54 protein-coding genes, 1 tRNA gene and 2 riboswitches (1 of these 57 running past the window's edge) are annotated in these 54,263 nt (G+C 73.2%); of the genes, 22 read left to right on the forward strand and 33 right to left on the reverse strand.

Features of this window, described 5'->3' with window-relative positions:
• Positions 1–216: 216 nt before the first annotated feature.
• From D5H75_RS12550 to D5H75_RS12565, 4 genes are all read right to left on the reverse strand, one after another.
• A complete protein-coding gene (locus D5H75_RS12550; RefSeq protein WP_119926623.1) occupies positions 217–2,730 on the reverse strand; it encodes an ABC transporter permease in 2,514 nt (837 codons plus the stop codon).
• Between the two features lies 1 nt (position 2,731).
• Positions 2,732–3,460, reverse strand: a complete 729-nt coding sequence (locus tag D5H75_RS12555; protein ID WP_119927088.1) for an ABC transporter ATP-binding protein — start codon at positions 3,458–3,460, stop codon at positions 2,732–2,734.
• 425 nt (positions 3,461–3,885) lie between these two features.
• Positions 3,886–4,545 carry a response regulator gene (locus tag D5H75_RS12560; RefSeq protein ID WP_119926624.1) on the reverse strand — a complete coding sequence of 220 codons (660 nt, stop codon included), beginning with the start codon at positions 4,543–4,545 and terminating at the stop codon, positions 3,886–3,888.
• Complete coding sequence (locus tag D5H75_RS12565; protein ID WP_119926625.1) at positions 4,542–5,708, reverse strand: sensor histidine kinase; 1,167 nt, start codon at positions 5,706–5,708, stop codon at positions 4,542–4,544. Before D5H75_RS12565 ends, D5H75_RS12560 begins: the two co-directional genes overlap by 4 nt.
• Before the next feature lie 361 nt (positions 5,709–6,069).
• Here D5H75_RS12565 and D5H75_RS12570 point away from each other — a divergent pair, with 361 nt between their 5' ends.
• Complete coding sequence (locus D5H75_RS12570) at positions 6,070–6,450, forward strand: MerR family transcriptional regulator (RefSeq protein WP_119926626.1); 381 nt, start codon at positions 6,070–6,072, stop codon at positions 6,448–6,450.
• A gap of 2 nt (positions 6,451–6,452) precedes the next feature.
• Complete coding sequence (trxA, locus tag D5H75_RS12575; protein WP_119926627.1) at positions 6,453–6,770, forward strand: thioredoxin; 318 nt, start codon at positions 6,453–6,455, stop codon at positions 6,768–6,770.
• A gap of 114 nt (positions 6,771–6,884) precedes the next feature.
• Here the strand turns inward: trxA and D5H75_RS12580 are convergent, their stop codons facing one another.
• Positions 6,885–7,271 carry a MarR family winged helix-turn-helix transcriptional regulator gene (locus D5H75_RS12580; RefSeq protein WP_242454196.1) on the reverse strand — a complete coding sequence of 129 codons (387 nt, stop codon included), beginning with the start codon at positions 7,269–7,271 and terminating at the stop codon, positions 6,885–6,887.
• Between the two features lie 77 nt (positions 7,272–7,348).
• On the opposite strand from D5H75_RS12580, the gene D5H75_RS12585 reads away from it, so the two are divergent.
• A complete protein-coding gene (locus D5H75_RS12585; protein WP_119927089.1) occupies positions 7,349–8,824 on the forward strand; it encodes an MFS transporter in 1,476 nt (491 codons plus the stop codon).
• 134 nt (positions 8,825–8,958) lie between these two features.
• Here D5H75_RS12585 and D5H75_RS12590 read toward each other — a convergent pair whose 3' ends face one another.
• Entirely contained in the window at positions 8,959–10,359 is a 1,401-nt protein-coding gene (locus tag D5H75_RS12590) for an MFS transporter (protein ID WP_202638103.1), read from the reverse strand.
• Positions 10,360–10,462: 103 nt separating this feature from the next.
• Between D5H75_RS12590 and D5H75_RS12595 the strand changes: the two genes are divergently transcribed.
• Positions 10,463–11,341: a helix-turn-helix transcriptional regulator gene (locus tag D5H75_RS12595; protein WP_119926629.1), complete on the forward strand. Its 879-nt coding sequence runs from the start codon at positions 10,463–10,465 to the stop codon at positions 11,339–11,341.
• 115 nt (positions 11,342–11,456) lie between these two features.
• Here the strand turns inward: D5H75_RS12595 and D5H75_RS12600 are convergent, their stop codons facing one another.
• Both D5H75_RS12600 and D5H75_RS12605 read right to left on the reverse strand, forming a co-directional pair.
• Positions 11,457–12,095 (reverse strand): class II aldolase/adducin family protein, encoded by a 639-nt coding sequence (locus D5H75_RS12600; RefSeq protein WP_340137763.1) that lies wholly within the window; start codon positions 12,093–12,095, stop codon positions 11,457–11,459.
• Positions 12,092–13,108, reverse strand: coding sequence for a helix-turn-helix domain-containing protein (locus tag D5H75_RS12605; protein WP_119927092.1), 1,017 nt, complete (start codon positions 13,106–13,108; stop codon positions 12,092–12,094). Before D5H75_RS12605 ends, D5H75_RS12600 begins: the two co-directional genes overlap by 4 nt.
• Before the next feature lie 85 nt (positions 13,109–13,193).
• Here D5H75_RS12605 and D5H75_RS12610 point away from each other — a divergent pair, with 85 nt between their 5' ends.
• On the forward strand, positions 13,194–14,465 hold the full coding sequence (locus D5H75_RS12610) for an MFS transporter (protein WP_202638104.1): 1,272 nt from the start codon (positions 13,194–13,196) through the stop codon (positions 14,463–14,465).
• Positions 14,466–14,553: 88 nt separating this feature from the next.
• Here D5H75_RS12610 and D5H75_RS12615 read toward each other — a convergent pair.
• Both D5H75_RS12615 and bcp read right to left on the reverse strand, forming a co-directional pair.
• Positions 14,554–14,629, reverse strand: a tRNA-Leu gene (locus tag D5H75_RS12615).
• 61 nt (positions 14,630–14,690) lie between these two features.
• Positions 14,691–15,155, reverse strand: coding sequence for a thioredoxin-dependent thiol peroxidase (bcp, locus tag D5H75_RS12620; RefSeq protein ID WP_119926631.1), 465 nt, complete (start codon positions 15,153–15,155; stop codon positions 14,691–14,693).
• Between the two features lie 130 nt (positions 15,156–15,285).
• Here bcp and D5H75_RS12625 point away from each other — a divergent pair, with 130 nt between their 5' ends.
• The gene (locus D5H75_RS12625) at positions 15,286–15,618 is read left to right on the forward strand and encodes a DUF3618 domain-containing protein (RefSeq protein WP_119926632.1); all 333 of its coding nucleotides are present in this window, start codon (positions 15,286–15,288) and stop codon (positions 15,616–15,618) included.
• 24 nt (positions 15,619–15,642) lie between these two features.
• Here D5H75_RS12625 and D5H75_RS12630 read toward each other — a convergent pair whose 3' ends face one another.
• Positions 15,643–16,302, reverse strand: coding sequence for an SIMPL domain-containing protein (locus D5H75_RS12630; RefSeq protein ID WP_119926633.1), 660 nt, complete (start codon positions 16,300–16,302; stop codon positions 15,643–15,645).
• Between the two features lie 169 nt (positions 16,303–16,471).
• Positions 16,472–17,650: an amino acid deaminase/aldolase gene (locus D5H75_RS12635; RefSeq protein ID WP_119926634.1), complete on the reverse strand. Its 1,179-nt coding sequence runs from the start codon at positions 17,648–17,650 to the stop codon at positions 16,472–16,474.
• Positions 17,651–17,770: 120 nt separating this feature from the next.
• Here D5H75_RS12635 and D5H75_RS12640 point away from each other — a divergent pair, with 120 nt between their 5' ends.
• On the forward strand, positions 17,771–18,367 hold the full coding sequence (locus tag D5H75_RS12640; protein ID WP_119926635.1) for a DUF6286 domain-containing protein: 597 nt from the start codon (positions 17,771–17,773) through the stop codon (positions 18,365–18,367).
• The gene (locus D5H75_RS12645) at positions 18,367–18,951 is read left to right on the forward strand and encodes a hypothetical protein (RefSeq protein WP_119926636.1); all 585 of its coding nucleotides are present in this window, start codon (positions 18,367–18,369) and stop codon (positions 18,949–18,951) included. Before D5H75_RS12640 ends, D5H75_RS12645 begins: the two co-directional genes overlap by 1 nt.
• Before the next feature lie 6 nt (positions 18,952–18,957).
• Here the strand turns inward: D5H75_RS12645 and D5H75_RS12650 are convergent, their stop codons facing one another.
• From D5H75_RS12650 to D5H75_RS12670, 5 genes are all read right to left on the reverse strand, one after another.
• A complete protein-coding gene (locus D5H75_RS12650) occupies positions 18,958–21,042 on the reverse strand; it encodes a hypothetical protein (protein ID WP_119926637.1) in 2,085 nt (694 codons plus the stop codon).
• Between the two features lie 92 nt (positions 21,043–21,134).
• Positions 21,135–22,508 carry an L-serine ammonia-lyase gene (locus D5H75_RS12655; protein WP_119926638.1) on the reverse strand — a complete coding sequence of 458 codons (1,374 nt, stop codon included), beginning with the start codon at positions 22,506–22,508 and terminating at the stop codon, positions 21,135–21,137.
• 29 nt (positions 22,509–22,537) lie between these two features.
• Positions 22,538–22,918, reverse strand: coding sequence for a glycine cleavage system protein GcvH (gcvH, locus tag D5H75_RS12660; RefSeq protein WP_119926639.1), 381 nt, complete (start codon positions 22,916–22,918; stop codon positions 22,538–22,540).
• Between the two features lie 16 nt (positions 22,919–22,934).
• Entirely contained in the window at positions 22,935–24,020 is a 1,086-nt protein-coding gene (gene gcvT / locus D5H75_RS12665; RefSeq protein ID WP_119926640.1) for a glycine cleavage system aminomethyltransferase GcvT, read from the reverse strand.
• Between the two features lie 33 nt (positions 24,021–24,053).
• A riboswitch (glycine riboswitch) is annotated at positions 24,054–24,148 on the reverse strand.
• 1 nt (position 24,149) lies between these two features.
• A riboswitch (glycine riboswitch) is annotated at positions 24,150–24,246 on the reverse strand.
• Positions 24,247–24,600: 354 nt separating this feature from the next.
• Positions 24,601–25,695 carry an acyl-CoA dehydrogenase family protein gene (locus tag D5H75_RS12670; protein ID WP_147425130.1) on the reverse strand — a complete coding sequence of 365 codons (1,095 nt, stop codon included), beginning with the start codon at positions 25,693–25,695 and terminating at the stop codon, positions 24,601–24,603.
• 327 nt (positions 25,696–26,022) lie between these two features.
• Here D5H75_RS12670 and D5H75_RS12675 point away from each other — a divergent pair, with 327 nt between their 5' ends.
• The 3 genes from D5H75_RS12675 (at position 26,023) to D5H75_RS12685 (ending at position 28,284) form a co-directional block, all read left to right on the forward strand.
• Entirely contained in the window at positions 26,023–27,270 is a 1,248-nt protein-coding gene (locus D5H75_RS12675; protein WP_119926642.1) for a hypothetical protein, read from the forward strand.
• A 223-nt stretch (positions 27,271–27,493) separates the two neighbouring features.
• On the forward strand, positions 27,494–27,853 hold the full coding sequence (locus tag D5H75_RS12680) for a DUF397 domain-containing protein (protein WP_119927093.1): 360 nt from the start codon (positions 27,494–27,496) through the stop codon (positions 27,851–27,853).
• Positions 27,854–27,855: 2 nt separating this feature from the next.
• Entirely contained in the window at positions 27,856–28,284 is a 429-nt protein-coding gene (locus D5H75_RS12685) for a DUF397 domain-containing protein (protein WP_119926643.1), read from the forward strand.
• 279 nt (positions 28,285–28,563) lie between these two features.
• Here the strand turns inward: D5H75_RS12685 and D5H75_RS12690 are convergent, their stop codons facing one another.
• The 4 genes from D5H75_RS12690 to D5H75_RS12705 all read right to left on the reverse strand — a co-directional run bounded on the left by D5H75_RS12690 (position 28,564) and on the right by D5H75_RS12705 (position 33,068).
• Entirely contained in the window at positions 28,564–29,268 is a 705-nt protein-coding gene (locus D5H75_RS12690) for a gamma-glutamyl-gamma-aminobutyrate hydrolase family protein (RefSeq protein ID WP_119926644.1), read from the reverse strand.
• Entirely contained in the window at positions 29,265–30,029 is a 765-nt protein-coding gene (locus D5H75_RS12695) for a 3-oxoacyl-ACP reductase (protein ID WP_202638105.1), read from the reverse strand. Before D5H75_RS12695 ends, D5H75_RS12690 begins: the two co-directional genes overlap by 4 nt.
• A gap of 57 nt (positions 30,030–30,086) precedes the next feature.
• Positions 30,087–31,442, reverse strand: coding sequence for an aldehyde dehydrogenase family protein (locus D5H75_RS12700; protein WP_119926646.1), 1,356 nt, complete (start codon positions 31,440–31,442; stop codon positions 30,087–30,089).
• A 279-nt stretch (positions 31,443–31,721) separates the two neighbouring features.
• Complete coding sequence (locus D5H75_RS12705) at positions 31,722–33,068, reverse strand: glutamine synthetase family protein (RefSeq protein WP_242454197.1); 1,347 nt, start codon at positions 33,066–33,068, stop codon at positions 31,722–31,724.
• A 110-nt stretch (positions 33,069–33,178) separates the two neighbouring features.
• Here D5H75_RS12705 and D5H75_RS12710 point away from each other — a divergent pair, with 110 nt between their 5' ends.
• Together D5H75_RS12710 and D5H75_RS12715 are read left to right on the forward strand one after the other, a co-directional pair.
• On the forward strand, positions 33,179–33,901 hold the full coding sequence (locus D5H75_RS12710; protein WP_119926648.1) for a FadR/GntR family transcriptional regulator: 723 nt from the start codon (positions 33,179–33,181) through the stop codon (positions 33,899–33,901).
• A 416-nt stretch (positions 33,902–34,317) separates the two neighbouring features.
• Positions 34,318–34,734: a hypothetical protein gene (locus tag D5H75_RS12715; protein ID WP_147425131.1), complete on the forward strand. Its 417-nt coding sequence runs from the start codon at positions 34,318–34,320 to the stop codon at positions 34,732–34,734.
• Between the two features lie 204 nt (positions 34,735–34,938).
• Here D5H75_RS12715 and D5H75_RS12720 read toward each other — a convergent pair whose 3' ends face one another.
• Both D5H75_RS12720 and D5H75_RS12725 read right to left on the reverse strand, forming a co-directional pair.
• A complete protein-coding gene (locus tag D5H75_RS12720) occupies positions 34,939–35,586 on the reverse strand; it encodes a CatB-related O-acetyltransferase (RefSeq protein ID WP_119926650.1) in 648 nt (215 codons plus the stop codon).
• Positions 35,583–36,524 (reverse strand): Vgb family protein, encoded by a 942-nt coding sequence (locus tag D5H75_RS12725; protein ID WP_119926651.1) that lies wholly within the window; start codon positions 36,522–36,524, stop codon positions 35,583–35,585. The genes D5H75_RS12720 and D5H75_RS12725 overlap by 4 nt, the downstream gene beginning before the upstream one ends.
• 286 nt (positions 36,525–36,810) lie before the next feature.
• On the opposite strand from D5H75_RS12725, the gene D5H75_RS12730 reads away from it, so the two are divergent.
• Positions 36,811–37,692 (forward strand): lactonase family protein, encoded by an 882-nt coding sequence (locus tag D5H75_RS12730; protein WP_202638106.1) that lies wholly within the window; start codon positions 36,811–36,813, stop codon positions 37,690–37,692.
• A 208-nt stretch (positions 37,693–37,900) separates the two neighbouring features.
• Here the strand turns inward: D5H75_RS12730 and D5H75_RS12735 are convergent, their stop codons facing one another.
• From D5H75_RS12735 to D5H75_RS12750, 4 genes are all read right to left on the reverse strand, one after another.
• On the reverse strand, positions 37,901–38,980 hold the full coding sequence (locus tag D5H75_RS12735; RefSeq protein ID WP_147425132.1) for a terpene synthase family protein: 1,080 nt from the start codon (positions 38,978–38,980) through the stop codon (positions 37,901–37,903).
• Positions 38,981–39,192: 212 nt separating this feature from the next.
• A complete protein-coding gene (locus tag D5H75_RS12740) occupies positions 39,193–39,933 on the reverse strand; it encodes an ABC transporter permease (RefSeq protein ID WP_119926654.1) in 741 nt (246 codons plus the stop codon).
• 76 nt (positions 39,934–40,009) lie between these two features.
• Positions 40,010–40,972 (reverse strand): ATP-binding cassette domain-containing protein, encoded by a 963-nt coding sequence (locus D5H75_RS12745; RefSeq protein WP_202638107.1) that lies wholly within the window; start codon positions 40,970–40,972, stop codon positions 40,010–40,012.
• Positions 40,969–41,499, reverse strand: coding sequence for a PadR family transcriptional regulator (locus tag D5H75_RS12750; RefSeq protein ID WP_147425133.1), 531 nt, complete (start codon positions 41,497–41,499; stop codon positions 40,969–40,971). The genes D5H75_RS12745 and D5H75_RS12750 overlap by 4 nt, the downstream gene beginning before the upstream one ends.
• A 102-nt stretch (positions 41,500–41,601) precedes the next feature.
• Between D5H75_RS12750 and D5H75_RS12755 the strand changes: the two genes are divergently transcribed.
• From D5H75_RS12755 to D5H75_RS12775, 5 genes are all read left to right on the forward strand, one after another.
• On the forward strand, positions 41,602–42,105 hold the full coding sequence (locus tag D5H75_RS12755) for a DUF2243 domain-containing protein (RefSeq protein ID WP_119926656.1): 504 nt from the start codon (positions 41,602–41,604) through the stop codon (positions 42,103–42,105).
• Entirely contained in the window at positions 42,102–43,028 is a 927-nt protein-coding gene (locus D5H75_RS12760; protein ID WP_119926657.1) for a cytochrome c oxidase assembly protein, read from the forward strand. The genes D5H75_RS12755 and D5H75_RS12760 overlap by 4 nt, the downstream gene beginning before the upstream one ends.
• Before the next feature lie 283 nt (positions 43,029–43,311).
• Positions 43,312–44,655 (forward strand): formimidoylglutamate deiminase, encoded by a 1,344-nt coding sequence (locus tag D5H75_RS12765; protein ID WP_119926658.1) that lies wholly within the window; start codon positions 43,312–43,314, stop codon positions 44,653–44,655.
• Between the two features lie 74 nt (positions 44,656–44,729).
• Positions 44,730–45,926 (forward strand): imidazolonepropionase, encoded by a 1,197-nt coding sequence (gene hutI / locus D5H75_RS12770; protein ID WP_119926659.1) that lies wholly within the window; start codon positions 44,730–44,732, stop codon positions 45,924–45,926.
• A gap of 144 nt (positions 45,927–46,070) precedes the next feature.
• Complete coding sequence (locus D5H75_RS12775) at positions 46,071–47,009, forward strand: sigma-70 family RNA polymerase sigma factor (RefSeq protein ID WP_119926660.1); 939 nt, start codon at positions 46,071–46,073, stop codon at positions 47,007–47,009.
• A 439-nt stretch (positions 47,010–47,448) separates the two neighbouring features.
• Here D5H75_RS12775 and D5H75_RS12780 read toward each other — a convergent pair whose 3' ends face one another.
• The 5 genes from D5H75_RS12780 to D5H75_RS12795 form a co-directional block, all read right to left on the reverse strand.
• Positions 47,449–48,147, reverse strand: a complete 699-nt coding sequence (locus D5H75_RS12780; protein WP_242454198.1) for a DNA alkylation repair protein — start codon at positions 48,145–48,147, stop codon at positions 47,449–47,451.
• A gap of 158 nt (positions 48,148–48,305) precedes the next feature.
• On the reverse strand, positions 48,306–48,896 hold the full coding sequence (locus D5H75_RS12785) for a sigma-70 family RNA polymerase sigma factor (RefSeq protein ID WP_119926661.1): 591 nt from the start codon (positions 48,894–48,896) through the stop codon (positions 48,306–48,308).
• Between the two features lie 238 nt (positions 48,897–49,134).
• Positions 49,135–49,860 carry a metallophosphoesterase family protein gene (locus D5H75_RS12790; protein ID WP_119926662.1) on the reverse strand — a complete coding sequence of 242 codons (726 nt, stop codon included), beginning with the start codon at positions 49,858–49,860 and terminating at the stop codon, positions 49,135–49,137.
• A complete protein-coding gene (locus tag D5H75_RS42940; RefSeq protein WP_242454200.1) occupies positions 49,857–50,114 on the reverse strand; it encodes a BON domain-containing protein in 258 nt (85 codons plus the stop codon). The genes D5H75_RS12790 and D5H75_RS42940 overlap by 4 nt, the downstream gene beginning before the upstream one ends.
• Entirely contained in the window at positions 50,101–50,673 is a 573-nt protein-coding gene (locus tag D5H75_RS12795; protein WP_242454201.1) for a nucleotidyltransferase family protein, read from the reverse strand. Before D5H75_RS12795 ends, D5H75_RS42940 begins: the two co-directional genes overlap by 14 nt.
• 128 nt (positions 50,674–50,801) lie before the next feature.
• Here D5H75_RS12795 and D5H75_RS12800 point away from each other — a divergent pair, with 128 nt between their 5' ends.
• The gene (locus tag D5H75_RS12800) at positions 50,802–51,365 is read left to right on the forward strand and encodes a hemerythrin domain-containing protein (RefSeq protein ID WP_119926663.1); all 564 of its coding nucleotides are present in this window, start codon (positions 50,802–50,804) and stop codon (positions 51,363–51,365) included.
• 279 nt (positions 51,366–51,644) lie between these two features.
• Here D5H75_RS12800 and D5H75_RS12805 read toward each other — a convergent pair whose 3' ends face one another.
• The gene (locus D5H75_RS12805; protein WP_119927096.1) at positions 51,645–52,655 is read right to left on the reverse strand and encodes an ABC transporter substrate-binding protein; all 1,011 of its coding nucleotides are present in this window, start codon (positions 52,653–52,655) and stop codon (positions 51,645–51,647) included.
• Positions 52,656–52,804: 149 nt separating this feature from the next.
• Here D5H75_RS12805 and D5H75_RS12810 point away from each other — a divergent pair, with 149 nt between their 5' ends.
• Positions 52,805–53,809 carry a FecCD family ABC transporter permease gene (locus D5H75_RS12810; protein WP_242454202.1) on the forward strand — a complete coding sequence of 335 codons (1,005 nt, stop codon included), beginning with the start codon at positions 52,805–52,807 and terminating at the stop codon, positions 53,807–53,809.
• Positions 53,806–54,263 carry the 5' end (the start) of a FecCD family ABC transporter permease gene (locus tag D5H75_RS12815; RefSeq protein WP_119926665.1) on the forward strand. It continues 625 nt past the right edge of the window, so the window shows 458 of its 1,083 coding nt (coding positions 1–458); it begins with the start codon at positions 53,806–53,808; its stop codon lies off the right edge, out of view. The genes D5H75_RS12810 and D5H75_RS12815 overlap by 4 nt, the downstream gene beginning before the upstream one ends.

Raw genomic sequence — 54,263 nt, forward strand, 5'->3', positions numbered from 1 at the left:
AGCCCGGCCGGTAGAGCCACGAGAACCCCGCCTCTCCCCCCGAGAGGCGGGGTTCTCTCATGCGCCGGGAGAGGAGCGAGGAACGAGAAGGGGACCCTTCCGGGGGAGCGGATGCGAGTGGCTTCGCCCGGAAGAGTCCCCGGCCGCGTCCAACGCGAGAAAGACGCGGCGTCTGTGTCCGGCGGACGGGCCGTGCGCCCGCCCGCCGGAGTCCGATCATTCGCTGGCCAGGGACTCCACGATGGAGGCCTTGGCCGCCCGGCGAGCCGGGAGGACGCCGGCCAGCACCCCGGCCGCCGCGGCGACCACGATGAACAGCAGCACCTGCCCGACGGGCATGTCGAACACCGCGTCGCTGTCGAGGGTCTGCGTGGCGGCCCAGCCGAACGACGAGCCGAGCGCGACACCCACGAGGGCTCCGATCACGCCGAGGATCAGCGCCTCGATCGACAGCATCCGGCGTAGTTGCCGGGCCGTGAGGCCGAGCGCCCGGAGCAGCGCCGACTCCCGTGTGCGCTCGACGACCGACAGCGTCAGCGTGTTGGCGATGCCGAGCAGCGAGATGACGATCGCGAGGCCGAGCAGCCCGGCGACGATCAGCAGCATGGTGTCGAAGATCTCGTTGAACTGGCTGCGCACGTCGGCCATGGAGGCCAGCTTCGCCGTGGGGTAGGGCTGCGCCGCGGCCTCGACGACGGCCCGCGCCTTCGCCGTGGGGACGCCGTCCTTCACCTTGATCATCACCAGGGCGTCGTCGACCTTGGGGAAAAGGCGGGCGAAGTCCGTATCGACCAGCGTGATCGCGGGCAGCTCGGTCTTCTCGGCGTCGAACGTCGCCGAGATCCGGAACCGCGCCTTGCCCGTCGGCGTCGGCAGGGAGAAGGTGTCCCCCAGCCGACCCAGCGACTTGGCGACGTCGGTGGACACCGCGACGGTGCCCGGCTTGAAGTCGGCCAGGGTGCCCTGCGTGAACTGCGGCTTGACATGGGTGCCCAGGGCGTCGGAGCTCACCGAGCCCACCCCGACCGTGCCCTGCGAGCCGCCGAGGTCGACCTCGGCGCGGCGCTGCGCCACGACCGCGCCCAGCTCGGGCTTGTCCTTCAGCGACTCGGCGAACGCCCGGGGGATGCCCGCCTCGGTGCCGAACTGCCCCTGCACCACGAAGTCCATGGGGAACTGCTCGGCGAGCTGCTGGGTCACCGTCGCCTTGGTGGACGAGCCGACGACCGAGATCAGCGTCATCAGCGTGACGCCGACGGTGAGCGCGATCGTCGTGGTGGCGGCCCGCTTGGGGTTGCGGTGCGCGTTGCCCACGGCCAGGCGGCCGGGCACCCCGAACAGCTTGCGCGGCAGCCAGCCGACCGCGGCGCCCAGCGGCCGTACGATGATCGGCCCGGCGATGAGCACGGCCGCGAAGACGAGCACGCCGCCCCCCGCGACAGCCATGAGCGCGGCGGCGCCGGGCTCCATGGTCACTCCGAGCGCGGTGGCGGCGAGGCCCGCGAGGAGGAACAGCGTGGCGAACACGATCCGCACGACCCCGGCGCGGAAGCCGGGCTCCTCGACCTGGGTGCGCAGGGCCGCGATGGGCGCGACCCGGGTGGCGCCGCGGGCGGGCAGCAGCGCCGACACCACCGTCACGATCACGCCGACGGCCAGCGCCACGATGATCGTGCGCGGGCTGATCGGCAGGCCGGAGATCGGCATGTCCTCACCGACCTGCTTCAGGATCGCCATCGCACCCGCGGCCATGCCGATCCCGACGGCGAGCCCGGTGACCGACGCGATCACGCCGACGACCACGGACTCCAGCAGGACGCTGCCGAAGATCTGGCTCCGGCCCGCGCCGATGCATCTGAGCAGCGCCAGCTCGCGCATCCGCTGCGCGATCAGGATGTTGAACGTGTTGTAGATGACGAGCGCGGCCACCAGCAGCGCCACCAGCCCGAACAGCAGCAGCGCGAAGGTGATCATCTCCATGTCGGCGCCGTTGCTCTTGGCCAGCCGCTCGGCGTACTGCGTGCCGGTCTCGACGGTGTGGCCGGGGCCGATCGCGCCGGCCACGCGCTTGCGCAGTTCCTCGGGCGCGACCCCGGACGCGGCGACGTCGATCTCCTCGAACGTCTTGGCCCCGGTCATCGTCCGCGCCTGGCCGTGGGTGAAGCCCACCGCGCCGCCGACCAGCAGGTCCTGGCGCACTCCGGCGTCGAACACGCCGACCACCGTGAAGGCGCGCGGCTGCTGCTTGCGGTCGAGCACCTTGACGGTGTCGCCGACCTTGAAGCCGGTGTTGCGGGCGAGCGTGGACTCCAGCACGACCTCGCCGGGCGTCTTGGGCGCGCGTCCCTGCTCGATGGGGGTGCGGGCGAGCCTGCCCTCGACGATGGAGACGCCGTAGGTGGGGAAGTCGCCGTAGGCCTTGCCGTCCTTGCCGATGAGCGGCGCCTCGCCCTGGATGAGGCCCTGGGCCTCGGCCACGCCGGGAACGGCGCGCACCTTCTTCAGGACGGAATCGTCCAGCTTCGGGGCCTCCGGGTCATGGCTGCCGGGGGTGACCGCGACGTCGAGCTTGTCGGCGTCGGCGGCGAACGACTGGGTGAAGCCGTTCCGCATGGCGTCGGTGAGGATGAACGTGCCGGACACGAAGCCGACGCCCAGGGTGATGGCCAGCGCGGTCAGCACGAGCCGCAGCTTGTGCGCGCGCAGGCCGGCCAGGGTGGTCTTCAGCACCTCAGGCCTCCAGCCGCTTCAGCGCGTCGAGCACCGAGTCGGGCGTGGGCTGGCGCATCTCGAACACCAGCCGGCCGTCGCGCAGGAACACCACGCGGTCGGCGTAGCTCGCAGCCACGGGGTCGTGGGTGACCATGACGATGGTCTGCTCCAGCTCACGCACGGACGTGCGCAGGAACGCCAGCACCTCGGCGCCGGAGCGCGAGTCGAGGTTGCCGGTGGGCTCGTCCGCGAAGATCACCTGCGGCCGGGAGACCAGCGCCCGGGCCACGGCGACGCGCTGCTGCTGGCCGCCGGACAGCTCGGTGGGCTTGTGGGACAGCCGGTCGCGCAGTCCCACGGTCTCCACGACCCGCTGGAACAGCGCCTCGTCCACCAGCCGCCCGGCGATCTCCAGCGGGAGCCGGATGTTCTCCTCGGCGGTGAGGGTGGGCAGCAGGTTGAACGCCTGGAAGATGAACCCGATGCGGTCGCGCCTGAGCATGGTGAGCTGCTTGTCGCTGAGCCCGGTGATCTCCGTGTCGCCGATGCGCACCGATCCCCGCGTCACCGTGTCCAGCCCCGCCATGCAGTGCATCAGCGTGGACTTGCCGGAGCCGGACGGCCCCATGATCGCGGTGAACGCGCCCGTCTCGAAGGACACGCTCACTCCGTGGAGGGCCGTCACGGCGGCGTCGCCCGCGCCGTACACCTTGACGAGATCGGTGGCGATGACTGCCGGCGGCGCCATGGTGTGCGCCCCGGGGGCGGCAGTGGTGGTCACTGGGACTCCTTGTCTTCGTTTCTGTCCCACTCAGGCTAGGAATCCCACCCGCCCCACTTCATCGGCTGCTGGTCGCGTCTTTCCCCAGTCCTTCACGCTGACCCGGCACCCTGAACTGCGACTTCGGGATGACCCCCGCATCAACCTTTCGGCCATCGGCCCCTCCCGCCGCCCCGCTCCCGGCCCGGCCGCCGCCCCGCTTTCAGCCTCGCTTCCGGCCCCGTGCCGCCCCGCTCCCGGCCCCGCCGTACGGCGCCGCGCCGCCCTCCGCACGGCCGGTGGCGCGGGCCGCGCGGGCGCCTGCCGTACGGCGAGAACGCCCGCTCCCTCTGCCGGTCGCGGCGGGGAAACGGGCGTGGGAAGCGGCGTGAGCGCGGGCGCGGGGGCGCGGGTCAGCGCGGGGGGCGGATGAGCCCGGACTCGTAGGCGAAGACGACGATCTGGGTGCGGTCGCGGAGGGACAGCTTGGCGAGCAGGCGGCCCACGTGGGTCTTGACGGTCGCCTCGGACAGGGACAGGCGCTCGGCGATCTCGGCGTTGTTGAGCCCGCGGGCGACCAGCATGAGGACGTCGCGCTCCCGGGGCGTCATCTCCCCGACGGCGGCCGGGCCCGAGCCGCGCGGGGGCAGCATGGCGGCGAAGTGGTCGAGCAGCCGCCGCGTGGTCGTCGGCGCGACCACCGCGTCGCCCTCGTGCACGGATCGGATCGCCTTCAGCAGCCCGGCCGGGGGGACGTCCTTGAGCAGGAAGCCGGACGCGCCCGCGCGCAGCGCCGCGAAGGCGTATTCGTCCAGGTCGAAGGTGGTCAGGATGAGCACCTTGGCGTCGCTCTCGGCGCAGATCACGCGGGTGGCCTCCACCCCGTCGAGCACCGGCATGCGGACGTCCATCAGCACGACGTCGGCCGGGACCCGCCGCAGCGTCTCGATCGCGGCCCGCCCGTCGCCGGCCTCGGCGACGACCTCCATGTCCGGCTGGCTGTTGATGACCATGGAGTAGCCGCTGCGCAGGAGCATCTGGTCGTCCACGAGCAGGACGCGGACGGGGCTCATCGGGCGTGCACCGGGAATCGCGCCTGCACCTGGAATCCTCCTCCCGGACGGGGCCGCGCCGAGACGGCCCCGCCGTACATGGTGACGCGTTCGCGCATGCCGGTGAGACCGTGACCGGGCTCGTCCGGGCGCGCCGCGGCACCGCGCCCGTCGTCGCTGACGGACACGCTCACCTCGGCGTCGCCGTACGCCAGCTCGACCGACGCCGTCGCCCCGGGGCCGCCGTGCTTGAGGGTGTTGGTCAGCCCCTCCTGGACGACGCGGTAGATCGTCAGCTCCAGGCCCTGCGGCAGCTCGCGGCGCTCCCCGCGCACGTCGAGGGTGACGGGCAGGCCCACCGCGCGGCACTGCGCCACGAGGTCGCCGAGCTGGTCGAGCCCGGGCTGCGGGGCGAAGCCGTCGCTCTCGCCCTCGCGGAGCACGCCCAGCAGCCGGCGCATCTCGCCGAGCGCCTGGCGGCCCGTGCCCGCGATCGTCTGCACGGCCTGGCGGGCCAGCTCCTTGTCGTGGTCGAGCGCGTAGCCCGCGCCGTCGGCCTGCACGACCATCACGCTCAGGTTGTGGGCGATCACGTCGTGCAGCTCGCGCGCGATGCGGGCGCGCTCCGCCGCGATGGCGATGCGGGCGTGCTGGTCGCGCTCCAGCTCGGCCCGGCGCGCGCGCTCCTCAAGCCCCTCCAGGTAGCGGCGGCGGATGTTGACGTAGACCCCGCCGAGCCACGCGGCCGCGACGATGCTGGACAACGCCACGAACGGCCCGGTCAGCGGGCCGTCGGGGGTCTCGAAGGTCCACCAGCGGAGCACGGCGAGGAACACGCCCAGCACGCACGCGAGCCCGGCCGCCACGGCCCACCGGAAGGAGCGAAGTTTGGCGACCACGAACATCGCCTGGAGCACCGCCAGGTCGGCCGGCATCGGACCGACGTCGGCCGCCCACTGGGCGAGCGCGACCAGCGCGATCACGGTGAACACCACGAGCGGGGCGCGCCGGCGCCAGAACAGCGGCACGATCAGCGCGACCGAGAAGAGCACCAGGGCCACGGGACGATCGCCTACGGTCCCCGGCCCCGTCTGGGGCACGGAGATCGCGATCATCGGCAGGACCCAGAGCGCGTCGAGCACGTCCAGGCGCCACCGGGACCAGTCCCGCAGTCTTTCGAGCACGTCACCAGGCTAAGTTCGCCCGGGCCGCCCCCTCGTCAGACGGAAGGATGAGCTTTCGCCCGCCCGCACCCCGCAAAGGAGGAGCCCGGCACGCCCCCCGAGGGCGTACGCCCCCGTCCCGCGTAAGCCGCACGACGGGCGGGGACACCCGTCGCGGGGCGCGGACGCGGCGCCCGGCGCGAGCCGTACGGCGAGGCGAGGGGCCGGGGACGGCGGAACGCCCGGCCCACCGGCACGCGTCGCCCTTGGCGGCGCGGCGGCCCGCCGTACGCCTTCACGAGGAACAACTCCCGCGAAACCCGGCTTGACATTGACATTGGCGTCAAGCCGTACGGTTCCCGGGCGAGGAGGGGGAAGTCGGATGCGGATCGGTGAACTGGCCGAGCGTGCCGGGGTGAGCACGAGGTCCCTGCGGTACTACGAGAAGCAGGGCATGCTGACGGCCCGGCGCGACGCGAACGGTTACCGGGTCTACGACGAGTCCGACCTGGAGCTGGTCCGGGAGATCCGCGCGCTGCTCACGGTGGGGTTCACCCTGGAGGACGCCCGCCCGTTCGTCGAGTGCCTGCGCGCGGGCAACGACACGGGCGACGCGTGCCCCGACTCGGTGGCCGTCTACCGGCGCAAGCTCGCGGAGATCGACGCCGAGATCCGCCTCCTCTGGCAGCGGCGGCAGCGGGTGGCCGCCCAGCTCACCCGCGCCTGCCCGGGATGCGTCCTGCGGGACTTCAGAGAGGGATGACGATGAGTACGGCCATCGCGACGACCGACACGTTCGACGAGCTGATCAACGGGGACCTGCCGGTGCTGGTGGAGTTCGGCGCCGTCTGGTGCGGACCCTGCCGGATGATCGAGCCGGTCCTTGAGGAGATGTCGGTGGAGTACGCCGACCGGCTCCGCGTCGCCAAGATCGACGTGGACGAGCACCCCGAGATCGCGATGCGGTACGGGGCGCTGAGCGTGCCGACGCTGATCCTGTTCAAGGACGGCGAGCAGATCCGCCGCACGGTCGGGGCACGGCCCAAGCGGCAGCTCCTCAAGGCGCTCGAAGGAGGGTTCTAGCCGGGATCGGGGGAGGCGCGTTCCGCGTCTCCCCTCACCCCGTACAGCGTGAGGTCAGCGGAACGTGCGTCCCCTCACCCGGAGCAGCGGGAGGTCAGCGGAACGCGCGTCCCCTCACCCGGAGCAGCGTGAGGTCAGCGGGGCGCGCAAGGTCTGCTCCAGCACCGCCCGGTGGGTCGGCATCGCCTCGGTCTGCCGCCTGCGCCCCTCCTCGGTGAGGGCCACGAAGATGCCCCGCCGGTCCTGGTCGCACATCAGCCGGGTCACGAGCCCGGCGCGCTCCAGCCGCGCCACCAGCCGCGACGACGCGCTCTGGCTCAGGTGAACGGCGTCGGCGAGCTCCTGCACGCGGTACTTCGGCCGGTCCAGCTCCACCATGCGGTCGAGCAGCTCGAACTCGCTCATCCCCAGGCCGTGTCCGTCCTGGAGGGCGCGTTCGAGGGCGCAGGAAACCGCGGCGTGACGTTTCAGCAGTTCACGCCACTCATCGACCAGTTCCACACTCCGCACCATACCACACCTATGCAAGCGAAATAAATGACTTTGCATTAGATGCGTGTGCATGTATGGTCTTCCGCATGGCATCTCCCCCCGTCACCACCACCCGTACGTCTGATTCACCTGACTCACCTGGTTCGTCCCCCAAGGCCGGTCGCCCGGCCCTCTTCCCCGTCACCTCCGAGCGCTGGCCCGCCCGGGTGTGGGGAACCCTTGTGGTGCTGTGCGGCGTGTTGTTCCTCGACGCGCTGGATGTCTCCATGGTCGGAGTCGCCCTCCCCTCCATCCAGGGTGACCTCGGCCTGTCCACCTCCGCCCTCCAGTGGGTCGTGAGCGGTTACGTGCTCGGCTACGGCGGCCTGCTGCTTCTCGGGGGCCGGGCCGCCGACCTGCTCGGACGCCGCCGCGTCTTCCTGGTCGCGCTCGCCGTGTTCGCCGTCGCCTCGCTGCTCGGCGCGCTCGTGGACAACGGGGCGCTGCTCATCGCCAGCCGCTTCATCAAGGGCGTGAGCGCCGCGTTCACCGCCCCGGCCGCGATGTCGATCATCACCACGTCGTTCGCCGAGGGCCCCGCCCGCAACCGCGCGCTGAGCATCTTCGCGGCCACCGGCGCCACCGGGTTCTCCCTCGGCCTGGTCCTCAGCGGCCTGCTCACCGAGGTCGGCTGGCGGCTCACGCTGCTGATGCCCGCCCCGGTCGCGCTCATCGTGCTCGTCGCCGCCTTCCGGCTGATCCCGCGCGACCGCGCCGAGCGCCCCGCCGGCGGCTACGACCTGGCGGGCGCCGTCACCAGCGTCGGCGGCATGCTCCTGCTGGTCTTCGGCGTCGTCGAGGCCCCCGAGGTCGGCTGGGCCAGCCCGCGCACCGTCCTCACGCTGGTCGTCGCGGTCGCGCTGCTCGCCGCCTTCATCGTGATCGAGCGCCGCAGCCCGCACCCGCTGATCCGCCTCGGCATCCTGCGCTCGCGCCCGCTGGCCCGCGCCAACGTCGGCGGCATGCTGCTCTTCGGCGCGTACGTGTCCTTCCAGTTCGTCGTGACGATCTACCTGCAGACGCTGCTCGACTGGTCGCCGCTGGAGACCGCCCTGGCGTTCCTGCCCGCAGGTGCGATCGTCGCCGTCGCCTCCCCGCGCATCGGCCCGCTCGTGGACCGCGTGGGCACCGGCCGCCTGGTCATCGTCGGCGCCGTCTCCCTCCTGGCCGGATACGCCTGGTTCCTCCCGATCGACACCTCTCCGGTGTACGCCAGGGACATCCTCCCGGCGATGATCTTCCTCGGCATCGGGTTCGCGCTCAGCTTCCCGTCCCTCAACATCCAGGCGACGGACGGCGTCCCCGACGACGAGCAGGGCCTGGCCTCCGGTCTCCTCAACACGTCCTTCCAGGTCGGCGGCGCGATCATCCTCGCCGTCGTCACCGCGGTGATCTCCGCCGACGGCGACTTCCTCGCCGGACTCCACCCGGCCCTCACCGTCGTCACCCTCATCGCCGCGGTAGGCGTCCTGGCCGCCCTGACCGGCGCCCGCCGCCCGACCCCCCTGCCGGCCACCGACTGATCCGAACCCCCGCCCGGGGAACCGAAGTCCGCAGCGAGGTCCCCGGGCGGGCCCCGGAACCGGCGCTGGAGGCGTGCCCCTCCCGCGCCGGTTCCCCATACCCACCCCCAGAAGCCCCCCGCCCGGGCGTGTGGTCAGCGGGGGCGGGGGAGGAGGGTGGTGGTGAGGGCTGAGGCGGCTATGAGGGTGGCTACCGCGAGGTTGGTGGCCAGGGCGGCGGTGGCGGCGGCCGGTGATCCGGGGGTGGGGGCCAGGGAGAGGTAGAGGGTGCCGAGGGCGGCTATGCCGGCCACCTGGCCGAGCTGGGTGACCGTGGCCATCAGGCCGCTGGCGTCGGCGGCGTCGGCCGGGGGCACGTGAGCCAGGGCGGCGTTGAGGGTGGGGCCGAACGCCAGGCCCATGCCGGCGCCGCTGAGGACGGCGGCCAGTTCGAACCGGACGCTCACCGGGCCCAGGCCCGAGGCGATCACGGCGGTCAGGACGTAGCCGGCCGCGGAGACCGCGAGGCCGGCCGGGATCATGGCGCGGTGCAGGCGGGCGGGGACCCGCTTCCAGTTCAGGCTGGCGGCGCCGAAGGCCAGCGCGGGCAGGACGAACGCCAGGCCGGCCTCCAGCGGCGACAGGCCCAGGCCGGACTGGAGGTACAGCGCGATCGTGAAGAGGAAGCCCGCGTACCCCGCCATCATCAGGAAGATCGCGCCCGCCGCCAGGGCCAGGCCGGGGGCGCGGACCACGCGCGGGGGCATCAGCGGCGCGGCGGACCTCCGCTGGACCAGCGGGAGGGCCGCGAAGCAGACCGCGCTCCCCGCGAGCATGGCCCAGCCCCAGGCCGGCCAGCCCAGCTCGTGCCCGAGGACGAGCGGCACCACCAGGAGCAGGACGGCGGGCGAGAGCGTGAGCAGCCCCGGCACGTCGAGCCCGGGCCCCGGGGCCGGCCGGTCGGCGGGCAGCAGCCGTACGGCGGCCGCCAGCAGCGCGAGGCCGAGCGGGACGTTGACCAGGAAGATCGGCCGCCAGCCCGTCCCCGCGATGTCCGCGCTGGTCAGGACCCCGCCGAGGACCTGTCCGGCGACGGCCGCGCCGGACAGGACCGCCGAGTAGACGCCGAAGGCGCGGGCGCGGGCGGGTCCGTCGAAGGTGAGCTGGATGAGGCTGAGCACCTGCGGCACCATGAGCGCCGCTCCCGCGCCCTGGACCAGCCGGAAGGCGATGAGCTGCCCGGTCGTCCCCGCCAGGCCGCAGGCCAGGGAGGCCGCGGTGAAGAGCGCGAGACCGGTCAGGAAGAGGCGGCGGTGGCCGTACCCGCGGCCGAGGCGCGCGCCGGTGATCAGCAGGACGGCGTACACGATCGTGTACCCGGCCACCACGAGCTGGAGGGCGGCTCCCGAGGCGCGCAGGTCCGCCCGCATGCTCGGGGCGGCGACGGTCACGATGGTGGCGTCCAGGATGGCCATGAACTGCCCGGTGAGGATCACGGCGAGGAGCAGCCCCGTCCTGGCCGGGGCCGCGGCCGGGGGAGCGGTGAGCGTGGTCATGACCCGGAGTCTGCGGCCGGTCCGGTACCGGTAACGAGAGCCCGCTCATCCTGGTATCACCGCCACCTGGCTTCCCCGGCCGGCCCTCGGCGAGGATGGAATCATGACCACGAGGGAGAGAGCCTCGCGCCGAAGCGAGCTGGCCGCGTTCCTCCGCAGCCGGCGCGAGCGCATCACCCCGGCCGACGTGGGCCTGCCCCCGGGCGTACGGCGGCGCACGCCCGGGCTGCGGCGCGAGGAGGTGGCGCAGCTCGCCGGGGTGGGCGTGACCTGGTACACCTGGCTGGAGCAGGGGCGGCCGATCAACGCCAGCGTCCAGGTGCTCGACGCGATCGCGCGCACGCTGCGCCTCGACCCGGCCGAGCGCGAGCACCTCTACCGGCTCGCGGACGTGCCCGCCGTGCCCGCGTCCGTGGTCCGGGGGCCGCTGGAGCCCGAGGTGCAGGTCATCCTCGACACGCTCAACCCGCTCGCCGCCGCCGTCTACTCCAGCCGGTTCGACCTGCTCGCCTGGAACGCGACGTTCAACGGGCTCTTCCCGGGCTTCGCCGCCGACCTCCCCGAGCACCGGAACGCCCTGTGGCAGATCGCGACCGCGCCGCCCTGCTGCAACCCGTTCGTCAACCCGCTCGACGAGCTGCGCCCCATGGTCGCGGTCTTCCGCGCGGCGTTCGCGCGGCACCTGTCGGAGCCGGCCTGGACCGGGTTCGTGCGCGGGCTGTCGGCGGCCAGCCCCGAGTTCGCCCGGATGTGGGGCGAACACGCGGTCGCCGCGCCCGGCCCGCACATCAAGGTCCTGCGGTACGACGAGGTCGGCGAGCTGCGGCTGAGCACCACGAACCTGGCGCCGGCCGGGGCCCCGGAGACCCGGATGGTGGTGTACGCGCCGGTGGACGACGAGTCGCGGGCGGCCCTCGACCACCTGCGCGAGCGCCCGTGGTCGCACTGCCTCGAGCACCCCCGCGCCGGCGAGGGCCCCTGATCCGCCCGCACGAGAGCCCTGACGCCGCCGCCCCCAAGAGACCCGACACCGCTCACCCGGGACCCGGCGCCGACGGCCCCGCGAGGGCCTGACGTCCCCGCCCGGGGCGGGCGTCCTAACGCCGCGGGAACTCCGGCGCGTGCGCCATGCGCTGCAGGACCGCGTCGAGCTCCTCGGCCGTCAGCGCCCGGGGCTCGCCGATCGCGCGCGCCCGGACGTACACCTCGCACAGCCACTCCAGCAGCCGCGCCCGCTCGAACGCCTCCGCGAGGTCCCGCCCGATCGTCACCCCGCCGTGGTTGGCCAGCAGCGCCGCGCTCCGCCCCTCCAGGGCCGCGCGCACGGCGGCGGCCAGCTCCGCCGTGCCGTACGTCCGGTACGGCGCGACGCGGACGACGCCGCCGAGCAGGAGCGTGTTGTAGTGGATCGGCGGCAGCTCGGTCAGGGTCGTCGCCACGACGGTGCCGAACGTGGAGTGGGTGTGCACGATCGCGCCGGCGTCCGTGGCCGCGTAGACCGCCAGGTGCATCGGCGTCTCGGAGGACGGCTGGGCGTCGCCGTCCACGACGTGCCCCGCGAGGTCGAGCACGGGGCAGTCGGCGGGGGCGAGCCGGTCGAGCGCCGCCCCGGCCGGGGTCACGGCGACCAGGTCGCCCGAGCGCGCGCTCAGGTTCCCCGAGGTGCCCAGGACCAGCCCGGTCTCGACGACCCGCCGCCCGTGGGCGCACAGCTCCTCCCGGAGCGAGTCGATCACGATGGCGAGGATAGCGGGGAGGCCGGATCGGCCGGGAGGGCGTCCCGTCCCCGGAAGGTGCGCCGGTACTCCATCGGGGTCACGCCGGCCGACCTGGTGAAGTGGTGCCGCAGGTTGCCCGGCGAGCCCAGCCCGCACAGCCGGCTGATCCGCTCCACGGGCAGGTCGGTGGCCTCCAGCAGGTGCCGGGCCCGGGCCAGCCGCTGGTCGTGCAGCCAGCGCAGCGGGGTGGTCCCGGTCGCCTCGTGGAACCGGCGGGCCAGGGTCCGCGCGCTCAGCCCGGCGCGGGCGGCCAGTTGCGCCACGGTGAGCGGCCGGTCCAGGTGCTGGAGCGCCCACTGCAAGAGCGGGGCGAGCCCCTCGTCGTGCTCGCGCGGCATCGGCGACTCGATGTACTGCGCCTGGCCGCCGGGCCGGTGCGCGGCCACGACCATGCGCCGGGCGACCTGGTTGGCGATCTCGGCGCCGAGGTCGCTCCGCACGACGTGCAGGCACAGGTCGAGGCCGGCGCTGCGCCCGGCGCTGGTCAGCACGTCGCCCTCGTCGACGTACAGGACGCCCGGCTCGACCCGCACCCGGGGATACCGTGCCGCCAGGGTGTCGGTGTGCATCCAGTGCGTGGTGGCCCGCCGTCCGTCCAGCAGCCCGGCCGCGGCCAGGGCGAACGCGCCGGTGCACAACGACATGACGCGCGCCCCGCGGGCGTGCGCCTCCCGCAGCGCCGCCAGGAGGCGCGGGTCGCCCACGTCGTCCGCCCTGACCGCCTCGTCCGGGAGCGCCGGGACGATGACGGTGTCGGCGGTGACCAGGCCCTCCAGGTCGTACGCGGTGTGCGGCGCGAACCCGCCCCGGGTGCGCGTCGTCCCCGGGTCGGCCGCGCACACCCGCAGGGTGTACCACGGGTCGTGGAGGCCGCGGCGGTCCAGGCCGAAGACCTCCCACGCGATGGACACCTCGAACAGCGGCACGCCCTCGGTCACGGCGAGGGCGACGACGCCCGGGTTTCTCCCCATGCCCCCACCCTACTGGCAGTATTTTGCGTCAGGTAGGCGGTCTTGCCACTCGTCTGGATACGAACGTTCGGCCAATGTGATTTCCGTGAAGGACACGACCTCTCCCGCTCCGCGCGCGACCGGCTCCCCGGCGACCGGCTCCCGCGCGATGTTCGCGCTGGCGGCGGCCGTGGTCGGCCTCTGCCTGGCCGCGTCGGCCCTGCCCTCCCCGATGTACGGCGTCTACGCGGCCCGCTGGCACATCCCCGCCTCCACCGTCACCCTGATCTACGCGGCGTACTGCTTCGGCGTGCTGGCGGCGCTCCTGCTGCTGGGCCGGGTCTCCGACTCCTGGGGGCGCAGGCCGGTCATCGCCGCCGGGCTGGCCGGCCTGCTCGTCGCGATGGTGATGTTCATGTACGCCTCGGGGGTGGCCTGGCTGTTCGCGGCGCGCGCCGTCCAGGGCGTGGCGACCGGCGTCGCCATCAGCGCGGCGGGCGCGGCCCTGCTGGAGGCGCAGCCCCGGAGGGACGCCGCCCGCGCGGGCCTGACCAACGCCGGCGCCAGCGCCCTGGGCGTCGGCGCCGGCGGGCTGCTCGGCGCGGTGCTGCTGAGGTTCGCGCCCGTGCCGCTGGTCGTCTCGTTCGCGGTGCTCGCGGTGCTGGTCGTCCTCCTGCTGGGCGGCCTGCTCCTCGTGCCCGAGACGGTGTCCGCGCGGACCGGGTTCCGCGTCGCCCCGCCGGGGGTACCGCGCGCGATCCTCGCCCCGTTCGCCCTGGCCGGGCTGGGCATCACCTGCTCCTGGTCGGTCATGGGCCTCTACCTGGGGCTTGTCGGCACGCTCGCCCCTGACCTGATGCACACCAGGAGCGTGCTCGCCGCGGGCTGGGCGATCTTCGCCATGGGCGGGGCGTGCGCGGCGGCCCCGCTGATCACCCCGAAGGCGGGCCCGCCGATGCAGATCGCCCGGGGCACGGCGCTGCTCGCCGTCGGCGTGGCGCTGATCGCGTGGGCGTCGTCCATCGCGTCGGCGCCGCTGTTCATCGCCGCCAGCGTGCTGACCGGGTGGGGCGGCGGCCTGGCGATGTCCGGCGCGCTGGGGGGGGTCGGCGCGGCGGCCCCCGCCGACCGGCGCGCCCAGGTCATGGCCGCGTTCTACATCGTCGCGTACGCGGCGATCTCGGTCCCCGCCATCGGCGCGGGCTTCACCGTGCGCCACCTGGGGGCGGCGGGCGCCTTCCAGGTCTTCGGGGCGGGCATCGCCGTCGTGTCGCTCGGCACCGCCGCGCTGGCCCTGACCCGGCACCGGGCCGCCGGGCGGGCCGGCGCCGCGCCGGGCGGGCGCCGGAGCGAGGAGGCGCTGACGGGCGGCGGGTGAACGGCTCGCGGCGATCGTGGGCGGGCGGCTCGCGGGTGAACGGTTCGCGGGCGGGCGGCTCGCGGTGAACGGTTCGCGAGTGGACGGGTGGTGGGGCCGGTGGGATTCGAACCCACACTGTCACGGACCTAAACCGTGGGTCTCTGCCGTTGGACTACGGCCCCTCGTCCCGCCGCGGTCGCCAATCCTACCGGCGGCCGCGGGGGCGGGGATGATCGGTTCGGGTCAGAGCCCGAGCTCCTTGCGCAGGCGCTCGACGTGGCCCGTGGCCTTCACGTTGTACATGGCCTTCTCGATCTTCCCGTCCGGGTCGATCACGAAGGTCGAGCGGATCACGCCGACCGTGGTCTTGCCGTACAGCTTCTTCTCGCCGTACGCGCCGTACGCCTGGAGGACCTCCTTGGAGGTGTCCGAGAGCAGCGGGAACGTCAGGTTGTCGCGCTCGACGAACTTGCGCAGCTTCTCCGGCTTGTCCGGCGACACCCCCAGCACCGTCACCCCGGCGGCGGCCAGGGAGTCCAGGCTGTCGCGGAAGTCGCACGCCTGCTTGGTGCAGCCCGGGGTCATCGCCGCCGGGTAGAAGTAGAGGATCACGCGCTTCCCGCGCAGCGACGACAGCGACACCTCTCCGCCGTCCGCGTCGGGCAGGGTGAAATCGGGGGCTGCGTCGCCCGCCTCGAGTCTGGTCACGGATCCTCCCTCATCTGGTCCAGAACCTACCGGCCGCCCTCCAAACTACCGGCGGGCCAGGGTATCAACGGGCCGGTGGACCTGACAGACTGATCAGGTCAAAGGGCGACGAGAGGAGAAAGGGAGCGCCATGGCGGACACCGATCCCGAGGCGCTGGAGCGGGAGATCGAGCGCACGAGGGCCGAACTGGCCCGCACCGTCGATGCCATCGCCGACCGCGTCAGCCCCAAACGTGTCGCCCAGCGCGGAGTCGCCCGGGTCAAGGCCAACGTCGAGAACGCCCTCGCCAGCGTGCAGGGCACCATCGCCCAGGCCCAGCACGGCGACGTGGCCGGGGACGGCTCAGGCGACGGCCGCCCGCCGTACGAACGCCCGGAGACCCTGGCCCCGGTGCTCATCGCGGTCGGCGCGGCGGTCGTGGTGACGGCCGCGTTCGTGGTGTGGCGGCGCCGCCGCAGGTAGGACGCGCACGGCCCCGCCGCGGCCTCACAGCTCGGGCGGGGCCAGCGTGAACCTGGCCTGGACCTGCGCGCGCACGATCTGCATCTCCGGTTCGAGGTCCAGCGGCGGCGGCGAGTCCATCTCCATCGCGGCCGCCCGCATCAGGGGCGCCGACTCGTAGCCGAACGGCGTCACCGGCTCGGCGGTGTCCGACATCTCCAGCAGCCCGGTCACCCGGGTGCCCAGCGCCGCGGCGTACTCCCTGGCCCGCCGTACGGCGGAGCGCGCGGCCTCCTCCCGCGCCCGGCGGTGCACCTCGCTGTCGCGGCGCAGCTCCCAGCGCGGCCCCTCCACCGAGGCCAGCTCCAGGTCCGCCAGCCGCGTCAGCAGCTCGCCCAGCGCGCCGAACTCGTTCATCACGATGGTGAGCCGCACGGTGCCGTGGTACCGCGCGACCTTCTCGCCCGAGCGCCGCCCGCGCAGCTCGGGGAACACCGTGAACCCGCCGGTCTCCACGGACTCCACGGCGTCGCCGTACGACTTGACCAGCGTCAGGCACTCCTCGTCGCGCCGCGTGAGCCGGTCGAGCACCGCCCGGCGGCTCTTGTCCCGCGCGCCCACGTTGACGATCACGCGCGCGAGCTCCGGCTCCGCCTCGATCACGGCCTCGCCGCGCACGCTCAGCCTCGGCTCCTCACCCGCCATCACGCCTCCTCGCCCGGAAGCCCGGCCCGCGCCCGGCCGGCCCGCGGTTCGGTCAGTCCCGCCGGTTCGGTCAGTCCCGCCGGTGTCCAGTCAGTCCCCGCCGGTCCGACCGGCGCGGCACTCCGGCCGGCGCGGCGGTCCGGCCGGTCCAGTCAATCAGAGGCGCGCGTCACAGGAAGGTCTTGCCCTCGCCGCGGTACGTCGGGACCTCGCCGACGACGCGGTCGCCCTCGACGAGGTGGAGGCCGGCGAAGCGCTCGCACAGCTCGCCGGCCTTGGCGTGCCGGAAGTACACCCGGTCGCCCACGCTGAGCACGTCGGCCTCGCGTCCGAGCAGCGGGGTCTGCACCTCGCCGGCCGCCTCGCGAGGGTCGTAGGACAGGCCCGGCGGATAGTACGGCTGGGGCAGCTTGGACGGGCCGGGCTCGCCGGAGGCGACGTATCCGCCGCCGAGGACGGTCACGACGCCCGCCGCGGGCCGCCGCACGACGGGAAGGGCGAAGAGCGCCGCGGGGGTGCCGGAGAAGCCGCTGTAGAAGTCGAACAGCCTCGGGTGGAAGAGCCCGGACCCGGCCGCGACCTCGGTGACCGCCTTCTCGCGCACGGTCTTCTCGACGCTGCCGGTGCCGCCGCCGTTGACGAACTCCAGGTCCGCCACCGCGCGCACCGCCCGCACGATGCGCGCCCGCCGTACGGCCAGCTCCCGCCACGACTCGCGCTGCATCCAGCGGATCACGCGGGCCTGCGCGGGGCTGCCCGGCGGGCGGTCGCCCACGCCGGCGATCTGCGCCTCGTAGGCCATGATGCCGACCAGGCGGAGCGAGGGGCGCTTGCCGATCTCGGCGGCGAGGTCGGCGGCGTCCTCGGGGGTGCGGACGGGGGATCGGCGCGCGCCGATGCGCAGCCTGCCGCCGAAGGCGATGAAGCCGGTGTCGATGTCGAGGCAGACGCGGATCTCGCTGCCGCGCGCGGCGTCCTCGATGAGGTCGAGGTGTTCCAGCGAGTCCACCATGAGGGTGATCTCGGTGGTGGCGCGAGGGTCGGCGGCGAGCGCGGCCAGCGCGGAGCGGTCGGCCGTCGGGTAGGCCACGAGCACGTCGCGGAAGCCCTCGGAGACGAGCCAGAGCGCCTCGGGGAGGGTGAAGGCCATGATCCCCGCGAAGCCGTCCATCGCGAGGACGCGTTCGAGCAGGTGACGGCAGCGCACGGACTTGGAGGCGACGCGGATCGGCTTGCCCTTGGCCCGCCGCGCGAGGTCGGCCGCGTTGGCGTCGAAGGCGGCCAGGTCGACGATCGCGAAGGGGGCGTCCAGGCCCGCCGTGGCTCGGTCGTATCGCTCGCGGCTCATGTCGGCAGCTTAACGCCGAACCACCGGGATTAACATGAATAGCCTTCACATTATTTGCGCGGCGTGGGACCCCCCATCACTCCCGTCACCTGTGCCACAGTGACGGGTGGGGACGCTGACATGAGCACTATCGACGAGATCTTCGCCACCGGCGCGACGCGCAAAGAGAAGAGGGCCGCCCGCCGCCGGGCCCTTCGCGCGCTCCGGCCGCAGCGCGTCCCCGCCGGGGCGCTCACCGCGCTGGCCCTGACGCTCGCCGGCGGCCTCACCGCCGCCGAGGTGGTCAGCGCCCTCGCCGGCCGCCCGCTGCGCGCCGTGCCGTACGACCGGCTGGCCGGGATCACCTGGGGCGACCGCGCGACGATGATCGCGGGAGCGGGCACGCTGGTCACCGGCCTGGCGCTGGCCGCGGCCGGCCTGCTGCCCGGCCGCGCGCGCCTGATCCCGGTCGAGACCGCCGATCCTCACCTGGTCATCGGCATGACCCGGCGCGGCCTGCGCAACTCCCTGGCCGCCGCCGTGGCCGCCGTCGAGGGCGTCGAGCGGGCCCGGGTACGGCTGCGCCGGGGCCGCGTCCACATCGTCGCCACCACGGGCAGCCTCACCACGGACGGCCTGGTCTCCGCGATCCGCCGCGCCGCGTCCGCCCGCCTCGCCGACACCGGCGTGCTCTACGGCCACGAGGTCCGGGTACGCCTCCACCGGAAGCAGATCTGATGCCCCTCGCCCCCACCACGCACGACGAGACCCCCGCGGCGCCCCCGGCGGAGCCGGGAGCGCCCCGGTTCCGGAAGCGGGAGCGCAGGCCGCGCGGGCTGGGGATGCGGCTGGGCAACCGCGCCGGACTCGTGGGCGTGGGCCTGACGCTGACCGGGCTCGGCGCGTACTCCCTGCTCCGCGCGGCCGGTCGGCTCGGCCAGGCCCGGGAGGCCGTGTTCACCCCGCCCGGGGACGAGCGGATCTGGTACGGCGTCGCGGCGCTCGGCGTCGCGACGGCCGTCCTCGGGGCGCGCTGGCTGGCGCGGGTCGTGGGACCCCGGGCGCGCGGCAGCCGTACCGGCGCGGGGACGGCGATGCTCGGCGTGGCGCTCAAGGGCATCGAGGGCGTGCGCTGGATCAACGTCGGCATCGTGCGGCACGGGCGGCGGCAGCGCCTCGGGCTCACGGTGTCCTGCGACCCCCAGGCGGACCTGCGCGAACTGCGGATCCGGCTGGATCGCGAGGTGGTGGCCAGGGTGCGCCGCGTCTGCGACGACGAGCGGCTGCCCGCCCTGGCCCGCGTCCACATCACCCGCCGCTGACGGCCATCACCCGCCGCTGACGGTCCCCCGGAGCCCGGGCGCCGGTCCGGGCCCGGCGCGCCCGTCGTCACCGCCGCCGGGCAGCCCCGGCCCTTCCGGGATCTCCGGCGTTCCCAGTCCTCCCGGCCCGCTCCCATAGCCGTGTCCGTGCCCGCTCCCGCGCCTGCGGCGTCCCGGGCGGGAGCCCCGCCCGGCGCCGAAGGCGAGGGCCGCCGCCAGGCAGAGGAGAGGCACCGCGGGGAGCACGTAACGGTGGTCGAACGCCGCGATGAACGGCGGCACCATCAGCAGCGTCATCCCCGCCGCCCACGGCAGCAGCACGTCGCCGCCGAGCCGCCGCCAGCGTACGAGCACGCCGCCGAGGCCGAGCAGCAGGATGACCGCGATCATCGGCCCGCGCAGCAGCACCACGTCCTGGTAGTCCCGGACCCAGCCGGCGTACGGGTAGTTGACCTCCAGTTCCCCGGACTCCCCGGAGTACTCGGTCACGATCTCCTGCGCGGTCCGGCCCCTCGACGCGGCGACCTGCGGCAGCGGCGTGCCGGACCGGGGGAAGCGGTACACGTCCAGGATGCCCGGGTCCGGGTACGGGTCGGGGGTCCACTTGAACGTGCGGGCGAAGTCCTCAAGCCCGGCCTTCACGAAGTCCAGCGGCTGCCCGAGGATGGCCCGCCGCGCGAACCGGCCGGCCAGTTCGTTCTTGTCCGTGCCCTTGGGGACGTTCCCCTCGATCCGGATGGGCGAGGTCGGGCTCCAGATGTACTCCGGCGCCGCCTGCCGCCGGCCCAGGTCCTCCGTCGGGCACAGCCGCGCCTCGTCCTCCGGCGGCCGGAGCCGGTCGCAGTCCGCGAAGGTCATCGTGCGCGACCACAGGAAGACGTTGCTCTTGGTCAGCCCGAAGTCGCCGTACGCCGTCCGGAACCAGAAGGCGTACGCCGCGAGCGGCACCACCGACGCCATCACCGCCGCCGTCAGCGCGCGCCAGCCGACCCGGCGGATCAGCATCATGACGAGGATCACGATCAGCACGGCCAGCCCGATCGTGCGGGTGAGCGAGGCCGCGATCAGCAGCAGCCCCGCCGCCCCGGCCTGCCACACGGCGGGCCGGTCCCGCCACAGCGCGAGCGTCACGGCCGCCGTCACCAGCAGCGTGAACAGCGACTCGGCCAGCACCATGTGCTCGATCTGCACCTGGTGCGCGTCCAGCAGCACCGGAGCGGCCGCCAGCGCCGCCATCCACCCCCTGAGGCGGGTGCGCCGCCGGATCACCGCGTAGATCAGGACCCCGGTCGCCAGCCCCATCAGGTGCTGCGCGACCATCACCGCGGGGAAGCTCCCGAACGGCCGCATCAGCCACAGGAACAGGGCGTACCCGGAGGGCCGCGACTCCATGGGCCGCGGGTCCAGCCCGGCGTTGACGTACGCGAAGGAGTCCGCCCAGAACCACAGCGCGGGCTGGTACCCGAGCACCGCGGCGGCCCGGATCCCCGCGCCCGCCGCCAGCACGATCAGGAAGACCAGGTGGCCCAGGACCGGGTTGCGCCGCCGGGGCCGTTCCTTCCCCGGCTCCGCCGGCATCCGCGCGACCCGCACCTCGGGATAGGCCATCCCGCCGCCGATCCCGCCCGGCGCCCCGCCCGCGTCCTGCGGCGCCCCATCCACGGCGTCAGGCGCCGCGCCCACGGCCCGCGGCGCTCCGCCCGGGGCTTGCGGCGCCGCGCCCACGGCGTACGGCGGCGCGTCCGGGCGCGCCCCGCCGTACCCCTGCCGGGCGGCGGCGGGCCGGGAGGCCCCGGGCGTGCGCCGGGGAAGCTCGCCGCCGGGCACGGCTCCGGGCGGGGTGCGCTTCGGGAGTTCCGCGCCGGCGTGCGGCGGGGCCGGGCGCGGCGGTCCGGGACTCGGCACGGGCCGGTCCCGCCGCGGCAGGTCCCCGCCCGCCCGGGAACCCCCGGGAGTACGGCGGGGCAGGGCGGGCGGCGGCCCCGCGGGGGAGGCCGCCGCGGGCGGCGACTCGCGTGGCGACTCGCGCGGCTCCGATGACGAGGCGCTCTCGAACCAGCCGCGGACCGGCCCGTCAGGTTCGGTGGACACCCGGAACCTCCCAAACGGGGCGGACAAAACAGACCACCCATGCTAGGCCAGGCCTGCCCCTGCCAGCGGCGCACTCCGCCCCGAACGGCCCGTCAGCACTCGATGACGTTCACGGCGAGGCCGCCGCGCGAGGTCTCCTTGTACTTGTCGAGCATGTCGCGCCCGGTGTCACGCATCGTCTTGATGGCCTTGTCGAGGGAGACGAAGTGACGGCCGTCGCCGCGCAGGGCGATGCGGGCGGCGCTGATGGCCTTGATGGAGGCGACGGCGTTGCGCTCGATGCACGGGATCTGGACGAGACCGCCGATGGGGTCGCAGGTCAGCCCGAGGTTGTGCTCGATGCCGATCTCGGCGGCGTTCTCCACCTGCTCCGGGGTGCCGCCCAGGACCTCGGTCAGGCCCGCGGCCGCCATCGAGCAGGCCGAGCCGACCTCGCCCTGGCAGCCCACCTCGGCGCCGGAGATCGAGGCGTTCTCCTTGAACAGCACGCCGATCGCGCCCGCGGTGAGCAGGAAGCGCACCACGCCGTCCTCGTCGCTGTTCAGGAACCGGTCGTAGTAGTGCAGGACGGCCGGGATGATGCCCGCCGCGCCGTTCGTGGGGGCGGTGACGATGCGGCCGCCGGCGGCGTTCTCCTCGTTCACCGCGAGGGCGTACAGCGTGACCCAGTCCATGGCCTGGAGCGGGTCCTTCTCCGCCGTCTCCACCTGGAGGCGGCGCCGGAGCTGCGGGGCGCGCCGCCGTACCTTCAGGCCGCCGGGCAGCAGGCCCTCGCTGGAGCAGCCGCGCCGCACGCAGGCGCGCATGACCTCCCACAGCTCCAGCAGCCCGGCCCGGATCTCGCCCTCGGCGCGGCCGAAGGCCTTCTCGTTCTCCAGCATCAGCGCGGAGATCGACAGGCCGGTCTCGGCGGTGTGCGCGAGCAGTTCCGCCGCCGTCGTGAAGGGGTACGGCAGGGGCGTGTCGTCCGGCTTGATCCGGTCGGCCCCGGTGGCGTTCTCGTCCACCACGAAGCCGCCGCCCACGGAGTAATAGACCTTCTCCCGGAGAGGAGACCCTTCCGCCGTGAAGGCGGTGAACCGCATGCCGTTCGGGTGATGCGGGAGTGACTTCTTCCTCTCGAAGATGAGGTCCTCTCCCACGACGAACGGGATCTCGTGCTCGCCGTACACCTTGACCGTGCCCGACGCGCGCATCTCGGCGAGCCGGGCGTCGATCGTGTCCACGTCCACCAGTTCGGGCTTCTCGCCCGAGAGGCCGAGCAGGACGGCCTTGTCGCTGCCGTGGCCCTTGCCGGTCAGCCCGAGCGAGCCGTACAGGATGGCCTCGATCCGCGCCGTCTTCTCCAGCAGCCCGTCCTGGTGGAGGCCGCGCGCGAACTTGTGCGCGGCGGCCATGGGCCCGCCGGTGTGGGAACTCGACGGGCCGATGCCGATCTTGAAAAGGTCGAAGACGCTGATCGCCATTGATCAACCTCTCGTCGGGGGGTTGGGGGTCAGGACTCGGACCCCTCGGTCAGCTTGGCGTACGCGTCGGCGTCGAGCAGGTCGCCCGGCTCCTCCGTCACGCGCACCTTGAAGAGCCAGCCCTCGCCGTACGGGTCGCTGTTGAGCAGCGACGGGTCGTCGGTCACCGCCGGGTTCACGTCGGTGATCTCGCCGGTCACCGGGGAGTACACGTCGCTCACCGACTTGGTGGACTCCACCTCGCCGCACGGCTCGCCCGCGCTCACCTCGGCGCCCGCCTCGGGGAGCTGCACGAACACGACGTCGCCGAGCTGGTCGGCGGCGTACGCGGTGATGCCGACGGTCACGACGTCCTCGCCGCGCACCCACTCGTGCTCGGCGGTGTAGCTCAGCTCGCTGGGAATGGTCATCTGGTTCTCCCGGTGCTCAATTCTTCTTGTAGAAGGGCAGATCGACGACGTCCACCGGCTCGTGCGAGCCGCGGATGTCCACGGCCAGCTCCCCGGTGACGCCGGCGTCCACGTACGCCATGGCGATCGGCTTACCCAGTGTCGGCGACGGCGCACCACTGGTCACCACGCCGACCACCTCCCCGTCGGCCTGCCGGACGACGGAATACCCGTGCCGGGGCACCCGCCGGCCCCGCGCGACCAGGCCCACCAGCTTCCGCGTGGGCTCCGGGGCGGCGCTCAGCACGGCCTTGCCGACGAAGTCGCCCGGCTTGTCCAGCTTGACCACCCGGCCCAGTCCCGCGTCGTACGGCGTGAGCTCGCTCGTCAGCTCGTTGCCGTACAGCGGCATGCCCGCCTCCAGGCGCAGCGTGTCGCGGGCGGAGAGCCCGGCGGCCTTCAGGCCCAGGTCGGCGCCGGCCTCGGCGAGCGCGTGCCACAGCGGGACGGCGTCGGCGTTCTTCACGAACAGCTCGAACCCATCCTCACCGGTGTACCCGGTGCGGGCGATCAACGCGTCCGCCCCGGCGACCACGGCGGGCAGCCCGGCGTAGTACTTGAGCCCGTCCAGGTCGGCGTCGGTCAGCTTCGCCAGGATCTCCTGCGAGCGCGGCCCCTGCACCGCGATCAGCGCGAACTCCTCGGACCTGTCGTCCACGACCGCGTCGTACGGCAGCGCCCGCTCGGCCAGCGCGGCGGCGACGACCGGGTAGTTGGCGGCGTTGGCGACGACCATGAACTCGGCCTCGTCGAGCCGGTAGACGATGAGGTCGTCCAGCACGCCGCCGTCCTCGGCGCAGATCATCGTGTAGCGGGCGCGGCCGACGTTCAGCGCGGACAGGTGCCCGACGAGCGCGTGGTCGAGCGCCTCCCCGGCCTGGGGGCCGGTGACGAAGATCTCGCCCATGTGGGACAGGTCGAACAGTCCGGCCGCCTCGCGGACGGCCTTGTGCTCGGCGGACTCGCTGCCGTAGCGGAGCGGCATGAGCCAGCCGGCGAAGTCGGTGAGCGTCGCGCCGAGGCTCTCGTGCACCTCGCGCAGCGGAGTCGGTCGTGCGGTCATCTCAGGCCACCTTCGTGGGAGGTGAAAAGTCCATCCTCCCGCTCTGTCATCGGTGCCTGAGAGCTTCGCCCGCGCGTGTCGGGCTTTCACCTTCGGCGAGGCCCCGGGGACCTGCTTTCCAGAGTGCGCCTGGCTCGTGCGGTCCTTTTACCTGAGAGGTTGACGGGAAGGCTTGCTCCTTCGGTGGCCCTGACCGGCTGACAGGGCTCTCTCCCGCACGGGTTCGTCGGCTGCCGCCAGACTAGTGGCTTTCGTCCTCCCGCGAAACACGCCGGGCCGATCGTGTACGGCCGTGTCCGGCCCGGTCTCCGGCGCCGCTCCGGCCGGGACCGGGTACGGCCCGGCGCGGGGCTCCCGGCGCGGCGACGCGGGGGCGCGGGGCGGGGCTCGGGCGGGGGGCTCGGGCGGAGGGCTCGGGCGGGGCTCCGGTGCGGCGGCTTGGGGCTGCCCGGCGTGAGGCTCCGGGTCGGGGCTCGGGGCCGGGGCTCCGGTCCGGGGCTCAGGACGGGGGCTCGGGGCCGGGGCTCAGGACGGGGGCTCGGGTGCGGGGCGGGACGCCGTACGGGCCGGGGGTACGGGTTCAGGCCATCGCGGTCGGGGGGAGGTCGAGGCCGAGGCGGGCGCGGGCGTGGACGTCGGACGCCGTGTCGAGGTCGAAGATGACGTGGCCGCAGAGCGTGTTGAGGTCGCGCTGCACCCGCTGGAAGGGGGAGCCGGCGAACTGGGCGGTGGCCCCGCTGGCGGCGCACACGTCGTTGACGATCTCGCGCGTCTCCTTGACCACGTGCGCGGCGGTCAGCCGGTGCCAGGACCGCTGCCGCAGGTCCATCTCGTCGCGCAGCCGCCGCACCGACTCCTCGAACAGCGCCACCGCCGCGTCCAGCCGTACGGCGGCCTGCGCGAGCCGTACCCGCGCGGCGGACATGTCGGCCTGCTTGACGCCGGAGTAGGCCAGGACGCGGGCGGAGAGGCGGTCCTCGAACGCCTCCAGCAGCCCTTCCGCCGCGCCCACCGCGACCGCGGCGGCGGCCAGCGACATCACCGGGATGAGCGGATAGCGCGGGGCCGGTCCCGCGAAGTCGAGCATGCTGATCGTGAGGTGCGGGGGCACGACGACGTCCCGCAGCTCGACGTCGTTGCTGCCGGTGGCGCGCATGCCCGAGGTGTGCCACACGTCGTGCACCACCGCCCGGGAGGCCGGGACGGCGAACAGCCTGGGCTCCAGCGGGTCGGTCACGAGCGCCACGACCATCACCCAGTCGGCGTGCATGATCCCCGTCGCGAACGACCAGCGCCCGGTCACGCGGTACCCCCCGGCGGTGGGCTCGGCGGTCCCCGTGGGCGCGAGCACCGCCGGGACCAGCGCGTACGGCCGGCCGCCGCGGACCTCGGCGTGCCCTTGCTCGGGGAGGAAGGTGATCAGCCAGTTGTGCAGCGAGTAGAACATCGTGACCCACGCGGTCGAGGCGCACCCCTTGGCGAGCTCCCGCGTGAACGCGGTGAGCGCCGGGAAGCCGGCGAGGAGCCCGCCCCGCTCGTGCACCCCGGCGAACAGCCCCGCCGCGTGCAGGTCCTTCAGCGTGGCCTCGGGGAGTTCCCGCAGTTCCTCGGCCTCGCGCGCCCGCTCCGCCAGCACCGGCGCGAGTCCCCGCGCCGCCTCCGCCAACCCATCCATGATCGCCAGAGTAACCGCCCGCTTATCCCGGAGCCAGCCCCGCCGGCCGAGCGGGACACGCCGGCATCGGGACGGGTGGGCCGGCCGGGAGGGCGGCGCCTGCCGCGGGAGGGGTGCGCTCGCCGGGGGGCGATGCCTGTCACGGGACGGGTGGCCCGGTGGGAGGAGGTGTCCGCCTCCCGTGGGTGCCTGGGGAGCGCCAGCCTGGAGACGCGTTTCCCCCTCGCGGGGGAGCCGGATCACCTCGCGGGGTGATCATCGGCGGGGGCGGGGGCCGCATGCTCGGAACGCCGGCGGGGAGCCGGTCGCGGTGGAAGAGGAGTGAGCATGGCGGTGGCGGACGTTCACCCGGCGGAACCCACCCGGGACGGGGGCCGCGCCCAGGGGGACGGCGTGCGGCGGGACGGCGTGCGGCAGGGCGGTGCGCGGCGGGACGGTGCGCGGCAGGGCGGTGCGGGGCAGGGCGGTTCCGGGCGGGGCGGCGGGTGGCGGGAGCGGTTCCGGTCGCGGGCGCCGCTGCCGTTGTCGCTGGTGGCGCTCGCGGTCGCGGCGCTCTGGCTGGCGGCCCCCGGGAGCTATCCGTACGGCATGGCCTCGCCGGTGACCGTGGGCGTGAACCACTGGATCGAGCGTGACCTGGGGATCGTGCTGCTGCTGGCCTCGGGCGCGGCCGGGCTCGTGGCGGTCGCCGTACGGCGGCCGCGGATCGTCACGGTGGTCGCGGCGGCCGAGGCCGCGTTCTTCCTGGGCGCCATGTCCGACGCGGCGGTCCTGTCCACCGTGGGGTACGCCGCGATCCCGGCCCTGGCCGTGGGCGTGGCCGCGTTCGTCGTGACGGGCTGCGTGCGACGTCACCCGGCGGGTTACGCGGGGGCGGCCGTGCTGGCGGCGGTCGCCGCGGCGTTCGCGACGGGTCTCCTCGACACCGCCGTGATCACGTCCTACCTGGGGAACCTGGGCGAGGGCCTGGGCCGGTACGGCGTCCGCATCCTCTGGTCCTGGCTCATGGCCGCGCTGGCGCTGGCCTGGGCGGTGGTGGCGTTCGCCGCCGTGCCGGCGTCCGGGGCGCCGGCCCCGCCGAACCCGCGCCGGGGCCGGGTGGTCACGATCCTGGCCGCCCTGTGCGCCGCGCCGTACGCCGTGGCCCGCCTCTCCTGGGCGACCCCCTGGCCCCTCGCGGGCTTCGACCCCGCGACCGACCGCACGGTCCTGCTGATCCCCGCCCTGGACCCGGCCACCCGCCTCCAGGGCTTCCTGATCGGCCTGGGCTCCCTGGCCGCCCTGGTCCTGACCCTCGGCCTGACCGCCCGCTGGGGCGAGGTCTTCCCCCGCTGGATCCCCGCCCTCCGCGGCCGCCCCGTCCCCGTCAAGCTCGCGGTGATCCCCGCCGCCATCGCCGCGATCGTCTTCGCCATCTCGTCCCCCGGCGTCCTGGCCGCCGCCGCCCAGCACAGCACCTGGCAGGACGCCCTCCTCTTCCTGGCCCTCTTCCCCTGCCCCCTCTGGTCCCCCCTCCTGGCCGCCGCCACCCACACCTACTGGCACCGCCGCACCCACCACCCCCTCACGCCCTGAGATCCCGCGCCCGCCCGCGATCCCCTTCACCCGGCCGGCCGCCGAGGCCGGGGCGAGCCTCGCGGGCGCGGCCGTACTCCCCGTGCCGGGGAACCGAGGGCGGTATACGTTGATGTCCGGAGCCCCCGCCGCGATGTCCGCGAAGAGCCCGACCGCTCCCCCGGAGGGGAGGACCCTGGCCGCCCAGGCTCGCACGTTTCGGAGGTGCGAAATGGCGCGACGGATGGATCGAAACCGGATCTCCGCGTGGCGGAGAAGCGGTCACAGCACCAATGGCGGCGAATGCGTGGAAGTGTGCGTGGCCGAGGGTGAGACCGGTGGCGCGGGACACGAGGCTGATCACGATGTGTGGTTGCTGATTCGCGACTCGAAGGATCCGGCGGGCGGGGAGCTCGCCCTCACGCCTGCCGAGTGGACCGCCCTCCTTCTGCGCATCAAGCGAGGCGATTTCGAGGCCGCGGCTTGGCCGATGCTCACGCGCATGCCCTCTCGCTGGTGCCTCACCTGCGCGGACGCACTGCTGCCCGCGCTTGAGGTGAAAGCGGTGGACCGGCTGGAGCCGGTGAGAGGGGCGATGACTTGAATATGCGCTCATTCGATGACAGCGGATGGATCACGAGCAGTTTTTCGGGCAGCGGGCAGCAGTGCGTGGAGCTGAGGCGGGTGCCGGGCGGGGTGGCGATACGTGACTCCAAGAATCGGAGCGGATCCGTCCTGCTCGTCCAGTCTGATGACTGGGCGGCGTTCCTGGACGAAGCGAAGTCCGGCGGCTTCGATCTCCCCGGGCCGGTGCGCGGCGATGCGGTGGACAAGCCCTCCGCTCAGGACCTCGATCTGCGGGACGTCCGCTGGCTGGAGAGTTCGATGCGGGCCGGGGTGGGAGTCGCCTTCCTGGATCGCTACGTGGTGATGACCCTCGCTCCCGATGCCGGTGTCCTCGTGTTCGACCACGGTGAATGGACCGCCTGGCTCAGGGGCGCGTCAGAGGGCGAGTTCGACGACCTGGCCGCCTGACCACTCCGCGAGTCAGGGTGATGACCTGAAGATGCTCGCTGCGCCGACTGCGTGGTGCCCTTGTGCGCATGGCGGTCATCGGCCCTTCCGGCTGGGTTACGTGGAGGCTCCGGCGGGGGTGCGCGAGGGGGCGGTGGCCCCCTCGCTGGGGGTGTGGGGGCGGAGCCCCCGCTGAGGGGGGTCCGAACTTGATCGCGCGTAGTGCTCTCTTGTGAGGGCCTTGCTCTTGGGCGGGCGCCTTCTTGTCGGGTTCGGCTCGTCGGGCTGGGGCCTGCGGGGTTAGGGCCTGCGGGGGTGGGTGGCGTCGGTGAGGGCTTGGAAGAGGGAGGTGTCCTCGGTCATCTCGGGGTGCCATTGGACGGCCAGGGCGAAGGGGTGGGAGTCGAGTTCGGCGGCTTCGACGGTGCCGTCCTCGGCGTGGGCGGTGAGGGTCAGGCCGGGGCCGGGGCGGTCGATGGCCTGGTGGTGGTAGTGGTGCGGGGTGAGCTCCGTGGTGCCCAGGGCCTTGGCCAGCAGGGTGCCGGGGGTCACCTGGACCGGGAGCCGGCCGTAGGCGCCGGGGGCGGGGGAGTGGCCGGTGTGGCCCACCACGTCGGGGAGGTGCTGGTGCAGGGTGCCGCCCAGGGCGACGTTGAGGATCTGGAGGCCCCGGCAGACGCCGAGGAAGGGCAGGCCGGCGTCGAGGGCGGCGCGGACCAGGGAGAGCTCGGCCTCGTCGCGGAAGCCGTGGATGTGGCTCGCCGCCGGGTGGCGGGGAGCGCCGTAGCGGGCCGGGTCGATGTCCCCGCCGCCCGCGACGATCAGGGCGTCCAGGCGGGGGAGGACGGCGGCGGGGTCGGCGATCGGCGGGAGGAGGACCGGCTGGGCGCCGGTCCTCGCCACGTGCTCGACGTAGGCGTGCGGCAGGAGCGCCGCCGTCGTGTTCCAGACGGTGAAGCTCGCCGGCTCCACGTAGCAGGTGATGCCGATGACGGGCGCGCTCATAGCGGCGTGACGTAGGCGCCGGAGATGCCGCCGTCCACGAGGAACTCCGAGCCGGTGATGAAGGAGGCGTCGTCGGAGGCGAGGAAGGCCACCGCGGCGGCGATCTCGGACGCCTCGGCGAAGCGGCCGACGGGGATGTGGACGAGGCGGCGCTGCGCCCGCTCGGGGTCCTTGGCGAACAGCTCCCGCAGCAGCGGCGTGTTGACCGGCCCCGGGCACAGGGCGTTGACCCGGATGCCCTCCCGCGCGAACTGGACGCCCAGCTCCCGGGACATGGCCAGGATCCCGCCCTTGGAGGCGGTGTAGGAGATCTGGGAGGTGGCCGAGCCCATCACCGCGACGAACGAGGCGGTGTTGATGATCGACCCCTTGCCCTGCCGCCGCATGTAGGGGATGGCGTGCTTGCAGCAGAGGTAGACGCTGGTGAGGTTGACCTCCTGGACGCGCTTCCAGGCCTCGATGCCCGTCTCCAGGATGGAGTCGTCCTCGGGCGGGGAGATGCCGGCGTTGTTGAACGCGATGTCCACCGAGCCGTAGGTGTCGAACGCGGTCCTGAACATGCGCTCCACGTCGGCCTCGCTGGTCACGTCGGCCTTGACGTAGAGACCGCCGACCTCCTCGGCCGCCTTGCGCCCGGCGGTCTCGTCGATGTCGACGCAGACGACCTTGGCGCCCTCCTCGGCGAACCGGCGGGCCGTGGCCAGGCCGATTCCGCTGCCCGCGCCGGTGATGACGGCGACGCGGTCCTGCAAACGCTGCATGGGTGTCTCACTCTCCGATGAAGCCCCGGCCATGCGGGGGTGTGCGGAACGGTGGGCTCAGCTCTCCGTGGCGATGAAGACGTTCTTGGTCTCGGTGAAGGCGTCGAGCGCGTCGGGGCCCAGCTCCCGGCCGATGCCCGACTGCTTGAACCCGCCGAAGGGGGTCCAGTGCCGGACCGAGGAGTTGGAGTTGACGCTGAGGTTGCCCGCCTCCACCGCGCGGGTCACCCGCAGCGCCCGGCCCACGTCGCGCGTCCAGATCGAGCCGGACAGGCCGTACGGCGTGGCGTTGGCCAGGCGGATCGCGTCGTGCTCGTCGCGGAACGGGACGACCGCGACGACCGGGCCGAAGATCTCCTCGGTGAAGGCGCGGTCAGACACCGCGATCGGCGCGAGCACGGTCGGCGGGAACCAGTAGCCCGGACCGGCGGGGGCCTCGCCGCGGAAGGCGACCGGCGCGCCGTCGGGCACGAACGAGGACACGCGGGCGTGGTGCTCGGCGGAGATCAGCGGGCCCATGTCGCTGGTGTCGGCGGTGGGATCGCCGACGCGGAACGCCTTCACCGCGGGCTCCAGCAGCTCCATGAACCGGTCGTGCGCGTCGCGCTGGACCAGGATGCGGGAGCGGGCGCAGCAGTCCTGCCCGGCGTTGTCGAAGACCGCGCCAGGCGCGGCGGCGGCAGCGGCCTCCAGGTCCGCGTCGGCGAAGACGATGTTGGCGCTCTTGCCGCCGAGCTCCAGCGTCACGCGCTTGAGCGTCGCCGAGGCGGTCACCATGATCCGCTTGCCCACGCTCGTCGAACCGGTGAACACGATCTTGTTGACGTCGGGGTGCTCGGCCAGCCGCGCCCCGGCCACCTCGCCCTCGCCCGGGACCACCTGGAGCACGCCCTCGGGGATCCCGGCCTCCAGCGCCAGCTCGGCCAGGCGCAGCGCGGTCAGCGGGGTCCACTCGGCGGGCTTGACGATCACCGTGTTGCCGGCGGCCAGCGCGGGCGCGACCCCCCAGGTCATGATCAGCATGGGGAAGTTCCACGGCACGATCACGCCCACCACGCCCAAAGGCTCCTGGAACGTGACATCGACGCCCCCGGCGACGGGGATCTGGCGGCCGAAGTTGCGCTCCGGGGCGCCCGCGAAATAGGCGAGCACGTCACGGACGGCGCCCGCCTCCCAGCGCGCGTTGCCCGCCGTGTGCCCGGCGTTGGCGATCTCCAGCGCGGCCAGCTCGTCCGCGTGCTGATCGACCACCTCGGCGAACCGCCGCAGCAGCCGAGCCCGGTCCACGGGCGAGACGGCCCGCCAGGAGGCGCAGGCCGCGCGGGCCCGGACCACCGCCTCGTCCACGGCCGCCGCGTCGCGCAGCTCGACGTCCGCGATCACCTCTTCGGTGGCCGGATTGATGATCTTCATGGTGTTCCTTCCCGGGCGTGACGGCCCGCTCCCGGCCGTCAGACGCCCTGATCCGCCGCCCCTGAGCCCGCTGGAACCCGCTGGGACGCGCTGGGATCCGCTGTCCCGGGCCCGCTGTCCTGTGATCCGCTCTCCTGCGATCCGCTGTCCCGGATCCGCTGCCACAGAGCCTGCCTTCCGGCCGGCCCGGGCCGGGGTGGCGAACCGGATTCTGTGGACAACGCCCCGGCCTGTGGAAAACTTTTGCCCCGGCCGCTTCCGGAGCCCCCGAGCCGCGGGTCAGAGCCGTTCGTAGCCGCGGTACAGCTCCCAGTCGGTCACCGCCGCGTCGAACGCCGCCTGCTCCACCCGGGCGTTGTTGGCGTAGTGGGCGACGACCTCCTCGCCGAACGCCTCCCGCGCCGCGCCCGACGCCTCCCACGCGGCGAGGGCGTCCCGCAGGCTCGCCGGCACGGTGTCCGCGCCCGAGGTGTACGCGTTCCCGCCGTACGGCTCCTCGAGCGGCAGGCCGCGCTCGATCCCGTGCAGCCCGGCGGCGATCAGGGCGGCGACCGCGAGGTAGGGGTTCACGTCCGCGCCCGGGACCCGGTTCTCCACGCGCAGCGACGAGCCGTGCCCGACCAGGCGCAACGCGCACGTGCGGTTGTCCACGCCCCACTTGACCGCGGTGGGGGCGAAGGATCCGGGGACGTACCGTTTGTAGGAGTTCACGTTGGGCGCGAGGAACAGCGTGAGGTCCCGCAGGCAGGCGAGCTGTCCGGCGATGAAGTGCTCCCCGGCCGCCGAGAGGCCGTGCGCGCGGTCGCCCGCCATGACCGGTTCGCCGTCCTCGTCCCGCAGGGAGAGGTGGATGTGGCAGGAGTTGCCCTCGCGCTGGTTCGGCTTGGCCATGAACGTGATCGACACGCCCTCCTGGGCCGCGATCTCCTTCGCGCCGTTCTTGTAGATCGTGTGGTTGTCGCAGGTCTCCAGCGCCTCGGCGTACCGGAACGCGATCTCGTGCTGACCCAGGTTGCACTCGCCCTTGGCGGACTCGACGTACATGCCCGCGCCCTCCATGCCGCGCCGGATCCGCCGCAGCAGCGGCTCGACCCGGGCGGTCCCGAGCAGGGAGTAGTCCACGTTGTACAGGTTCGCCGGTTCCAGGTCGCGGTACGCCTTGCGCCACGCCTCCTCGTAGGAGTCGTTGTGGATCACGAACTCCAGCTCGGTCCCGACGTACGCGCGCCAGCCGTACGACGCCAGGCGGGCGAGCTGGCGGCGCAGGATCTGGCGCGGGGAGGCCGCGACGTCGGAGCCGTCCTCCCAGGTCACGTCGGCCATCAGCAGCGCCGTGCCCTCCTGCCAGGGGATCCGCCGCAGCGTCGAGAGGTCGGGCCGCATCATGAAGTCGCCGTAGCCGCGCTCCCACGAGGACATCGCGTAGCCGTCCACGGTGTTCATGTCCACGTCCACCGCGAGCAGGTAGTCGCAGCCCTCGGCGCCGTGCCGCAGCACCTCCTCCAGGAAGTACCGCGCCGACAGCCGCTTGCCCTGGGGGCGCCCCTGCATGTCCACGATCGCCAGCGCCACGGTGTCGATACGGCCGGCCGCGACCTCGTCCCGCAGTTCCTCGACCGTGAGCATGGGTGCCCCCCTGTGATCGCTGTGGTAAATGTCTGGAACCAGACCATTGACGGGCATGCAAGCACCGATCCCGGAGCCGTGTCAACGCATTCGCGAGAGAAGGAGCGCCGATGAGCCCACCGGAGAAGGTCGATGTGGCCTTTCGCCCGGTACGGGCGGGCAACGCGTTCGAGGAGACCGTCGAACGCCTGCTCCAGGCGATCAAGCTCGGCGCCGTCGCCCCCGGCGACCGGCTCCCGCCCGAACGCGATCTCGCCTCGCGTCTGGGCATCAGCCGCGTCACCCTCCGCGAGGCGATCCGCGCGCTCCAGGAGTCCGGATACGTCGAGGTCCGCCGGGGCCGGTACGGCGGCGCGTTCGTCGTCTACCAGGCCCCGCGCCCCGCCCGCGGCGACCTGGAACGCGCCATCGCCGACCTGGGCGACCGCCTCGGCGACGTGCTCACCTTCCGCATGGCCGTCGAATGCGGCGCTGCCGAGGCGCTGGCCTCGGCCGACCTGTCGCCCGAGGCGCTGGAGACGCTCGAACGCCGCCTCGCCGACGTCAACGCCGCCGGTCCCGACGACTACCGCCGCCTCGACACCGCCTTCCACCTGGCGATCGCCGAGCTGACCGGCTCCACCCTGCTCGCCGGCGCGTGCGCCGACGCCCGCCTCCGCATCACCGACCTGCTCAACGCGATCCCCGTCCTGCGCCGCAACATCGACCACGCCGCGGTCCAGCACGAGGCGATCGTCTCCGCCATCCGCCGCCGCGACCCGCGAGCCGCCCGCCGCGCCGTACGAGAACACCTCGAAGGCACGGCGGCGCTTCTGCGCGGATTCCTCGCATAGCCGCGTTTCGCCGGCGCCTTTTGTCCCGGCGCCTTTTATCGCAACCCCTATTGTCTCAACCCCTTCTGTCCCGGCCCCTTTTGTACGGCTCGCGCCCGAAGCCCCGGCCGGATTCGGGCCGGGGCTTTTCTCCTGGCTTCACTCACCTCGGCGCCGGACATTGTCTTCTCTGGCGCGGTTCCTCCCCGTGAACCCATGCCCCGGCCCGCTCCCGCCCCGAAGCCGACGCCCCGGGGAGCGGCCCCGTGCAAGGGCTCGGGGCGCGCCTCCGGGGCGGGTCCGGGCCCGTTCCCGCTCGCCCGAGCCTCGGCAGCGCCACCCGATATCCGGCGCGTTCTCGCTCGTCAGGGCCGCATTCCCGAATCGGTTCGCGGTGGCTCTGCGGTTTCCGGGCCGGGAATGGGCATACTTTCGACGTGGACGGAATGGTGTCGTACTCCGGCGGACCGGAATCCCGGGTGAACGGGTCCGGGCCCGGCGAGTCATGGGAGGACGAGGTCGGCGCGCGGATGCGGGACTTCTGCGACCACGGCCTGCCGGGTGATTTCGCGAGGCTGGCCGCCCTGGCCGGGGACGCCTCGTTCCGGGAACTGGAAGCGCTCGGCCATCGCGCCGGCGGCGATTTCCGCCCCGACGAACTCCTGATGCGCCTGGAATTCCTTCCCTACATCGAGGACGCGGAGTTCGCCGCCCTCGGCCTCGACGAGGAGGAAATCGCCGCGACCCGCGAATTCGCCTTCGAATGGGCCGAGGAGATCAAACTCCGCCGCGCCGAGGACGGCGACCTCACCCCCCACGACGACGACTTCGACATCCCCGACCCCGACATCTGACCGGCCTCCGGGATCGAGGCCCGTCCCCGGATCGGGGCCCGTGGCAGGCGATGAGGCCCATCCCGGGAATGCGGCCGACTGGGCAATGCGGCCGGACTGGGCAATGGGGCCGGACCCGGCACCGGGACCGGATCCCGATATCGGGACCAGAAACCCAGGAACCGGTCCCCGATATCGAGACCGGCCCCTGGGCGGAGCGGAGGGCTAGAGCCCCCGCTCCAGCGCGATCTTCTCGATCTCCGCCGGAGTCCCCGACATGATCGTGCGGACGTGCTCGGTCACCACGTCGATCGGCCAGTCCCACCACGCGGCGCGCAGGAGCCGCTCCACGTCCTCCGCGTCGTACCGCGCCCTGATCGGCTGCGCCGGGTTCCCGCCCACGATCGTGTACGGCGGCACGTCCCGCGTGACCAGCGACCCCGTGGCGATGATCGCCCCGTCGCCGATCCGCACGCCCGGCATCACCGTGACCCCGTTGCCGAACCACACGTCGTTGCCCACGACCGTGTCGCCCCGGCTCGGCATCCCGGTGACCAGATCCAGCGTCGCCTCGGCCCACGCGCCCCCGAACATGGTGAACGGGAACGTGGACACGCCCATCGTCGGGTGCTCGGCGCCCGCCATCAGGAACCGCGTCCCGGAGGCGATCGCGCAGTACTTCCCGATGACGAGCCGCTCCGGCCCGTAGGCGTACAACACGTTCCGGGTCTCGAACTCGGTGGCGTGCTCGGGGTCGTCGAAGTACGTGAACTCGCCGACCTCGATCCGCGGATCGGTGACGAGCGGCTTCAGCAGCACGACACGCGGGTGCTCCGCCAGCGGGTGCACCACGTTCGGATCGGGATGGCTCATGAGTTCGACTCCTCACTCCCGGGAACCGCCCGGGGAACCGCCCCGGTAACCGCCCCGGGCACCTCCACGCGCGCCAGGGACCCGTTCTCCAGCGCGCACCACACCGCCCCGTCGTGCGCCGCGATCCCGTGCGGCTCGGACCCCGGCGTGGGCAGGTCCCAGGAGGCGATCTCGCCGTCCACGGTGATCCACCCGACGCGGTTGCCGCCCCACTCGGTGAACCACAGCGCCCCGTCGGGCCCCGTGGTGATCGCGTGCGGCCGCCCCTGCCGGTCGGGCAGCGGGAACTCGGTGATCTCACCCTCGGTCGTGATCCGCCCGATCTGGCCCGCGCCGATCTCGACGAACCACAGCGCGCCGTCCGGCCCGGCGCAGACGCCCACCGGCGCCGCGCCTTCCGTCGGCAGCGGGTGGACCCGCGTCGAGCCGTCCACGGCGATGCGCCCGATCGCGTTCGCCTGGTTGAGCGTGAACCACAACGCCCCGTCGGGACCCGCCGCGATGGCCGAGGGGAAGGCGCCGGGGGAGTCGTACTCCGTGATCTTCCCGTCCACCGTGATCCGCCCGACGCGGCCGGCGTTGAGCAGCGTGAACCACATCGCGCCGTCCGGCCCCGCGACGATCCCGAAGGGCCCGCCCTCGGGGGTGTCCGGCGCGAACGAGGTGACCCGCCCGTCCGCGGTCACCCGCCCGACGCGATGCGACTTGTACTCGCTGAACCACAACGCCCCGTCGGGACCTGGCGTGATCACCGTCGGCCCCGCCCCGGCCTGGAAGGTCGTGACGCGCCCGTCCCGGTCCCGGCGGCCGATCAGGCCCGCGTGGACCAGCGTGAACCACAAGGCGCCGTCCGGCCCCTCCGTCAGCGAGTACGGCCCCGCGTCCGCCGCGCTCACGCCGTACTCGCGAACCGGGCCGGCCTCACGCGGCCCCGTCATCTCAGTGGAGTGAATGTCGATCTCCCTCCGCCTTCAGGAATGGGATGCGGTGGAACAGACTACCCAGCATGGCGGTGTTCGCCAGTGGTATCCGCAACAGTGGACACACCGCCCGAACCGGGACGTCGTGCGAGGGTCAGGTGGAAGCGGGCGCGCCTGGCGGGCCGGGGTCGGTCGCCCGGAGGCGGTTGGTTACGGTCAGGCGAGAGTTCTGTGATGGTGGAGGCCGTAAATGATTTACCTGGGTGGAAGCGACCGGATTGGGACTGTTCATCCGCGTTTCGAGGTGGACGCTCCCGAGCCGACGTTCCTCGCCGCGCATCCCCGCCTGCCCCTGGTGTACGCGGTGCACGAGCGGCCCGACGGTGGGCTCGGCGTGTACGACCGGGAGCTGGAGCCCGTGGCGATCCTGCCCAGCGGCGGGAACGGGCCGTGTCACCTCGCCGTGGACCCCTCAGGGCGGTGGGTGGCCGTGGCCCACTACGGCGACGGGTCGGTGGCCGTCCACGACCTCGGCGCGGACGGCGTCCCGACCGGCGTGCGCGTCCTCGCGGGGGAGGGCGGCGGCCCCCACCCCAACCAGGACGGCCCCCACGCCCACCAGTGCGTCTTCGGCGACGACGGCGTCCTGTACGTCACGGACCTGGGCTCGGACGAGATCCGCCGGTACCGGCTGGGCGAGGAGATCCAGACCCTGGACCCGGTACGGCTGAAGCCCGGCGGCGGCCCCCGCCACATGACCACCGACGGCCGCCACTGGTACGTCGCGAACGAGCTGGACGCCACGGTCTCCGTGCACGACCGGGCGTGGACGGAACTGTCCAGGACCCCGGCGAGCGGGTTCTCCGGCCTCAACTACCCGTCGCACATCGAGCTCTCCGCCGACGGCCGCCACCTGTACATCGCCAACCGGGGGCCCGACACGATCGGCGTCTTCGCCGTCGGGGACGGCCGCGTGACGCCGGTCGCCGAGGTCTCCTCCGGCGGCGCGTGGCCCCGGCACTTCGCCCTGGCCGGCGGCCGTGTGTACGTCGCCTGCCAGCGCGCCGGCCACGTCGCCGTGTTCAGCCTGGCCGGCGGCCTCCCCGAGCCGACGGGCGAGACCATCGCGCACCCCGGCGCCGCCTGCGTCCTCCCCGTCACCCCGGCCGAGCACGAGGACGGTTAGGGCGCGGCGGCGAGCCCCCGCCCGGCGCGTTCGCCGGGCGGGGCGGAGGGCGGCGGCCACTCCTCGCCGCCTTCCACGCCGGCCCGCCGGCTCCCCGCGACGGCCTCGCCGTGACAGCCCGCCGCGATCCCCGCAGTGATCCGCTCCCAGCCCGCCATGGTCCCGCCGGCTGCCGCCGCGGTCCCGCCGTGAGCCGGGCGTGGTCCCGTCAGGGCTGCGGAGCGCAGGCGGACTGCCCGGACCGGGGCCGGGGGACCGCCGGGACCGACAGGAGCCGTTCCAGGTACTCCGGATCCCGCCCCTGCTCTGACGCCACCACCTTGCTGTACCGCGTGGTGTCCACCGACCAGTCGTAGTTGCCGCGGATCCAGCCCTTCATGACCTCGACCGCGCCGAGCACCGTCTCCTGGTCCTCAGGCGGCACGTCCAGCGAGTCCATGAGCTTGGGCAACTGCGGCTCGATCTCGACGAACGTGCGCAGCCGCGCGTTCGCCATGGCCACCGCCTCGTCCACCGCCTCCTGGAGCGAGACGCCGCGCTCGTGCGCGATGGACATGACCAGGTTCGTGCACTCGCCGTGGACGAGCTCCTTCCGCAGCGAGAACACGTCGTTGTTCCAGCAGACCACGTCCGCGGTGATCAGCCGCAGCTCCTGGTACTCCGGCGTCTCCAGCACCCGCGCGGGCACCTCGCGCCCCGCGGCGAGCTCGCCGACGTCCACGCAGGCCGGCATCGCGCCGCCGCCCCGCCTGATCTCCACGAACTCCTCGACGCCGGGGATCCGCCCCTGGAGACGGTTGCGCGTCTCCCGGCAGTAGGCGTCGAAGTACAGCTTCATCGACGCGCGGTACCGCTCCTGCCAGCTCTCCGGCATGTATCCGCGCATCTGCCGCCACATGTCGTCCAGCGCCGCCTGCAGTGGCGACGAGGGCGGGGTGTCCGCCGGCCTCCCCACGGGGATCCGGTCCAGCATGGCCTCCATGACCGCGTCCACCGCAGCCGGATCGCGCCCGAGCACTCCCTCGTCGAACTGGTCGTCGAACAAGAACAACCAGCTCATGAACTCCGCCGTCAGGAACAGGCGCGCCCTGTCCACATCCGGGGAGGTCATCGAGGCGAAGTAGCCGATGCGCCAGGCGTCGAACCGCTCGCAGGCGGCCTGGGTGCCGGTGAGCCGGAATCGGCGCACCCAGTCGTAGACGTGGGCCTCGGCCTCGGGAAGCAGGGGGTTGATCCGGTGGGGGAACGGCATGGAGAAGTCGGAAAGCCGAATTTGCCACTCGCTCATCTGTTCTCCGCTCCGGGCCGCGGAAAATGATCTCCATTCAGCCGTACGGCGGTGCAGCCCGCGCCGCCGTACCGATCCCTTCCCGAACCGATGATGGACCGAAAGTAAGTCCTTCGCTACATTCATCCGGATTACGGACCTGCCACGCAGTTCTTCCCTTCGCGTGGGTGTAGGTTCGCGGGGCCCGTGTCGGTGCAGGTCAGCGTGCCGATTCAGGCGGCGAGCCGCCGTACCGACGTGATGGCCCAGCGCAGGGTGAGAAGGGCGAGACCGGTGGTGAGCGCGAGGGCGAGCGGAATCGACCCGTCCCGGAAGTCACCGGCGAACAGCGCCCGCCCCGCTTCGACCGCGTGGTACAGCGGATTGGCCGCCGCGATCGCCTGGAGCCAGCCGGGGGCCAGCGCCATCGGCAGGATGATGCCGGTGAGCAGCAGCATCGGCACGTACAGCGTGGCGTTGAGCTGCGCCAGCCCGTTCTCGTCGCGGGCGGTCAGCGCCAGCGCGTACGACAGGGTCGCCGACAGCAGGCCCAGCGCGGCCACGAGCACCAGCGTGAGCGCGACGCCGAGCGGGTTCGCGCGCATGCCCATCAGGGCCGCCAGCCCCAGCAGCAGCGCGGCCTGGCCGACCAGCACGACCATGTCCCGCAGCGCGGGCGCGAGGACCAGCGCGGCCCGGCTGACCGGCCCGGCGGCCAGGCGTTCGAGCACTCCGGCGCGCAGCCGCGCCAGCATGCCGTACCCGACGGACAGCCCGCTGGAGAGCGCGATCAGCACCAGCGCGCCGGGCGTGAAGTCCCGCAGCGCCGAGCCGCCGGGCATCAGCCCGTCCAGCAGCGGGGCGAACAGCACGAGCCACAGGACCGGCTGCACGACCCCGAACAGCAGCCAGAACGGGTTGCGCAGGCTGCCCCGCACCTCGTGCGCGAACAGCAACCGGACGTCCTTGATCATGGGGGAACCCCTTCACCTCAGGGAACTCGCGGGGGGAGCCGCCCGCCCGGCCGGGGCGGGACGGGGTGCCTGGAAGTCAGGCGGCGTCGCGGAGGGAGCGGCCGGTCTGGCGCAGGAAGACGTCGTCCAGGGTGGCCCGCCGCAGCGAGATCGCCTCGACCCGGAGCCCGCCCTCCTCGATCGCCCGCAGCAGCGCGGGCAGCGCGCTGTCGCCGTCCCCGACGTACGCCCGCAGCCCGCCGCCGTCGCCGCCGACCTCCCTGACGTACGGCTGCGCGGCCAGCAGCCGGGACGCGGGCTCCGCGTCGGCGGCGGGGACGCGCAGCGTGATCACGTCCCCGGAGACGCGCCGCTTCAGCTCCCCGGGGGTCCCGGCGGCGACCACGCGCCCGTGGTCCACGATGGCGAGGCGGTCGGCGAGCGCGTCCGCCTCGTCCAGGTAGTGCGTCGTGAGCAGCACCGCCGTGCCGCCGTCGCGCAGCCCGCGGATCTCCTGCCAGAAGGCGGCGCGGTTCCGCGGGTCGAGCCCCGTCGTCGGCTCGTCCAGAAAGATCAGCTCCGGCCGGTGGGCGAGCCCGATGGCCAGCGCGAACCGCCGCCGCTGCCCGCCGGACAGCGTGCGCGCGGGCCGGTCGGCCACGTCCGTCAGCGCGAACACCTCCAGCAGCTCGGCCGCGCGCCGCGCCGCCTCCCTCGCCGACAGCCCGTGGAGCCGGGCCGCCAGCACGACGTTCTCACGCCCGCTCACGGTCTCGTCCACGCCGCCGGCCTGGCTCACGTAGCCGATGCGCTCCCGGACCCGGCGCGGCTCGCGCAGCAGGTCGTGCCCGGCGACGCGGGCCGAGCCCGCGGTGGGGGCGGTCAGGGTGGCCAGCATGCGCACCGTGGTGGTCTTGCCCGCGCCGTTCGGGCCGAGGAGCCCGAAGACCTCGCCCGCGCGCACGTCCAGGTCCACCCCGCGTACGGCGTGCACGGGCTCGCCCCGCCGTACCGGATAGGTCTTCTCCAGGCCCGTGGCCTCGACGATCAGGTCGCTCATGGCAGCTCGTCCTTCTCGATCCGGGGGATGGCGTCCTCGATCCAGTCGAGCTCGGCGCGTGTGCGGGCCATGTTGAGGCGCACGCACTCGGTGATGTGGCGCGGCGCGCCGTACTGGACCTTGCCCTCGATCGCGGGCTCGCACATCGCGAGGAGACTCCGCAACTGGGCACTCCGCGAGCCGAGCGCGCTCAGCAGTTGCTCCTTGGGCATGTGGTTCATGAAGGTCAGGGCGGCCTGGAACGGGTCGATCACCGGCTTGACCCGCCACCACGCCTCCGCCAGCAGGCGCTGGAACTCCTGCCTGCCGATGTCGGTGATGCCGTAGACGGTGCTGCCGCCCCTGCCCTTCTCGACGATCTCCAGCAGACCCTCCTGGGACATCTTGGTCAGCCCGTGGTAGATCGAGCCGAACGCCACGTTCGCCCACTGATCGGCGCCCCAGAGCTCCAGCCTGCGCCGGATCTCGTAGCCGTTGAGGGTCTCGTCGTGCAGCACGCCCAGGATGAGCAGTCGTGTCGAGGACATGATCAAGTTTGTATTCAAATTTGAGTAGCTGTCAAGGGCATGTGTGCCGGGACGGGTGAGGGGTAGCAGTCACGCCGGGCTTCAGCGCTGAGGAGGCGGGAGATGGCCGTGACCACGGCTCCGGCGAAGGGGATCGGGCTCCCTGTCACGATCATCGGGATAGGGATCGGGGGCTTCGTCGACGGGATCCTGCTCCACCAGGTTCTCCAGTGGCACCACATGCTGAGCAGCACGAACGACGACAACGTGGGCGTCAGGGACTACCCGGTGAACACCGTCTCGGGCCTGGAGATGAACACGCTGTGGGACGGCTTCTTCCACGTCGTCTGCTGGCTCGCCGTCCTGATCGGGCTGGCCATGCTGTACGCCCGGCTCACCCACGACAGGGCCCGGCTGTGGACCTCGGGCGTGCTGTGGGGGCGGCTGGCGATGGGCTGGGGGATCTTCAACCTGGTCGAGGGGATCGTGGACCACCACATCCTCGGCATCCACCACGTCCGGGCCGATGAGTACCGGACCTGGTGGGACCTGGGCTTCCTGCTCCTCGGCCTGGTCCTGCTCGTCGGCGGCTGGATGATCGCCCGCCGCGCGAGGCCGGTCCGATGAGCGCCGCCGCCCTCGCCGCCGCCGGGCCCACAGCGCTCGCGCACGGGCCCGGGCCGCTCGCGGACGTGCCCGGGCCGCTCGCGTATGGTCTCGCGCCGCTCGCGCACGGGCACGGCGGGTCCGGTGTGGGCGAGGTGGTCGCGGTGCTGGGACTGCTCACCGTGCTCGTCCTCTACCTGCTCGGCGCGGCCGCCGCGGGCCGCCGCGGCGGGCGCTGGTGGAGCCGCCGGCGCACGGTCTCCTTCTGCGCCGGGGTGCTGCTGCTCGCGGTCGCCGTCTCCCCGCCGCTGGCCGGGTACGCCCACCACGACTTCCGCGGGCACATGCTCCAGCACCTCCTGATCGGCATGCTCGCGCCGCTCGGCCTGGTGCTCGGCGCCCCCGTCACGCTCGCGATGCGCGCCCTCGGCCCCGGCCCCGCCCGCGCCATCGGCCGGGTGCTGCGCTCCCGCCCGGTCCACCTCATCGCGAACCCGTTCACCGCGCTCGCGCTCAACATCGGCGGGCTCTACGCCCTCTACGCGACCCCGCTGTACGGCGTCAGCGTGGCGAGTCCCGTCGCGCACGAGCTGGTCCACGCGCACTTCCTGGCGGCGGGCTGCCTGTTCGCGTGGGTGATCGCCGGGCCCGACCCGGCCCCGCGCCGCCCGTCCGTCCCGCTCCGCCTCGTCGTGCTGGGCGTGGCGATCACGGCTCACGCCGTACTCGCCCAGCTCATGTACGCCGGACTGCTCCGCCACCTCGCCGTGCCGCCGGACCAGCTCAGGGGCGGCGCGGAGCTGATGTACTACGGCGGCGACATCGCCGAGCTGCTGCTCGCCTTCGCCCTGGTCTCCACCTGGCGGCGGCGCCGGTCCCCGTCCGCCCCGTCCGCCTCGTCCTCTCCGCCCTCCTCGCCCCCGCTGGCGACGCGCACCGCGTGATCCGCCGGGCCGCGTGATCCGCGCCGAGCCGGGTGACCCCGGCCGGATCGTCCCGGGCCCGTCCAGTCGTCCTGCGCCGGCCGCGCCCGCCGTTCTGGGCCCGCCGTGCAGTCCTGGGCCCGGTACGCCCGCCTGGGCCCGGTACGCCCGCCGCCTGGGCCCGCCGTGCCGTACCGGGGCGTGCGGAACCGGCCGGGAGTCGTTCCCGTCCGTTCCGGTTCTGGGTCCCCGCATCGGGGCGGGCTCGATGTCAGGATGGAAGGGGAGCGCCTGGAGGCGTCTGATGGCGGGTGTGACGAGTTACTGGTGCGAACTGGCCTGGCTGGGGTCGGCGGTGCCCCGGGTGCTGGTGCGGGTCCACGGAGAGCACATCGACGCCGTGACGCCGGGCGCCGACCCGCCGCCCGGGGCCGTACGGCTCGCCGGGCTCACCATCCCCGGGCTGGCGAACGCGCACTCGCACGCCTTCCACCGGGCCCTGCGCGGACGGGTCCAGGGCGGCCGGGACTCCCACCGGGCCTGGCTCGACCGGATGCTCGGCGTGGCCGCCCGCCTCGGGCCCGACTCCTACCTCGCGCTCGCGCGGGCGACGTACGCCGAGATGGCGCTCGCGGGGATCACCAGCGTGGGGGAGTTCCACTACCTCCACCACGGGCCCGGCGGGACGCCGTACGACGACCCGAACGAGATGGGGCACGCGCTGATCCGGGCCGCCCGGGACGCGGGGCCGCGCATCGCGCTGCTCGACACGGTGTACCTGGCCGGGGGCCTGGGGACGGGACTCGCCGGGCCGCTGCTGCGGTTCGGCGACGGCGACGCCGCGCGGTGGGCCGAGCGCGCGCAGGACCTCGCGCGGAAGTACCGCAACGACCGGGACGTGGAGATCGGCGCGGCGATCCACTCCGTGCCCGCGGTGCCCGTGGACCAGATGCCGGCCGTGGTGGAGTTCGCGCACGAGCACGCCGGGCCGGTCCACGCGCACGTGTCCGCGCGGCGCGAGGAGAACGAGCGGTGCGTGGCCGCCTACTCCGCGACGCCCACGCGGGTGCTGCACGAACACGGCGTGCTCGGGCCGCGCTCCACCGCCGTCCACGCCACCCACCTGGCCGACAGCGACGCCGAACTGCTCGGCGGCTCGGCCACCAACGTCTGCCTGTGCCCGACCGCCGAACGCGACCTCGCCGGAGGCGTCGGCCCGGCCCGGCGGGTGCACGACCGCGGCTCGCCCATCACCCTGGGCAGCGACATCCACGCGGTGATCGACCTGTTCGAGGAGGCCCGCGCGGTCGAGCTGGACGAACGCCTGGTCAGCCAGGCCCGCGGGCACTGGCGCGCGGAGGAGCTGCTGACCGCCGCCACCTCCGCCGGGCACGCCTCGCTCGGCTTCCCCGACGCCGGGATGATCGTCCCGGGCGCCCGCGCCGACCTGGTGTCGGTCCGGCTCGACTCGGTCCGCACGGCGGGCGCGACGCCCGCGACCGCCGGGGAGGCCGTCGTGTTCGCCGCGACCGCCGCCGACGTGCACTCGGTGGTGTCCGGCGGCCGGCGCGTGGTCGAGGACGGGCGCCACGTGCTCGGCGACGTGGGGCGTCTGCTCACGGAGGCCATATCCCCACTTCTCTCCTAAACGTCAGCTTCTCTAGAGAAATCCGGGGGAAGGTAACGAGAGGGACCTCTACCGATGGGGCGGCGAGCGCGGCGATGAGCAGCACTCTCTTCGACGGGATCGGTCTGCTGTTCGACGGGGAACGGGATCGCGACGACGGCGCGCTGGTGATCGCGGAGGGCCGGGTCGCCTGGATCGGCCCTCCGAGGTCCGCGCCCCCGGCCGACGAGCGGGTGGACGTGGACGGGCGCTGCGTGATCCCCGGCTTCGTGGACAGCCACGCCCACCTCGTCTTCGCCGGTGACCACACGGCCGGGTTCGCCGCCCGCGCCCCCGGCGAGCCGTGCGCCGACCCGGATCCGGCGGGGGATCCGGCACCGTGCGACGAGCCGTTCGCCCGGCCGTACGGCGAGCGCGTGGCGGCCACGGTCGCCGCGACGCGCGAGGCGGGGGACGCCGAGCTGGCGCGGCGCACCGCCGCGCTGGTCGCGGAGATGACCTGGCAGGGCACCACCACCGTCGAGATCAAGAGCGGGTACGGCCTGAGCGTGCGCGACGAGCAGCGGTCCCTGCGCGTGGCCGCGGGGTTCACCACGGAGACCACCTACCTCGGGGCGCACGCGGTCCCGGCCGGGATGCGGCCGGACGACTACGTCTCGCTGGTGACCGGCATGATGCTGGAGGCGTGCGCGCCGTACGCCCGGTGGGTGGACGTGATCTGCGATCGGGGGGCCTTCGACGGGGACCAGACCCGGGAGATCCTGCGGGCGGGCATGAAGGCGGGCCTGATGCCGCGGGTGCACGCGAACCGGTTCGGCGAGGGACCGGGAGTCCGGATCGCGTGCGAGGCCGGCGCCGCCTCGGCCGACCACTGCACCCACCTGACGGACGGTGACGTGGCGGCGCTGGCCGACAGCGGGACGGTGGCGACGCTGCTGCCGGGAGCGGAGTTCGCCGCGCGCTCGCCGTACCCCGACGCGCGGCGGCTCCTCGGCGCGGGAGTGACCGTGGCCCTCGCGACCGGGTGCGACCCGGGCACGTCGTACACCTCCTCGATGCCGTTCTGCGTCGCGCTCGCGGTGCGCGAGATGCGGATGACGCCGTGGGAGGCGCTGCGCGCGGCCACGTCCGGGGGAGCGCGGGCGCTGCGCCGTACCGACATCGGTCGGCTGGAGGTCGGCAGGCGCGGCGACCTGGTGATCCTCGACGCCCCGTCGTACGTCCATCTGGCGTACCGGCCGGGGGTGCCGCTGGTCTCGGAGGTCTGGCGAGGAGGTCGGCGGGTGGCTTGACCTGGGCAAACTCCTTTACCCCGGCTATCGAACCAGAAATACCTCGTTTGACGTATCTATCGGGGGAATGTTCCCCGCGTCCCGATCGTTGGTCGGGGCGAACGAAGCTGTTCGGCGCGGCGTATTAAGCGAGGTGCCAATCGCATGGCGAGGCTCCAGACAAACAGGTCCCAGTCCGACGACCAGGTCGCCGAGCGCGACCTGCTCGGGACCTACCTCGCGGAGATCGGTCGCGTGCCGCTGCTCGACGCCGAACGCGAGGTCGAGCTGGCCAAGCGCATCGAGGCCGGGCTGTTCGCCGAGCAACTGCTCGACGAGGGCGGCCCGTCCGACGCCACGCCCGAGGAACTGGCCGCGATCGTCGAGTCGGGGCAGCGCGCCAAGGACGAGTTCATCCGCGCCAACCTGCGCCTGGTGGTCGCCGTCGCGCGGCGCTACTCCGGGCGCGGAATGCCGCTGATCGACCTGGTCCAGGAGGGCAACCTGGGGCTGGTCCGCGCGGTCGAGAAGTTCGACTACCGGCGCGGGTTCAAGTTCTCGACGTACGCCACCTGGTGGATCCGCCAGTCCGTGGGCCGCGCGATCCACGAGCAGGCCCGCCCGGTGCGCCTGCCGACACACGCGGGCGAGCAGATGACCCGGCTGATGCGCATCCGCCGCGACATGCTGGCCGAGCTGGACCGCGACCCCACCGACGGCGAGCTGGCCGAGCTGCTGGAGATCCCGGTCGAGCGCGTCAAGGAGCTGCGCCGCTGGGCCTCCGACCCGGTGTCGCTGCAGCTCGGCGTGGGCGACGAGGACGAGACCGAGCTGGGCGACATGCTCGCCGACGACGACTGGGCCGACCCCGAGTCGCAGGCCCTCATGATCCTTGAGCGCGAGCAACTGGAAGGGCTGCTGCACGGCCTGGGCGGCGAGGCCCGCGAGATGCTCCGCTGGCGCTACGGCCTCATCGACGGCCGCGAGCACACCCTCACCGAGGTCGGCGAGCGCTACGGCATCGGCCGCGACCGCGCCCGCCGCATCGAACGCGAGTCCCTGGCCCGCCTCCGCAAAATGGCCACCGCCGGCGCCGCCGCCTGACCTCGCCCCCTCCCGCCGGGAACCCACGGTGTACGGCGTCCGCGAAGCGCCCCGTCACCCAGAATGAGGAACCGGCGCCCGCGAAGGGCAAGGTCCTCGCGCGAGAGCGCTCCGCGCGCCCGAGCTCAGGCCGTCCCAAGCGGGGGCAGGCCCCCGCACCCCCAGCGAGCGGCTCCGCCCCTCGCACACCCCACCGCCCCGGCACTCGCGTACAACCGCGACCAGTCCCTCGGCGGGCGCGTACACCCGCCGCGCGATGAGGACTCAGCGACCGCCCTCAGGTCTCTCTACGCCAGCAGTTGGCCGCATGAAGCCGGAGAGCTCTGGTGGGTGCGCTCCTGACCGGAGAGGCCGGATCAGGGGTGCCCTTCGGAGTCGGGGCGTTCGAGTAGGGCGCCGCAGGGGGAGCCTTCCCGGGATTGGTGGGGAGATCTCTCCGTCAGGGGTGGCGGCGGCGGACGATTTCGGTGATCCAGGTGGGGGCGTAGGGGGAGGTGCAGCCTGGGGAGGTGGGGTGGTCCTTGAGGACTTCCAGGCGCTCGCCGATGGACAGGGCGCGGGGGCGGTGCTCGGCGTGCTCGATGCCGATCTGGGCCAGGCAGTGGTTCATCGCCCACTGGAGGCGGTCGGGGGCGTCCTTCATCTCGGCCTCGATGACGTCGAGGAGAGCGGGGAGGTCCAGGCCCTCGGGGTTCTTCGCCACGCGCTCGGTGGTCAGGGCCCAGCCGGCGCTCGCGACGACCGGGTCCGGGTCGGCGGTCCAGGCCAGGCGCAGATCCTCGGCGTGCCGGCTCTTCTTCACCACGTAGTTCACGAGCCAGTCGTGCACCTTCGGCGCGCGCGCCTCGCGCACCATGGCGTCCAGCTCGTCGCGGCCGTACGCCTTCGGCCGGCTGATCAGGAGCGCCAGCAGCCTCGCGGCGGTGTCGCCCGTCTCCCAGAGCCGGCGCGCGAGTTCCTGCTGCGTCTTCAGCCGCTTGGCCAGCGCGCGCAGCCTGCCGAGGTGCACGCCGTGATCGTCGCCGTGCCGCTCGTTCACCGCGCGCGCCTTGGGGTCCTCCAGCGCGGCCAGCTCGGCCATCACCTCGGCCACCGTCGCCTCGGTCACCGTCGTCTCCGCCACCACGCCTCCGTCCATGAGCTGCGAATCCACCCTAAGCGGCCCCCGCCGTACGACGGGCGCGGAGGCGGGCCGGGCTTGCCGGAGACGGCAGGCACACGCCGGGCGCGCAGGGCGGGCGCGAGCCGGACACGAGGAAGGGCCCGGACTGTGCCGGGCCCTTCACTCGCAGACCGTCAGGCCGCCCTCGGGGTGGGGATCGTGCCCTCGGTGTGGTTGTAGTCCGCCAGCTTGTCGCGGAGCTGGCGGCGGCCGCGGTGGAGGCGGCTCATGACCGTGCCGATGGGCGTGCCCATGCGCTCGGCGATCTCCTTGTACGGGTAGCCCTCGACGTCGGCGAGGTAGACCGCCACCCGGAAGTCCTCGGGGAGATCCCGGAGGGCGGTCATCACGGCGCTGTCGGGCAGGCGCTCCAGGACCTCGGTCTCGGCGGACTTGAGGCCGGAGGACATGTGCGACTCCGCGGCCGCGAGCTGCCAGTCCTCGACCTCCTCCGCGGCGGAGACCTTCGGGGAGCGCTGGCGCTTGCGGTACTCGTTGATGAAGTTGTTGGTGAGGATGCGGTGCAGCCAGGCCTTGAGGTTGGTGCCCTCGCGGAACTGGTGATGGGACTGGTAGGCCTTGGTGACGGTCTCCTGGACCAGGTCCTCGGCGTCGGCGGTGTTGCGCGTGAGGCGCAGGGCGGACGCGTAGAGCTGGGCGCTCAGCGGGAGGACGTCCTCCTCGAACCAGCGCTCTCGTTGTTCGTCAACCATCATCACGGTCATGGTTTCCCCCCAGGTCGTCGTCCTTCCCCCATCGCTGTCGCGGACGTCGCTTCGTCCGCCCGGCCCCACAAGGGCGGGCATTTACGGTAGATTTGCCTGGAGCGTGGTGGAGGCTTCACACCATCGGCAATGATCGTCGTCTCGGGCGTCTTCTGGCACGCCTAAAGTGCAGCCCGCATGGCCAGCGACCTCTATCGTACCAATTGCCCGTCAAGAACGCTCGAATTTGTGGTGCGGATCACATTGCTTCCGCACCCGTGAGCCTATATAGGGCGTACGCCTGACGGAGCACCGGCAGGGCCACGTTCCGCACCGAGACGCCTCCGGGCGTGACCCCGCGCTCGGATCCCAGGTGCGCGTGACCGTGGATCGCCAGGTCCACGTCGCCCTGGTCGATGGCCTCGGCGAGGAGGTACGACCCGAGGAACGGGTAGATCTCCGACGGCTCGCCCTCCAGGGTCTCCTTGACCGGCGAGTAGTGCGTCAGCGCGATCTTCAGGTCGGTGTCGAGGTCCTTCAGCGCCATGGCCAGGCCCGTCGAGAGCTCCTTGGTCAGGTGGTAGAACCGCTTCATCTCCGGCTCGCCGAACTCGCTCGCGCTGCGCCCGGCGAAGCCCCCGCCGAAGCCCTTCGTGCCGGCGATGCCGAGCCGCACCCCGTTCAGGTCGAGCACCACGTTGTCGCCCTCCAGGACGATGACCCCCGCGTCCTCCAGCATCGCGGTGATCTCGTCCTGCGCGTCGGAGTGGTAGTCGTGGTTCCCCAGCACGGCGACGACGGGCAGGCCCAGGTCGCGGAACTCGTCGGCGACCGCGCGGCCCTCCTCGACGGTGCCGTGCCGGGTCAGGTCCCCGCCGAGCAGCAGCACCTCGGCCCGCTCGGTGATGCCCTCCAGCGACTTGCGGAACCGCCCGCAGACGTCCTTGCCCAGGTGGATGTCCGCCACCGCTGCGACGCAGGTCACGGCAGGCGCTCCTCTCCCTCGGGGCGGTGCAGGTCGATCAGCGTGGTCTCGTCGCGGATCTCGTGGTCGGGGCAGATCTCCGCGGCCACCTCCTCGATCCTGCGGCGGCGCTCCTCGCTGGCCACCGTGCCGCGCAGGTAGATCACGTCCCCGCGCACGACGACCTGGAGCCCCTGCTCCGCCGTCCGCTCGTCCTCGGTCAGCCGCTCTCGCACTCGCGCGGAGAGGTAGTGGGGTTCCCTATTCGTCTCCATCGATGATCCCCAATCGCTCTATCAAGATCAGAAACGCCGCGGCGTACGGCGAGTCGCCCACCTCACGGCGTACCCGCGTCCAGTCGATCTGCTCGCGCAGCGCCCGGACGATCGGCAGCACGGCGCCGAAGTCGCACGCGTGCTCGGACAGCGCGGCCAGCCGGAACGACACCAGGTCGGTGGCGGACAGGACCGGCATGAGGACGGAGGCGACCTCGACCTCGTCGGCGCGGTCCAGCAGTTCCCGGGTCACCGGCTTGCCCGCCGCCCGGTAGATGAGGTCCACCAGCCGGTCGTCGTCGTACGCCTTCACCAGCCAGTCCTCCGGCGGCCTGATCGTGGTCATGCCCACCGCCGACAGGGCCCGGAGCGCCGCCTCGGCGTCCGACTGAAGGATCACGAAGTCCACGTCGTGCGCCGAGGGGGGCGCACCGCGCGCGTACGCGGCGTAGCTTCCGGCGAGGGCGAAGGGGAGACTGGACTCCTTGAGCGCCGACGCCGCACGTTTCAACGTCTCGATCAGCGGCCCGAACAGGGCGTTTTCGGCCTCTCGGCTCATGGGCCCTCGCTACCCCCCAAAGCGCCCGTTTACTCCCCGGCCCCTGGGGTACCCGCCGGGCTGGTAACCGACCAGCGGCCTGGGCAGGCAGGCCGGCGGAATCCACTGCACGGAAGGGTGACCCCAGCATGCGAGATCACGGGGAAAGCGTGATCGAGATCCTGACCACCGATCACCGAGAAGTCGAGGGCGTCTTCCACCGGCTGGAGAACGGCCGGCTGGACGATCCCGCCGAGCGCAAGAACCTCGCGCAGCAGGCGATCATCGAGCTGGTGCGGCACTCCGTCGCCGAGGAGATGTACCTCTACCCGGCCACGCGGAAGTTCGTCCCGAACGGCGACGTGATCGCCGACCGGGAGATCGCCGACCACGCGGCCGCCGAACGCGTGATGAAGGAGCTGGAGACCCTGGAGCCGGACGCCCCCCGCTTCGAGCCCGCCCTGCGCGAGCTGATGACGGAGGTCCGCCGCCACATCCAGGACGAGGAGAGCAACCTCTTCCCCCTGCTGGTCCAGCACTGCGACCCCGAGGAGCTGCTGGATCTCGGCCGGAGCGTGGAGCGTGCCAAGAAGCTGGCTCCGACCCGGCCGCACCCCTCCGCGCCCGACCGGCCTCCGCTCAACAAGCTCCTGGCCCCCGGCGCCGGCTTGGTGGACCGCGTCCGCGACGCCTTCTCCAAGAGAGGTGAGTGAGACCTCGGCCCGGTCGTGAGGAACCCGGTCTGAGACGAAGGCGGCCGCCGCGAGAGGAATCCCCTCTCGCGGCGGCCGCGTCATGTCCGCCCGGTACGGCTCCCGCGGGCGCCGCCCCCGCCGTACGGCCGAGGGCGGCGCGCCCGCACGGCTCCCGCCGGGGCCGTACGGCTCACGCAGGCGCGATCCGTACGGCGCGCGGCAGGCGAGGGGCGAGCCGTACGGCGTGCGGCAGGCGAGGGGTGCGGCGTACGGCGCGCGGCAGGCGAGGGGCGGGGATCAGCCGGCCCTGGCGGGGTCCACGCCGAAGATCTTCGCGAGGTCGTCGAGGACGGCGTGGGCGCCGTGGACGCCGACCGCGCTCATCCAGGTCAGGTCCTCGACCTCGTGCTTCTCGCCCTTGAGCTTGCCCCACAGTGGGTTGGTCTCGAACGCCCTGCGGGTCTTCTCCCAGGCGTTCTTCTCGTCCTTGTAGGTGGAGATGAAGATGTGCTCGGCGTCGAGGTCGGTGATGCGCTCGGGGCTGACGTCCACCACGATCGAGTCCTTGACCGTCGGCTGGCCCGCCGGGCGGACGAAGCCGGCGTCCTTCAGGACGATGCCGCTGTAGGAGTTCTCGACGTAGAGGCGCACCGTGGGCTCGTCGGTGAAGCGCAGGATCGAGATCGTCGGGGCCTTGCCGCCGTTCCCGGCCTTGATCGCCTCGCCGATCCGGGCCGCGCGCGCCTCGTACTCCTTGATCTTCCGCTCGGCCAGGTCCTCCTTGCCGAGCGCCCGGCCGACCAGGCGCAGGTTGTCCTTCCAGATCGCGCCGGTGGTCTCGCTGAACACGGTCGGCGCGATCTGGCTGAGCTGGCCGTAGAGCTGCTCGTGGCGGACCTTGGCGGACAGGATCAGGTCCGGCTTGAGCAGCTTGACCTGCTCCAGGCTCGGCTGCGTGAGCGGGCCGACCGGCTTGGCGGCCTTGCCGTACCGCCGCGCCGACTCCCCGAGGTACGCCGGGAGCGTCTCGTTGACCGCGCGGTACGTCGTGTAGCCGACGACCTCGGTCTCCAGCGCGAGCGCGGCGTCCACGAAGCTCTGGTCGAGCGCGACGACCCGCTTGACCGGCTTGGTGATCTTCGTGGTGCCCATCGCGTGGGTCACCGTCCGCTCGGCGCCGCGCCCCTCGGCCGCCTTGTCACCCCCCGAAGAGCCCGCGCCGCAGCCCGCCAGGCCGAACGCCGCGGCCGCGACGGCCAGTCCGGCCACGATCCTGCCCAGCGGCCGCCGGTGCGGTGAACCCTTCATCTCGATCCTCTCGATCACGGTGATTCGGCGGACGTGACGCCGCCCGCCCGGGTACAGCCTAGTTAGGTAAGCCTTGCCTGAATAAGGTAAGACATACCTAATGAGCTAGAATCTCGGGGGTCCAGGCGCGGTGTTCGAGAGGTGAGAGCGTGACGGCACTGAGGCGTCACCGCCTTCTCTCCCTGGCCGTCCTGCTGGCGTTCCTCGCCGTCGCCGCCGTGCTCAGCGTCGCGATCGGGTCGAAGTCCATCTCCCCGCTCTCCGTGCTGAGCGCCCTGTGGAACGCCGGCGACTCCGAGAGCGACATCATCGTCAACTCGCTGCGCGTCCCCCGGACCGGCTTCGGCGTGCTCGCCGGGGCCGCGCTGGGCGTCGCGGGGGCCCTCATGCAGGGCCACACGCGCAACCCGCTGGCCGACCCCGGGCTGCTCGGCGTCACGCAGGGGGCCGGGTTCACCATGGTCTCCGCCGTCTTCCTGCTCGGCGTGACCGACCTGCGCGTCTACATCTGGTACGGCTTCGCCGGGGCGCTCGTCGCCAGCCTCGCGGTGTTCGCGCTCGGCACGATGGGCCGCGGCGGGCCGACCCCGGTCACGCTGGCGCTGGCCGGGGCCGCCGTCAGCGCGCTGCTGCACGCCCTGACCTCGGGGCTGGTCCTGCTCGACCAGCAGGCGCTGGACGTGTTCCGGTTCTGGCAGAGCGGCTCCATCGCCGGGCGCGACCCCGCCCTGCTCGGCGAGATGCTCCCGTTCGTCCTCGTCGGCCTGGTGCTCGCGTTCTTCAACGCCCCCGGGCTCAACGCGCTCTCGCTCGGCGAGGACGTCGCCCGCTCGCTCGGCCAGCGCGTCTGGCTCACCCGGGCCGTCGGCGTCGCCGCGATCACGCTGCTCACCGGGGCCGCCGTCGCCGCGTGCGGGGCGCTGGCCTTCGTCGGGCTGGCCGTGCCGCACGCCGCGCGGTTCCTGTCCGGCCCCGACCACCGCTGGCTCCTGCCGTACAGCGCGGTCCTGGGCGGCACGCTGCTGCTCGTCGCGGACGTCCTCGGGCGCGTCGTCGCGCGGCCGGGGGAGCTGGAGGTCGGGATCACGCTGGCGCTGATCGGCGCCCCCTTCTTCATCGCGCTGGTCCGGCGCAGGAAGCCGGTGCGGCTGTGACGCTCTCGAAGACCTCCCCGCCCCCGGTCCGCCGCTCGTCGGTACGGCTGGCGCGGGCCTCCTTCCCGGTCAAGGCGCGGGCGCTGGCCGTGCCGCTGGCCGGGCTGGGCGTGCTGGTCCTGCTGATCGCGCTGAGCCTCGGGCGCGGCGACGTCCCGATCAGCGTCCCCGAGGTCGTCCGGACCCTGTTCGGGGCCGGCGACGAGGGGAACTACTGGGTGATCATGGACCTGCGCATGCCCCGCGCGCTCACCGGCGCCCTCGTCGGGGCGGCGCTGGCGCTGGCCGGGGCGATCATGCAGACGGTCGCCCGCAACCCGCTGGCCAGCCCCGACGTGCTCGGCGTGACCTCGGGCGCGAGCGCCGCCGTGGTCGCGGTCGTCGTGCTCAGCGGCAGCGCGTACGGCGGGGTCAGCGGTCTCGTGGCGCAGGCCGGGGTCCCGGCGGCGGCGCT

Source organism: Bailinhaonella thermotolerans (assembly GCF_003594875.1).
Lineage (GTDB): Bacteria > Actinomycetota > Actinomycetes > Streptosporangiales > Streptosporangiaceae > Bailinhaonella > Bailinhaonella thermotolerans.

What these genes read in the sequence shown, in the direction of transcription:
- D5H75_RS12555 (WP_119927088.1), bottom strand. Translation starts at nt 3,460, where the DNA reads ATGGCGCCGCCGGCAGTCATCGCCACCGATCTCGTCAAGGTGTACGGC.
- D5H75_RS12560 (WP_119926624.1), bottom strand. Translation starts at nt 4,545, where the DNA reads ATGAGCCCCGTCCGCGTCCTGCTCGTGGACGACCAGATGCTCCTGCGC.
- D5H75_RS12570 (WP_119926626.1), top strand. Translation starts at nt 6,070, where the DNA reads ATGCGGATCGGTGAACTGGCCGAGCGTGCCGGGGTGAGCACGAGGTCC.
- trxA (WP_119926627.1), top strand. Translation starts at nt 6,453, where the DNA reads ATGAGTACGGCCATCGCGACGACCGACACGTTCGACGAGCTGATCAAC.
- D5H75_RS12585 (WP_119927089.1), top strand. Translation starts at nt 7,349, where the DNA reads ATGGCATCTCCCCCCGTCACCACCACCCGTACGTCTGATTCACCTGAC.
- D5H75_RS12590 (WP_202638103.1), bottom strand. Translation starts at nt 10,359, where the DNA reads ATGACCACGCTCACCGCTCCCCCGGCCGCGGCCCCGGCCAGGACGGGG.
- D5H75_RS12595 (WP_119926629.1), top strand. Translation starts at nt 10,463, where the DNA reads ATGACCACGAGGGAGAGAGCCTCGCGCCGAAGCGAGCTGGCCGCGTTC.
- D5H75_RS12605 (WP_119927092.1), bottom strand. Translation starts at nt 13,108, where the DNA reads ATGGGGAGAAACCCGGGCGTCGTCGCCCTCGCCGTGACCGAGGGCGTG.
- D5H75_RS12625 (WP_119926632.1), top strand. Translation starts at nt 15,286, where the DNA reads ATGGCGGACACCGATCCCGAGGCGCTGGAGCGGGAGATCGAGCGCACG.
- D5H75_RS12630 (WP_119926633.1), bottom strand. Translation starts at nt 16,302, where the DNA reads ATGGCGGGTGAGGAGCCGAGGCTGAGCGTGCGCGGCGAGGCCGTGATC.
- D5H75_RS12635 (WP_119926634.1), bottom strand. Translation starts at nt 17,650, where the DNA reads ATGAGCCGCGAGCGATACGACCGAGCCACGGCGGGCCTGGACGCCCCC.
- D5H75_RS12640 (WP_119926635.1), top strand. Translation starts at nt 17,771, where the DNA reads ATGAGCACTATCGACGAGATCTTCGCCACCGGCGCGACGCGCAAAGAG.
- D5H75_RS12645 (WP_119926636.1), top strand. Translation starts at nt 18,367, where the DNA reads ATGCCCCTCGCCCCCACCACGCACGACGAGACCCCCGCGGCGCCCCCG.
- D5H75_RS12655 (WP_119926638.1), bottom strand. Translation starts at nt 22,508, where the DNA reads ATGGCGATCAGCGTCTTCGACCTTTTCAAGATCGGCATCGGCCCGTCG.
- gcvH (WP_119926639.1), bottom strand. Translation starts at nt 22,918, where the DNA reads ATGACCATTCCCAGCGAGCTGAGCTACACCGCCGAGCACGAGTGGGTG.
- gcvT (WP_119926640.1), bottom strand. Translation starts at nt 24,020, where the DNA reads ATGACCGCACGACCGACTCCGCTGCGCGAGGTGCACGAGAGCCTCGGC.
- D5H75_RS12670 (WP_147425130.1), bottom strand. Translation starts at nt 25,695, where the DNA reads ATGGATGGGTTGGCGGAGGCGGCGCGGGGACTCGCGCCGGTGCTGGCG.
- D5H75_RS12675 (WP_119926642.1), top strand. Translation starts at nt 26,023, where the DNA reads ATGGCGGTGGCGGACGTTCACCCGGCGGAACCCACCCGGGACGGGGGC.
- D5H75_RS12680 (WP_119927093.1), top strand. Translation starts at nt 27,494, where the DNA reads ATGGATCGAAACCGGATCTCCGCGTGGCGGAGAAGCGGTCACAGCACC.
- D5H75_RS12685 (WP_119926643.1), top strand. Translation starts at nt 27,856, where the DNA reads ATGCGCTCATTCGATGACAGCGGATGGATCACGAGCAGTTTTTCGGGC.
- D5H75_RS12690 (WP_119926644.1), bottom strand. Translation starts at nt 29,268, where the DNA reads ATGAGCGCGCCCGTCATCGGCATCACCTGCTACGTGGAGCCGGCGAGC.
- D5H75_RS12695 (WP_202638105.1), bottom strand. Translation starts at nt 30,029, where the DNA reads ATGCAGCGTTTGCAGGACCGCGTCGCCGTCATCACCGGCGCGGGCAGC.
- D5H75_RS12700 (WP_119926646.1), bottom strand. Translation starts at nt 31,442, where the DNA reads ATGAAGATCATCAATCCGGCCACCGAAGAGGTGATCGCGGACGTCGAG.
- D5H75_RS12705 (WP_242454197.1), bottom strand. Translation starts at nt 33,068, where the DNA reads ATGCTCACGGTCGAGGAACTGCGGGACGAGGTCGCGGCCGGCCGTATC.
- D5H75_RS12710 (WP_119926648.1), top strand. Translation starts at nt 33,179, where the DNA reads ATGAGCCCACCGGAGAAGGTCGATGTGGCCTTTCGCCCGGTACGGGCG.
- D5H75_RS12720 (WP_119926650.1), bottom strand. Translation starts at nt 35,586, where the DNA reads ATGAGCCATCCCGATCCGAACGTGGTGCACCCGCTGGCGGAGCACCCG.
- D5H75_RS12725 (WP_119926651.1), bottom strand. Translation starts at nt 36,524, where the DNA reads ATGACGGGGCCGCGTGAGGCCGGCCCGGTTCGCGAGTACGGCGTGAGC.
- D5H75_RS12735 (WP_147425132.1), bottom strand. Translation starts at nt 38,980, where the DNA reads ATGAGCGAGTGGCAAATTCGGCTTTCCGACTTCTCCATGCCGTTCCCC.
- D5H75_RS12740 (WP_119926654.1), bottom strand. Translation starts at nt 39,933, where the DNA reads ATGATCAAGGACGTCCGGTTGCTGTTCGCGCACGAGGTGCGGGGCAGC.
- D5H75_RS12745 (WP_202638107.1), bottom strand. Translation starts at nt 40,972, where the DNA reads ATGAGCGACCTGATCGTCGAGGCCACGGGCCTGGAGAAGACCTATCCG.
- D5H75_RS12750 (WP_147425133.1), bottom strand. Translation starts at nt 41,499, where the DNA reads ATGTCCTCGACACGACTGCTCATCCTGGGCGTGCTGCACGACGAGACC.
- D5H75_RS12755 (WP_119926656.1), top strand. Translation starts at nt 41,602, where the DNA reads ATGGCCGTGACCACGGCTCCGGCGAAGGGGATCGGGCTCCCTGTCACG.
- D5H75_RS12760 (WP_119926657.1), top strand. Translation starts at nt 42,102, where the DNA reads ATGAGCGCCGCCGCCCTCGCCGCCGCCGGGCCCACAGCGCTCGCGCAC.
- D5H75_RS12765 (WP_119926658.1), top strand. Translation starts at nt 43,312, where the DNA reads ATGGCGGGTGTGACGAGTTACTGGTGCGAACTGGCCTGGCTGGGGTCG.
- hutI (WP_119926659.1), top strand. Translation starts at nt 44,730, where the DNA reads ATGAGCAGCACTCTCTTCGACGGGATCGGTCTGCTGTTCGACGGGGAA.
- D5H75_RS12775 (WP_119926660.1), top strand. Translation starts at nt 46,071, where the DNA reads ATGGCGAGGCTCCAGACAAACAGGTCCCAGTCCGACGACCAGGTCGCC.
- D5H75_RS12780 (WP_242454198.1), bottom strand. Translation starts at nt 48,147, where the DNA reads ATGGACGGAGGCGTGGTGGCGGAGACGACGGTGACCGAGGCGACGGTG.
- D5H75_RS12785 (WP_119926661.1), bottom strand. Translation starts at nt 48,896, where the DNA reads ATGACCGTGATGATGGTTGACGAACAACGAGAGCGCTGGTTCGAGGAG.
- D5H75_RS42940 (WP_242454200.1), bottom strand. Translation starts at nt 50,114, where the DNA reads ATGGAGACGAATAGGGAACCCCACTACCTCTCCGCGCGAGTGCGAGAG.
- D5H75_RS12795 (WP_242454201.1), bottom strand. Translation starts at nt 50,673, where the DNA reads ATGAGCCGAGAGGCCGAAAACGCCCTGTTCGGGCCGCTGATCGAGACG.
- D5H75_RS12800 (WP_119926663.1), top strand. Translation starts at nt 50,802, where the DNA reads ATGCGAGATCACGGGGAAAGCGTGATCGAGATCCTGACCACCGATCAC.
- D5H75_RS12805 (WP_119927096.1), bottom strand. Translation starts at nt 52,655, where the DNA reads ATGAAGGGTTCACCGCACCGGCGGCCGCTGGGCAGGATCGTGGCCGGA.